The 57671-nt window shown below is 41.7% G+C and carries 46 protein-coding genes and 5 pseudogenes (1 of these 51 running past the window's edge); 26 read left to right on the top strand and 25 right to left on the bottom strand.

Annotation, left to right across the window (positions count from 1 at the left end; all coding sequences use genetic code 11):
• Window positions 1–51 precede the first annotated feature (51 nt).
• Complete coding sequence (locus tag NSTCB13_RS30610; protein ID WP_445626716.1) at window positions 52–942, bottom strand: Rpn family recombination-promoting nuclease/putative transposase; 891 nt, start codon at window positions 940–942, stop codon at window positions 52–54.
• A 162-nt stretch (window positions 943–1104) separates the two neighbouring features.
• On the bottom strand, window positions 1105–2406 hold the full coding sequence (locus NSTCB13_RS30605) for a dihydrolipoamide acetyltransferase family protein (protein ID WP_448274808.1): 1302 nt from the start codon (window positions 2404–2406) through the stop codon (window positions 1105–1107).
• 501 nt (window positions 2407–2907) lie between these two features.
• Between NSTCB13_RS30605 and NSTCB13_RS30600 the strand changes: the two genes are divergently transcribed.
• Window positions 2908–3435, top strand: coding sequence for a hypothetical protein (locus tag NSTCB13_RS30600; protein ID WP_445626718.1), 528 nt, complete (start codon window positions 2908–2910; stop codon window positions 3433–3435).
• A 103-nt stretch (window positions 3436–3538) separates the two neighbouring features.
• On the opposite strand, the pseudogene NSTCB13_RS30595 reads toward NSTCB13_RS30600, so the two are convergent.
• Window positions 3539–3989: pseudogene (locus tag NSTCB13_RS30595) on the bottom strand (YlqD family protein).
• Between the two features lie 42 nt (window positions 3990–4031).
• Window positions 4032–6008: an AMP-dependent synthetase/ligase gene (locus tag NSTCB13_RS30590; protein ID WP_448266380.1), complete on the bottom strand. Its 1977-nt coding sequence runs from the start codon at window positions 6006–6008 to the stop codon at window positions 4032–4034.
• 273 nt (window positions 6009–6281) lie between these two features.
• Here NSTCB13_RS30590 and NSTCB13_RS30585 point away from each other — a divergent pair, with 273 nt between their 5' ends.
• A complete protein-coding gene (locus NSTCB13_RS30585; protein WP_445626720.1) occupies window positions 6282–6527 on the top strand; it encodes a hypothetical protein in 246 nt (81 codons plus the stop codon).
• 825 nt (window positions 6528–7352) lie between these two features.
• On the opposite strand, the gene NSTCB13_RS30580 is transcribed toward NSTCB13_RS30585, so the two are convergent.
• Complete coding sequence (locus tag NSTCB13_RS30580; protein WP_448274807.1) at window positions 7353–8324, bottom strand: RsmB/NOP family class I SAM-dependent RNA methyltransferase; 972 nt, start codon at window positions 8322–8324, stop codon at window positions 7353–7355.
• Window positions 8325–8516: 192 nt separating this feature from the next.
• On the opposite strand from NSTCB13_RS30580, the gene NSTCB13_RS30575 reads away from it, so the two are divergent.
• The 3 genes from NSTCB13_RS30575 to NSTCB13_RS30565 all read left to right on the top strand — a co-directional run bounded on the left by NSTCB13_RS30575 (window position 8517) and on the right by NSTCB13_RS30565 (window position 14169).
• Window positions 8517–9935, top strand: coding sequence for a DUF2157 domain-containing protein (locus tag NSTCB13_RS30575; protein ID WP_448274806.1), 1419 nt, complete (start codon window positions 8517–8519; stop codon window positions 9933–9935).
• 177 nt (window positions 9936–10112) lie between these two features.
• Window positions 10113–10823, top strand: a complete 711-nt coding sequence (locus NSTCB13_RS30570) for a GDYXXLXY domain-containing protein (protein WP_448274805.1) — start codon at window positions 10113–10115, stop codon at window positions 10821–10823.
• Between the two features lie 808 nt (window positions 10824–11631).
• On the top strand, window positions 11632–14169 hold the full coding sequence (locus tag NSTCB13_RS30565; protein ID WP_448274804.1) for a CPBP family glutamic-type intramembrane protease: 2538 nt from the start codon (window positions 11632–11634) through the stop codon (window positions 14167–14169).
• Between the two features lie 170 nt (window positions 14170–14339).
• Here NSTCB13_RS30565 and NSTCB13_RS30560 read toward each other — a convergent pair whose 3' ends face one another.
• Window positions 14340–14750 carry a universal stress protein gene (locus tag NSTCB13_RS30560; RefSeq protein WP_448275039.1) on the bottom strand — a complete coding sequence of 137 codons (411 nt, stop codon included), beginning with the start codon at window positions 14748–14750 and terminating at the stop codon, window positions 14340–14342.
• Between the two features lie 89 nt (window positions 14751–14839).
• Between NSTCB13_RS30560 and NSTCB13_RS30555 the strand changes: the two are divergent.
• The 3 genes and pseudogenes from NSTCB13_RS30555 (at window position 14840) to NSTCB13_RS30545 (ending at window position 17882) form a co-directional block, all read left to right on the top strand.
• Window positions 14840–16043 (top strand): annotated as a pseudogene (locus tag NSTCB13_RS30555) (phosphoglycerate kinase).
• Window positions 16044–16129: 86 nt separating this feature from the next.
• On the top strand, window positions 16130–16747 hold the full coding sequence (locus NSTCB13_RS30550) for an NUDIX hydrolase (protein WP_445626727.1): 618 nt from the start codon (window positions 16130–16132) through the stop codon (window positions 16745–16747).
• Between the two features lie 256 nt (window positions 16748–17003).
• Window positions 17004–17882 carry a TauD/TfdA dioxygenase family protein gene (locus NSTCB13_RS30545; protein ID WP_448274803.1) on the top strand — a complete coding sequence of 293 codons (879 nt, stop codon included), beginning with the start codon at window positions 17004–17006 and terminating at the stop codon, window positions 17880–17882.
• A 337-nt stretch (window positions 17883–18219) separates the two neighbouring features.
• On the opposite strand, the gene NSTCB13_RS30540 is transcribed toward NSTCB13_RS30545, so the two are convergent.
• Complete coding sequence (locus NSTCB13_RS30540; RefSeq protein WP_448274802.1) at window positions 18220–20394, bottom strand: protein kinase domain-containing protein; 2175 nt, start codon at window positions 20392–20394, stop codon at window positions 18220–18222.
• A 44-nt stretch (window positions 20395–20438) separates the two neighbouring features.
• Entirely contained in the window at window positions 20439–22139 is a 1701-nt protein-coding gene (locus NSTCB13_RS30535) for a protein kinase domain-containing protein (protein ID WP_448274801.1), read from the bottom strand.
• 169 nt (window positions 22140–22308) lie between these two features.
• Between NSTCB13_RS30535 and NSTCB13_RS30530 the strand changes: the two genes are divergently transcribed.
• Both NSTCB13_RS30530 and NSTCB13_RS30525 read left to right on the top strand, forming a co-directional pair.
• Complete coding sequence (locus NSTCB13_RS30530; protein WP_448266364.1) at window positions 22309–23823, top strand: phenylacetate--CoA ligase family protein; 1515 nt, start codon at window positions 22309–22311, stop codon at window positions 23821–23823.
• An 11-nt stretch (window positions 23824–23834) separates the two neighbouring features.
• Window positions 23835–23975 carry a hypothetical protein gene (locus NSTCB13_RS30525; protein ID WP_448274800.1) on the top strand — a complete coding sequence of 47 codons (141 nt, stop codon included), beginning with the start codon at window positions 23835–23837 and terminating at the stop codon, window positions 23973–23975.
• Here the strand turns inward: NSTCB13_RS30525 and NSTCB13_RS30520 are convergent.
• Window positions 23929–24561 (bottom strand): transposase, encoded by a 633-nt coding sequence (locus tag NSTCB13_RS30520; protein WP_448274799.1) that lies wholly within the window; start codon window positions 24559–24561, stop codon window positions 23929–23931. The genes NSTCB13_RS30525 and NSTCB13_RS30520 overlap by 47 nt on opposite strands.
• 53 nt (window positions 24562–24614) lie before the next feature.
• Here NSTCB13_RS30520 and NSTCB13_RS30515 point away from each other — a divergent pair, with 53 nt between their 5' ends.
• The 3 genes from NSTCB13_RS30515 to NSTCB13_RS30505 all read left to right on the top strand — a co-directional run bounded on the left by NSTCB13_RS30515 (window position 24615) and on the right by NSTCB13_RS30505 (window position 27340).
• A complete protein-coding gene (locus NSTCB13_RS30515) occupies window positions 24615–24794 on the top strand; it encodes a hypothetical protein (protein ID WP_448274798.1) in 180 nt (59 codons plus the stop codon).
• Between the two features lie 211 nt (window positions 24795–25005).
• Window positions 25006–25398: a Pepco domain-containing protein gene (locus NSTCB13_RS30510; protein WP_448274797.1), complete on the top strand. Its 393-nt coding sequence runs from the start codon at window positions 25006–25008 to the stop codon at window positions 25396–25398.
• Between the two features lie 4 nt (window positions 25399–25402).
• Complete coding sequence (locus NSTCB13_RS30505; protein ID WP_448274796.1) at window positions 25403–27340, top strand: SUMF1/EgtB/PvdO family nonheme iron enzyme; 1938 nt, start codon at window positions 25403–25405, stop codon at window positions 27338–27340.
• A gap of 188 nt (window positions 27341–27528) precedes the next feature.
• Here the strand turns inward: NSTCB13_RS30505 and NSTCB13_RS30500 are convergent, their stop codons facing one another.
• The 3 genes from NSTCB13_RS30500 to NSTCB13_RS30490 form a co-directional block, all read right to left on the bottom strand.
• Complete coding sequence (locus NSTCB13_RS30500; RefSeq protein ID WP_179073234.1) at window positions 27529–27741, bottom strand: DUF6887 family protein; 213 nt, start codon at window positions 27739–27741, stop codon at window positions 27529–27531.
• 8 nt (window positions 27742–27749) lie between these two features.
• The gene (locus NSTCB13_RS30495; protein ID WP_448274795.1) at window positions 27750–27911 is read right to left on the bottom strand and encodes a DUF6888 family protein; all 162 of its coding nucleotides are present in this window, start codon (window positions 27909–27911) and stop codon (window positions 27750–27752) included.
• A 253-nt stretch (window positions 27912–28164) separates the two neighbouring features.
• Entirely contained in the window at window positions 28165–28533 is a 369-nt protein-coding gene (locus NSTCB13_RS30490) for a hypothetical protein (RefSeq protein ID WP_448274794.1), read from the bottom strand.
• Between the two features lie 177 nt (window positions 28534–28710).
• Between NSTCB13_RS30490 and NSTCB13_RS30485 the strand changes: the two genes are divergently transcribed.
• From NSTCB13_RS30485 to NSTCB13_RS30470, 4 genes are all read left to right on the top strand, one after another.
• Complete coding sequence (locus NSTCB13_RS30485) at window positions 28711–28956, top strand: hypothetical protein (RefSeq protein ID WP_448274793.1); 246 nt, start codon at window positions 28711–28713, stop codon at window positions 28954–28956.
• A 461-nt stretch (window positions 28957–29417) separates the two neighbouring features.
• Window positions 29418–30710 (top strand): ATP-binding protein, encoded by a 1293-nt coding sequence (locus tag NSTCB13_RS30480; protein WP_448274792.1) that lies wholly within the window; start codon window positions 29418–29420, stop codon window positions 30708–30710.
• Window positions 30700–32463 carry a tetratricopeptide repeat protein gene (locus tag NSTCB13_RS30475; protein ID WP_448274791.1) on the top strand — a complete coding sequence of 588 codons (1764 nt, stop codon included), beginning with the start codon at window positions 30700–30702 and terminating at the stop codon, window positions 32461–32463. Before NSTCB13_RS30480 ends, NSTCB13_RS30475 begins: the two co-directional genes overlap by 11 nt.
• A 90-nt stretch (window positions 32464–32553) precedes the next feature.
• On the top strand, window positions 32554–33174 hold the full coding sequence (locus NSTCB13_RS30470; protein ID WP_448274790.1) for a Uma2 family endonuclease: 621 nt from the start codon (window positions 32554–32556) through the stop codon (window positions 33172–33174).
• Window positions 33175–33271: 97 nt separating this feature from the next.
• On the opposite strand, the pseudogene NSTCB13_RS30465 reads toward NSTCB13_RS30470, so the two are convergent.
• The 6 genes and pseudogenes from NSTCB13_RS30465 to NSTCB13_RS30440 all read right to left on the bottom strand — a co-directional run bounded on the left by NSTCB13_RS30465 (window position 33272) and on the right by NSTCB13_RS30440 (window position 41342).
• Window positions 33272–34346, bottom strand: a pseudogene (locus NSTCB13_RS30465) (PstS family phosphate ABC transporter substrate-binding protein).
• Between the two features lie 257 nt (window positions 34347–34603).
• On the bottom strand, window positions 34604–35317 hold the full coding sequence (locus tag NSTCB13_RS30460; protein ID WP_448274789.1) for a protein kinase domain-containing protein: 714 nt from the start codon (window positions 35315–35317) through the stop codon (window positions 34604–34606).
• Window positions 35208–35762 carry a hypothetical protein gene (locus tag NSTCB13_RS30455; protein WP_448274788.1) on the bottom strand — a complete coding sequence of 185 codons (555 nt, stop codon included), beginning with the start codon at window positions 35760–35762 and terminating at the stop codon, window positions 35208–35210. The genes NSTCB13_RS30460 and NSTCB13_RS30455 overlap by 110 nt, the downstream gene beginning before the upstream one ends.
• A gap of 1846 nt (window positions 35763–37608) precedes the next feature.
• Window positions 37609–38235, bottom strand: a complete 627-nt coding sequence (locus tag NSTCB13_RS30450; RefSeq protein ID WP_448274787.1) for a cytochrome c oxidase subunit 3 — start codon at window positions 38233–38235, stop codon at window positions 37609–37611.
• A 134-nt stretch (window positions 38236–38369) separates the two neighbouring features.
• On the bottom strand, window positions 38370–40106 hold the full coding sequence (gene ctaD / locus NSTCB13_RS30445) for a cytochrome c oxidase subunit I (RefSeq protein WP_445626742.1): 1737 nt from the start codon (window positions 40104–40106) through the stop codon (window positions 38370–38372).
• 144 nt (window positions 40107–40250) lie between these two features.
• Window positions 40251–41342 carry a cytochrome c oxidase subunit II gene (locus tag NSTCB13_RS30440; protein WP_448266348.1) on the bottom strand — a complete coding sequence of 364 codons (1092 nt, stop codon included), beginning with the start codon at window positions 41340–41342 and terminating at the stop codon, window positions 40251–40253.
• A gap of 404 nt (window positions 41343–41746) precedes the next feature.
• On the opposite strand from NSTCB13_RS30440, the gene NSTCB13_RS30435 reads away from it, so the two are divergent.
• The 3 genes from NSTCB13_RS30435 (at window position 41747) to NSTCB13_RS30425 (ending at window position 44360) form a co-directional block, all read left to right on the top strand.
• Window positions 41747–42682 (top strand): COX15/CtaA family protein, encoded by a 936-nt coding sequence (locus NSTCB13_RS30435; protein WP_448274786.1) that lies wholly within the window; start codon window positions 41747–41749, stop codon window positions 42680–42682.
• 334 nt (window positions 42683–43016) lie between these two features.
• Complete coding sequence (locus NSTCB13_RS30430; RefSeq protein ID WP_448274785.1) at window positions 43017–43970, top strand: heme o synthase; 954 nt, start codon at window positions 43017–43019, stop codon at window positions 43968–43970.
• Window positions 43971–44111: 141 nt separating this feature from the next.
• Complete coding sequence (locus NSTCB13_RS30425; protein ID WP_448274784.1) at window positions 44112–44360, top strand: type II toxin-antitoxin system HicB family antitoxin; 249 nt, start codon at window positions 44112–44114, stop codon at window positions 44358–44360.
• Between the two features lie 17 nt (window positions 44361–44377).
• Here NSTCB13_RS30425 and NSTCB13_RS30420 read toward each other — a convergent pair whose 3' ends face one another.
• From NSTCB13_RS30420 to NSTCB13_RS30395, 6 genes are all read right to left on the bottom strand, one after another.
• Complete coding sequence (locus NSTCB13_RS30420; protein ID WP_448274783.1) at window positions 44378–44581, bottom strand: type II toxin-antitoxin system HicB family antitoxin; 204 nt, start codon at window positions 44579–44581, stop codon at window positions 44378–44380.
• 85 nt (window positions 44582–44666) lie between these two features.
• A complete protein-coding gene (locus tag NSTCB13_RS30415; RefSeq protein WP_448274782.1) occupies window positions 44667–46559 on the bottom strand; it encodes a glycoside hydrolase family 15 protein in 1893 nt (630 codons plus the stop codon).
• Window positions 46560–47049: 490 nt separating this feature from the next.
• A complete protein-coding gene (locus NSTCB13_RS30410; protein WP_448274781.1) occupies window positions 47050–47292 on the bottom strand; it encodes a type II toxin-antitoxin system HicA family toxin in 243 nt (80 codons plus the stop codon).
• Window positions 47289–47498, bottom strand: coding sequence for a type II toxin-antitoxin system HicB family antitoxin (locus tag NSTCB13_RS30405; RefSeq protein ID WP_322719525.1), 210 nt, complete (start codon window positions 47496–47498; stop codon window positions 47289–47291). Before NSTCB13_RS30405 ends, NSTCB13_RS30410 begins: the two co-directional genes overlap by 4 nt.
• 34 nt (window positions 47499–47532) lie before the next feature.
• Window positions 47533–47736 (bottom strand): type II toxin-antitoxin system HicB family antitoxin, encoded by a 204-nt coding sequence (locus tag NSTCB13_RS30400; protein WP_448274780.1) that lies wholly within the window; start codon window positions 47734–47736, stop codon window positions 47533–47535.
• A 32-nt stretch (window positions 47737–47768) separates the two neighbouring features.
• Complete coding sequence (locus NSTCB13_RS30395) at window positions 47769–49196, bottom strand: protein kinase domain-containing protein (protein ID WP_448274779.1); 1428 nt, start codon at window positions 49194–49196, stop codon at window positions 47769–47771.
• A gap of 190 nt (window positions 49197–49386) precedes the next feature.
• Here NSTCB13_RS30395 and NSTCB13_RS30390 point away from each other — a divergent pair, with 190 nt between their 5' ends.
• From NSTCB13_RS30390 to NSTCB13_RS30375, 4 genes are all read left to right on the top strand, one after another.
• Window positions 49387–50262 carry an MBL fold metallo-hydrolase gene (locus tag NSTCB13_RS30390; protein ID WP_445626750.1) on the top strand — a complete coding sequence of 292 codons (876 nt, stop codon included), beginning with the start codon at window positions 49387–49389 and terminating at the stop codon, window positions 50260–50262.
• A gap of 451 nt (window positions 50263–50713) precedes the next feature.
• Window positions 50714–51790 (top strand): dihydroxyacetone kinase subunit DhaK, encoded by a 1077-nt coding sequence (gene dhaK / locus NSTCB13_RS30385; protein ID WP_445626751.1) that lies wholly within the window; start codon window positions 50714–50716, stop codon window positions 51788–51790.
• Between the two features lie 48 nt (window positions 51791–51838).
• Complete coding sequence (gene dhaL / locus NSTCB13_RS30380) at window positions 51839–52477, top strand: dihydroxyacetone kinase subunit DhaL (RefSeq protein WP_445626752.1); 639 nt, start codon at window positions 51839–51841, stop codon at window positions 52475–52477.
• 101 nt (window positions 52478–52578) lie between these two features.
• Window positions 52579–53190: a hypothetical protein gene (locus NSTCB13_RS30375; protein WP_445626753.1), complete on the top strand. Its 612-nt coding sequence runs from the start codon at window positions 52579–52581 to the stop codon at window positions 53188–53190.
• A gap of 40 nt (window positions 53191–53230) precedes the next feature.
• Here NSTCB13_RS30375 and NSTCB13_RS30370 read toward each other — a convergent pair.
• Window positions 53231–55526 (bottom strand): annotated as a pseudogene (locus NSTCB13_RS30370) (IMS domain-containing protein).
• Between the two features lie 941 nt (window positions 55527–56467).
• Here NSTCB13_RS30370 and pdhA point away from each other — a divergent pair.
• Both pdhA and NSTCB13_RS30360 read left to right on the top strand, forming a co-directional pair.
• Window positions 56468–57503, top strand: a pseudogene (gene pdhA / locus NSTCB13_RS30365) (pyruvate dehydrogenase (acetyl-transferring) E1 component subunit alpha).
• A 112-nt stretch (window positions 57504–57615) separates the two neighbouring features.
• Window positions 57616–57671 carry the 5' portion of an aldose epimerase family protein gene (locus NSTCB13_RS30360; RefSeq protein WP_448275038.1) on the top strand. It continues 814 nt past the right edge of the window, so the window shows 56 of its 870 coding nt (coding positions 1–56); it begins with the start codon at window positions 57616–57618; its stop codon lies off the right edge, out of view.

Here is a 57671-nt window from a genome sequence, read left to right as displayed (position 1 = left end):
GTACGAAAATTTGACTTTTTTTGGAACTGGTAGAAAGGTTTAGAGCAAACTCTAATTTTCTATTGTATTTAGCCAATTCATTAAATCAGCCTCACTGGTAAAATCCAGTAATACTTCACCCAAGTTTTCTAACTGAGCTAGGGACAACTCTTGCAAGCGAGATTGTAACTGAGAATTAATTGAACCAAGCCGACGAGTTAATAGACGCATCACTAGCCTCAGCTCTGATTGCCTTCCTTGTTCAATACCTTGTTCAATACCTTGTTCAATACCTTGTTCAATGCCTCGTTGTCTCCCTTCTTGAAGTCCTTCTTGGAGAATTTCTTGATAAATGGCAGATTCTCTCATATCTTCTCTCCTCAAAAACTGACGAATTAGTTCTGGCTCGAATACCAATCCTGCTAGAAGTTGGGTACACACCGAGATACTCTGCTTGGTGGCTTCTTCTTCAATCATACTCACCTGAACTGCTATCTGTTGAAGTAACCTTTGAGGAGAATCTGTTCGCGCTAAAGTTGCCAGAGGTAATAAACCAGGGGATAACAATAAGGGTTCTGGATCTTGTTCCCAAATTCGGATGATGCGGTAACGGTGGATAGTATTGCGGGCAGTAAATTGATCTACAAAGACAGCTTCTGAAGTTGTCGGTTTAAGAAAAATTACTATCTGCTCGATATCACAATTGTATTGTCGATATAGGCGCACCCAATAGTCCAACATCCGCAGTGGCAAGGGTGGAGTCGATGCTGGTAAAGTTTGAAACTCTAAATGCAGTATTTGATTGGCAGTTTGCAAAAAAGTTACAGAATCGGCACGAATTGGTTCTTGATTTAATTCTGTTTTGAGAATCTGGATATCCGTTGCTTCAGATGCAAGTAAGTAGCGGATAAAATCTTCTGGATACTGCTCAACCAAATATTTCAGGGTGTTGTCGTATGTCACTGTGATATCAGTTTGGACATAAACTCATGTAGAGACGTAATATCGCTACATAGTTTGTCCATCAAAAATTTAAGTCTAAGTATTGTTTGTTGTTAGCGCTACTCTACGAAAAACTGCTGTTCGCTCATAGCGCTAACATTTAAATTTGGTGTTTTTTCAAAACTACAGTGTCAAAGATTGAGGATTTGTCTCAATCAATTTTGCTAAATCTTGTAAGAACGCCGCAGCATGGGCACCATAAATAATCCGGTGGTCAGAAGTAATATTCACCTGCATTTGTTGTCGCACGCCAAATAAACCGTCAAGTGCTGCTACCACTTGCGGGCGGGATGCCCCGATCGCTAAAATTGAGCCTTGTCCAGGCGGCAAAATCGCATCAAATTTATCTACGCCAAACATCCCCAAATTGGACAGGGTGAAAGTACCACTGTTGTATTCTTGGGGCTGTAATTGTTTTGTCCTAGCACGTTCTACCAAAGACTTCCAAGTACGCGATAGAGAATATATATCCACTGCGTCTGCATTTTGCAGCACAGGTGTAATCAATCCGCCATCATCCATCGCTACTGCTACGGAAATGTTGATATCAGAATGATAAACAATACCTTGGTCTGAGTAGCTAGCATTTAACAATGGGTGTTTTTGCAATGTCACTGCTACAGCTTTCGCCAGTAGCGCTGTCATTGTCACACCTTTGGATTTAATTTGTTTATAAAGTTTGTCTAACCCATCGGTGGTAATTGTATAACCAACACGGAAGACGGGCACGGATATGGTGGCTACCATGTTCCGCACTACGGCATTTTGGAAGGTAGTTAAAGGTACAGTTTGACCAGGAACAGCCGCTGCCACGGGTGCGGGTGCTGGTGTCCGAGGTACTGGGGGCGCAGCTAGAGTGCTGGTTGGTACAGGTGCGGGTGGAGCAACTGGGGCAGGTGCAGGTTGCTTGCCTTTATTAGACAATGCTTCTACATCTTCGGCGACAATGCGTCCGTGGGGGCCACTGCCTTGAAGTGTAGTTAAATCAACTTTGAGTTCTTTGGCTAACTTGCGGGCACGGGGTGAAGCTACAAGCCTTCCTTCTTTGTGGTTAGACCCGTTTTGAGACGCTAAGGCGGGTGTTGCGGCTGAGGCTGTGGCAGCAACTGGTTCAGGGGAAGAGGTAGGAGTAGCAGCCGCGCTGCCAGAATTGGCAAGAGATTTCGCCTGTTCAATTTCAGCTTCCGTTTCAGCGATGAAGGCGATCGCAGATCCTACCGGGGCAGTTTCACCAGCTTCAACTATAATATGGGCAAGAAATCCTTCATAGAAGGTTTCTACATCCATATCTGCCTTATCTGACTCTACAACCACCACTGTTTCGCCTTTTTCCACTTTGTCCCCTGGCGATTTCACCCAGGAGACGATTTTGCCTTCCGTCATAGTGGAACTCAGCGCCGGCATAAATACTTCGTGAATGCTCATAGGGTGGTTTGGAAATCAATGGTTTATGGACTTTAACAGTTTTTATCAGATCGAATTGTATCTTGGTGGGAGAGTTTTAGACTGTTTATATTTTAGTTGGGGATTGGGCAAAACAGTTCCGTTAGCGGATAGCTAAGGTTTAGCCCGTGCTGAGTAAGGAAGTGAGATTCGCCACTCAGAACTGGGCACTCAGCACTAGGCACTCTTGAGGGGCATTGGTTATTCACTAATGACTAATGACTTTAGGAACCTAAATATAGCTTAGAGGTCTATAATACAGAACTATCCTCAATCGGTTAGCCAAAATCTCGATCTCGTTTTAGTCATTGACTTGCAAAAACCAGCACGAGTTTCTCACAGATAAAATGGGATTGCTATTTAATATTTTTGATAACCACTACTTAAGATACACGAGCTTCTCACGGATAGAGGATATGGGATGTAGTTCAATCTAGAATTCAAAATTGGTAATAAACCTATTTGAAATTCCTGTTTACTTTTATGTCGGCAAAGCTGAAATTCTTTTTGATTGTGATATTAAGTATCTCTGCCACGGCTGGTGCTGGAGTTTATATTATCCAGCACCAGCAATCTGCACCGATTGTTGAGACTAGTGATGAGCAAACCCAGCACATGGGAGGAATACATCAGTCTCAGGAAGTTGCAGCATTCTCAGAGCGTTCCGATTATCAAACTATACCTTTAGAAAAACTTAACTCTTCTCTTCAAGGCAGTAATCCTACTACCCTCGCCCTGAATGCCTTTGAGGAGATAGCAGTGGGAGGATCGCAAAAGATAGAGGTAGTTTATCCCCAACCAAATCAGGCGTTAGTGACGATTACGCAAATCAAGCGGGGTAATAATTCAGTTGGGACGGTTAAATATCGAGCAAAGATGACAACCTTTGGGCGATCGCTTTTTATTAGCTCACCTCCAGTGTGGCAAATCGTTTGGGCTGGCTCCCAGGTGGAATGTTGGGCTGGGAGCCGCTCTCACACTAACACTAAGTTAAATCATATCTGTCATTAGTCACTTGTACTGAGCGTCTTGCCCTGAGCGAAGTCGAAGGGAGTCGAAGTATTGGTCATTGGTCAGAAAACAAATGACAAAGGACAAATGACAAATGACAAATTTAAATGTCGCCGCGAATTTCTTCGACAACGCCATCGCGCAGAACGATTTCGACTTGCATTTTGCTAATTAGGTTATCACCGATTTCCACCCGAAAAAAGCCTTCCATTTGGAATTGGTTGACTTCTTGATCTTGCTGGAGAAACTGCACTTGCTGGAGGTTTTGCAGCAATTGATTTTTTTGCTCTAAAAATTCACTTTTCTTTTGATTGACTTGGAGTTGGATATTGTCAATTTGTTGGAGGGGTCTGGGGGCCAGGTGGTTGCAGACTCTGCTTTTGAATTGCTGCGATCGCTCTTTGTCCTTCAACGTCTAGCTGTTGCAGTTGCTGATCGAGTTGATTGATTTGCGCTTGCAGCTGCTGTTGTACTTCCTCTTTCCAGAGGGGAGTCACAATAACTTTGACGTTAACGACGCGTTTGAGAAGCAAATTAGATTTGGAGACATCCATAAATATTTCACGTTCACTCTTTACAGTTAGCAGGTGGAATGATCAGGCAAACATGCCGTCAATAATATCGCGATAGCGTTCCGTGACGACATGTCGGCGAACTTTTAGTGTTTGTGTCATCAAGCCATTTTCGATGGAAAACGGTTCCAGGATGAGTTTAAACGTTCCGATGCGGTCATCCGGTCGATAGCCTGGACGATTTTGGACTTCCCGATTCAATTCTTGGCGAAATAAATCCTGGATCATTCTACTCTCCAAGTCAATTTTTTGACTATCTGAGGAAGTCACTTGATTATTGGGCGTATCCAGCGTTAAATTCTGACTTGCTGCCCATTTTTCTAAGGCTTCGACATTGGGGACTATTAAGGCTCCCAAGCTGCGCCGATCTTGACCGATGAGCATAATTTGATCGATGTATGGCGATCGCAAACACGCATCTTCAATCGGCTGTGGCTCGATGTTTTCCCCGTTAGTCAATACAATCGTATCCTTAGACCTGCCAGTCAGCACTAAATCGTCTTGTGGTGTCAGCCAACCCAAATCGCCGCTATCAAACCAACCCTCAGCGTCAATTGCTTTCGCTGTCGCTTCCGGATTTTGGTAATAGCCTTGCATAATCTGCGGGCCTCTCAACAATACTAAGCCTCGCTTCTCTATTGGTAAAGGCGCTTTTGTCTCCGGATCGACGATTTTAGCTTCTGTCGCCGGGAGTGGTAGCCCTGATGCGCCAATCAAATTCCGCCAAGGACGCCGTACATGGGTGACAGGAGAAGTTTCTGTCAAGCCATACCCTTGTAAAATCTGCACGCCAATAATTTCAAAGAAATTATCTATGTGTTTGGGAAGTGCGCCACCACCGCTAATCATCTGCTTAACTTGTCCTCCTGTGGCTTCCCGAACTTTGGCGTAAACCAGTCGTTCTCCCAAGGCATGGAGGGGTAATAAAGCTGATGCTTGGATCTTAGCTGCTAATCGTTCGGCGGCTGAAGCATGAAGATTATTTAAATCCAATCCCTGAGCAGTTCGCTGCGCTTTGATATATTTGTCGCTAATGCCTAATAAAAATTTAATTAGGCGTTGCTTGTTGGCTGGTTGTTCCCGGAACTGCTTTTGCACTCCTTCATAAATCGACTCCCACAGGCGGGGTACACCGACCATGTAATTGGGTTTAAATTGTCTCAAATCCCCTTTTACAGAGCGCAAGTTGGTATAAACTTGCGTACAACCTTGAGATAGTAGGTAATATTCTACAGTTCGTTCATAACTGTGCCACGAAGGCAAAATACTGAGAACTATATCGCCAGGGTTTGGTTGCAATACTGTGCCAAAAGTGATCACTTGGTGCATCAAGTTACTATAAGACAGCATTACACCCTTGGGTTTACCCGTAGTGCCAGAGGTATAAATTAGAGTTGCCAGAGCGTCACGATTTTGCTTGACTGGCACAAAATTATGATTTTTCCCGATTTCGAGCAACTGTGAAAAGTTGAGTACCTTTAGGGTTTCGTCTGTTGGTGGTGCTTCATCGGAAAGTAAGATGACTACTTGAATTGGTAAATCTTTGAGACGATCTTGGAGTTTTTTAAGTGTTTTTAAATCTTCAACGACGATCGCTGTACTGCCGCTATTAGTGATAATAAACAGCAATTCTTCTTTTTCGGCTTGGGAACTACGCACCGCATCAACGCCTCCAGCAGTCATGATGCCTTGATCGGCAATGAACCACCGAGGACTGTTGTCAGCAATTAAGGAAATGCGATCGCCTACCTTTACTCCCAACGCTTGTAACCCAGCAGCAAATAGTTGCATTTGCTCTACCAACTGGGTATAAGTAATCACTACTTCTGGTTTAGCATGAGGATTGCGGAGAGCGACAATATCACCAAATCGTTGAGCTGCCAAAGGCCAAATTTCTGGTAATGATTCCACATTTGTGTAATCTACCAACCGCTTTAATGCCTCACGTTCTCGCTCACTGATGTTAGATAAAAAAGAAGACGCGGTTTGGGTTGTTGACATAACACCTTACTTAAAGATTTTAAACTGATTATTTTCCAGCTTATTTTGTTATTTTGCTACAATAACCAACCTTATTATCCACATACCTTTCTGTGTACGATCATTCCAGGAATTCCACGTTTATATTTACAAAAATTTATGTTAAAGTTAATTTACATAGAGTGCAAGCAATGATTGGTTTGCATCTAAAAAGAGCGATGTCTATGACGGGTGGTTCCTGAGCGCAGCCGAAGGACTACGCCTACGCCTATGTTTCAAAGGAGATGATTACCTATGAATTTTATCGACGGTATAATGCTAACGTTGCTCAATATTGTTGCTTGCATAACGTTCCCGAAGATTTTAGCTATCTTTTTGGCTGAGAAAACCAAACTTACTGAAACATTGGCGAATGGTTCCAAATTACAAACAGCCAAAATTCAACTTACAAGTTTTCCTTATTGTACAGCTTACCAATTGACAGGTAGCCAATACTGCAAATTCAGTCCTGATTTTTGTGCTAGCTGTTCTCCAAATTGATGGACTATTCGCGAGGAATTTTTCCTCGGTACTTCCGAAAACCAGCAATTCAATTAATTCTTCAACACATATTCATTCTCATTTCGACAGCTTGAAATCCCCGACTTCTTCAAGAAGTCGGGGATATTTTTGTTCGTAACTCCTGCAAGGATTACTAAACCTCGTTTATATTTAGATTTTCTTGGTTACATTTGTCTGTGTAACAGACTCTTTAAGAGGTTGTTTGAAAAGTGGTTGGCTGTGATTAAAATCACATTATTACCCCCCTTGGAAAGGCTTTCTGGGGCAGGTTTTTTTGATTAGACAAATTTTTGGGATTTTAAAACCAAAACCATTGTCTGAGAACTTAAAACTACGTTCAATAATTGAGAACATTCTCAACTATTTATCGAAAGCCTAAAAGCCTGCCCTTGAAAGCCTTGGAAAGGGGGAAAACTAGAAAATCTAGTTCCCTCCCCTTTATAAGGGGAGGGTTAGGGCTTTCTGGGGCAGGTTTTTTTGATTAGACAAATTTTTGGGATTTTAAAACCAAAACCATTGTCTGAGAACTTAAAACTACGTTCAATAATTGAGAACATTCTCAACTATTTATCGAAAGCCTAAAAGCCTGCCCTTGAAAGGAGGGTTAGGGTGGGGTAAAAAAATATTTGATACATCAATCATGACTTTTCAAACATGCTCTAAGAAACTCGCAGCGATTTGCTTCAACATCAAACATTAAACCAGCTGGATATAGTATTAGTCGATAACTATAAGGCGCATATTGATACAAGGTATTAAGATTTTCAAAGTTTACATATTGTTACAATTTAAATGCGTAACAGCTTAACTTGACTTTTTCAAGTTTTGGTAGATATACACCGAAGAAATTGTATTTATATCTACTTGTTTAAGCTCAAATTTATCTTCATTAGTATTTTGAAACAGAACTGTAAATGCACCCGCACCTAACCTATCTTGAGGAAACATCCGATAACAAGGAATTGTAGTTAAATGCGATTGATATTCGGCTAAATTACTAATTTCTATCGCTTGAAACTGAGGAAATCGTTCTAAAAACCATTCGCAAACTTGCTCATTTTCTTCAGACGAATACGTGCAAGTCATATAAGCAAGATAGCCTTGCGATGAAACAATTTTAGCAGAGTTAGCTATAATGCGCTTTTGCCGATTTGCACTCTTGTTAATAGCAGTTGGGTGAAAACATCCGGGTGCTTTTTCACCTTTGGCAAGTAAAGATTGTCCAGTACACGGAGCATCTACTATGACTAGATTGCTAGAGCCAGGAAACATTTCGGCAAATATGCTCGAATCTCGATTAACTACCGCGCTAGGGCTAACCTGGCAACGCTTCAAATTAGAAATTAGCATTCCCAGACGTTTGCCAATTACTTCATTGCTGATGAGCAATTCAGGTTTTAAAGCTCTCCAAGCAAAGATACTTTTACCTCCTGGTGCGGCACACATATCAAAAACTAAACGCACAGACTCAGGAATAGCTAACAAAGTACTAGCTGCAAACACCGAAGAAAAATCTAAACAATAGAAATATCCTTTTTCATGCAAAGGATGTTTACCAGGTTTTTCTCCCAGAGATAAGCGGTCTATAAATTGTGGTTGCCAAGCGGTTGGTGTTTCCACTGCAAAAGGCGAGATATCTGGTTTTTCATAACACCAAAGAATAGTAGGTGAAAAAGGCTGAGGATTCATTAAAGCCTCAATAAATTTTTCTTGCTGATCTAGATTAGCGAACAAACGCCGCGAGAGTTTAAGTAATAAATTAGAAGGTTTTTCCATGTAGATGATGAATTATCAATTACAAATTACAAATTACGAATTACGAATTACGAATTAGTACGTTGTATCTAAATCAAAATCAAACTGTTACACAAGAACAATGTAATTAAGGCTTTTGGCTTCATACTCAAAATATAATGACCGCCATTGGGAACGCAATGGCCAAGCTACCCCACTGCACCGGAGAAGGTCATGTTTTTAGATAGTTTTCAGGAAAAATTACGCAAAGAAGCACAACTATGGAGGGATGAAGGATTAATTAGTTCTTCGCAGTATGAGCAGATAGCAGAACGTTATCAATTTAAAAACTTGGAAGCTGCTGCACGCGATCGCAATAAGGCAATAGCGATCGCTATCGGTAGCATACTTTTATGCTTAGGCATAATTACCTTTGTATCAGGAAACTGGCAGGGAGGATCGCGAGAAGTCAAAATTATTTTGATGATGAGTTTGTTTTTTGCGATCGCCATCACTGGATTTTACAGTTGGAGGCCACCTGAAGGAAAGAAACCAGAACGAAGCAAACGCCTACTGGGAGAAGGGTTGCTTATTTTAAGCGCCTTCATCTTCGGTGCAAATTTACTGCTGATGGCCCAGATGTTCAATATCATCGGTTCAGTTTCCCAACTGTTTCTCGCCTGGGGATTTGGTGTTGTGGTCATGGCCTTCAGTTTGTCTTTAAATTCTTTAGGAATTCTGTCAATTATCCTTGTGGAAATCGGCTACTGGACTGGACTAGAAGACTTATGGTACGCTTCAGGAGAGTTAACTTGGTCGCGGTTAGTAGTGCAGCATCTGCCTTTGTTGGCATGGCTGGTATTTGTACCCTTAGCCTACTTCTGTCGTTCCCGTTGGATTTTTGGTCTAGCAGCTTTTGTTTTTGCTAGTTCCTTACAAGCTAACCTTAATCCACTGCCATTGCTGAATTATGCTGATATAGCCCCTTGGGTGGCATCTTTTGCTTTTGCACTGCCACCTGCATTATTCTGGAGTTATGATGATTTACTCTTTCCAACCATAAATTACAGGTTGTTTCAATATCTAGCCCGTAATTTAGCGTTGTTAAGCTTTGGCATCGTCTTTTACGTTTTGTCTTTTCGTTGGGTCTGGGAATCTCCAAATTATAGTTATAATCAGCCAACGAATTTGACAAACTTATTTGAGTCTCTGCCAATCATCGATTTGGGGATTCTCAGCGGCTTGGCGGTTTTGCAATGGTTGTTTCTACTGCGCCAAAGAAATAATCCTCCGCGCCGCGAAGTGATTTTCACAACTGCTGTCATTAGTACATTTCTTGTCTTTATTGCAATAGTACCTTTTTGGCATCAAACTATCAGCCGGATTGATGAACTTGGCATTTTTATTTTCAATGTACTTCTTGCAACATTAGCCTGGGGACTAATTCAAGAAGGATTGAAATTAAGCAACAGAATTTCCTTTTGGGGCGGTATGCTGTTAGTAACACTGCAAATTATCAGTCGCGTGCAGGAGTACGACACCGACTTACTTTTTAGGTCGCTAGTCTATGTCCTGTGCGGTTCTGCTTTAATTAGCGCTGGACTCTGGTTTGAACGCCGCCTACCTGGTGGTAGCTCTACAAGTAAAAAGTAGGGCAAATTTTAGATTTTGAATTTTAAATTTTGGATTGAATAAAAAATCTAAAATCCAAAATCCAAAATCCAAAATTGAGAACTCTCTGTGCGTCAAAGTTTTTAAAGTTTCTCTGCGTTAGTCCTAATCTCGTTACTTTTAACCTCTTCAAGACCTCTGCTTTTTAGGACTACGCTCATGACTAATACTTCTTCTGAATCTAAGAATAAACCCTTGTCTCCGGAAGCTGAATTTTCCAGTAAGGTGACTTTTCGGGATTACTTGATTGCTACTGAACAAAAATCGAATAAGCCCTTACCTTTTTGGCGGTTACTTGCTCCCCTAGCGCTGCAAACAGGGTTAATTATGGCAGTACCAGCCCAAGCAGTTTATACAGATGTAACAGGTAAGACGGTGATTTTGCAAACCGTACCTGTAGACCCTAATAATGCGATCGCAGGTAACACCTTAGCCTTAGATTACAACATATCCCGTACCTCAAATTTGAGCAGACTACCTGGCTGGCAAACATTAGTCAGCAAAGGTCGTGGAAGCGGCAGAAGATTGCCTGAAGGAACCAATATTTACGTGACTTTGCAAGAGCAATTCTCTACTGGGCGCGGTGTTCCGAGAGCTTGGAGACCGTTACGAGTAAGTAGCGATCGCCCCACAACTCTTAGAGCTAATCAGGCAGCCTTAAAAGGTGTTTATCAGGATGGTTCCGTTAACTACGGCTTAGAAACATATTACATCCCAGAAAACCAACGCCAGCAAATTCGGAACGACTTACAAGCCCAACGCGCCCGCCGAGGACAAGTACCACCGATTGTGGTCAAGGCGAAAGTAGATCCGCAAGGTAAGGCAGTGCCAGTTAGTATGTGGGTGCGCGATCGCAACTATCGTTTTTAAGCTGTTAGGCAAATAAACAGTGCATATTTACACCACGCTAGTTTGGTCTTTGAAATTCTGAGCGCCGACTTCCGACGACGCTCATAATTTTCTGTTTGTCATTAGATATTTGCTGAAAAAGAATATAGAGACGTAGTAATGCTACGTCTCTACAAAGATTCTAGATAAAGCATATTTAATTTCATCAGATATCTTATATATCGCCTACATTTAGAGGTTGTTTTAAAAGCGTTTGGCTATAATTTTAATCCCATTTTTACCCCCCTTAATCCCCCCTGATTAACAGGGTGGTTTCAGAGCTAATTTGTAAACTCAAGTAAAGTACTTGTCTTGCAAGGATTTCAGGAATTTGAGTCAAAAAAATACTTATTCGCTGAAACTCAGACCTAGTAACGAGTTGAGTATCCTTCAGATTTTCTTTACGAATCAGCTCTCATACGAAAAAAGAAAAATACATAAGTCTTGATTTCTCATGCATAACGATAGATTTTGACCCCTCTCCAAACCTCTCCCCGTTGGCGTCAGCCTGCCGTTAGGCAAGCGGAGAGAGGGTTTGACAAGCAGTTTTACTTTTTCTCTCATTGTATGAAACCACTCTGCTTAATCCCCCCTGATTAAGGGGAAAACAAGAAAATCCGGTTCCTCCCCTTTATAAGGGGAGGGTTAGGGTGGGGTAAACAAATATTTGATACACTACTACAGACTTTTAAAACATCCTCTTAGAATGCAATAGCCCTGGATTAGAGCAGAAAGTCAAAACTGTGTATTTATAGTAAGATTATCAGCAAGTTTTATTTGCTGATCGTATATGATTTTTCGGGGATTAAGTCGAAAAGCAAGGCTACTATTTACGAGATTTTTACTGCTAGTGTTCATTGCAGTTATTGCGTTGTGGCAACTCTCCCCAACCCAATCCCAGTTAGTACAGCAAAAAAGCAATTACGCGATCCATATTCAACAAAACTTTAATCAATCTGCTTTTTATCCCATTTCCCAAATTCCATCTACAAACCTTTATAAACCTATTGGCGATTGGATAGGAAGGTTAATTTTACCAACAAAACAGCAGTTACAAGATGGTTTAGATTGGGTATGGATGGAAGTACAATATGCACCACCTACAGCACAAAATTTGGTAGGTCAAATTGTGCGTTTGGAGTGGAAAAAGAATAAAAATTTGCTGGCTTTGGAACGAGCCGTAACGCGAGATATAAATTTCACTCCTGAAGTGATTAAAAGTCAAAAACAAGGAAATATTCATCCTTTTCGACTAAATGGAGTTCGTCAGGTAGGGATTTTACGCTCTTTGGCTGGTGCAAATCCTGATGATGAAACAATTGTTGTTTTAGATTCAACTACAATCATTGATGCCAATCAAGAAAAATCTATTTTGCAAATTGAACGCGAACCTGTTTTGGCAACTGGGAGATTTTATGGGTTGGTAAAAATAATTAAACCGATTGAATCTCAATATAAAACTAGTTTATTTCCCAAGGAAAAGCAATATAACGATTATTTTTTGGTACAACATTATAATCCTAATGCAAATAAATTTAATGGGATTGAAGAAACTATTCGCATTCCCCAACAAGCAATAGATTCGCGAAATTTTGCTCCTTCAAGTTCGCAGCAAATCGAGCGATCGCCTGCGGGTGAAGATGGGTGGTATATTTATGGGGCTGCCGATACAAAGGGCGTATTTACGGTACGCGCACTTGCACCTCGTTCTCTGTTGCAAATTCAACCCCGTCAAATTATTACTGGTAAGGAATTAGGGCTAAATTACATCCAAGATATAAATTGGCAAAATACTAAGAACAATAAAGGTAAATTCAATACTGTATTATTAAAATCTGGAGAAACACAAAATTCACTTAATCAATCTATATCAACATGGCAAGAAGGCAATAAAGCTATTGTTCTACACCTATTCGGTGGAATTGGCGGACGTAAAGCTGAACCATTAGGAGTACCTTATACTGTCACCGGACATTTCGCTTTTGGAATTGCAGAAGTTGTCCGCGATGAGTTTACTAAAAAATTACGCTTTGAGACTAAATACCAGCAAATTTATGCCCATAACCCTGATGGAATTATTGCCGGAACGCATACATGGGCTGATTACATGGGTAATTTACAACGTGGTTGGCTAGCAACACGTCCAGTATCAGATATTCTGATCGAATTCGACCCTGTAACGCAGGATTATGATTTCGATGGTGTCAAACTTTCGCCTTTAAAAGAATTTCAGCAACAATTACAGGTAACAATGGCACGTTATCGAGTTGGTGATGGAACTGGTGGCGCAATGGTATCACCTGCTACCTCATGTGTCCAAGACTCAAGTCAAGCACTTTATGCTGCGATATTAGCAATTAAAAACCAAGTTGCTATAACTCCTCAAATTCAAACTTGGATACGCGCCAACCCTAATCACCCGCAAACTTTACGCTTTCAGCAGCTAGTTGAATTAGGTCAATCTTTGGAACAACAGTTAGCACCCTTGGGTATAGTTCGCGCTGATTGGCAAAGTCAAGCAGGTATACTCGCAGGTACGGGCAGAGGAAAAACGACGAAACCATTTCAAGATCGTAGTATTTGGGCTGGTTTGACAACATGGCGAACAATAATGCCTAGACTTGCACACGACGACCTAGCCGCAATATTTTTAAAACATGGCGCAACTATGCAAGTATTGCGAACTAATCAAGTCGGTGGTTGGGAATCTAATATTACACCCATTGCCCCAACAGCACTTTTAGGACAAATTAAGATTCCTTTTACCAATATTTCACCACTTTCAATTCTTTTAAATCGCGTTTTAGCGTCCTTAGTAGTTCCAAGGCTAAAAGATTGGTTAGTTATTGTTGTACTGCTGGTAATTTATAGTATTTTTGCTCTACCTTATGGTTGGAAATTTGGATTTTTACAGATAGAACTATGGTCTGCAAATTGGACTAATAAATGCTTGTTAATATTACGTTGCTTATTTTTACCTGCAATTGTGGAAGAACTCTTTTTTCGCGTTTTTTTGCTTCCTCATCCTAGCGAAATTACCAGTTGGTTCCAATGGTCTTTGTGGGTAATAGTGAGTTTAGTATTATTTATTTTGTATCATCCCTTAAATGCTAAAACATTTTTTAAAGCTGGAATTACTACATTTTTTAATCGTGTTTTTCTTGTTTTAGCGGCATTTTTGGGAATTATCTGTACTGTTGCATATACCCTCACAGGATCTTTATTTGCGATCGTTTTAATTCACTGGGTTATTGTAGTAGTTTGGTTAATCGTTTTTGGAGGAATCAGAAAATTAGATAATCAAAAAATTCAGAATGCTAAGGTTTAAGGAGGCAGGGGGCAGGAGGTAGGAGTCAATAATGCTTGCTTAAGGCTAAAACTTGATGCCTTTATTTAGCATTACTAAATCTAGGACAACCTTCCTCAGCCCCCTTTTTACAACAACCGCAAAACTTTTTATTAGCGATCGCACTACAACTAGTATTGAGCAACACGCTGCTAAGGCACAATCAGCACTGGGCAAGGAGAAAGGTTAATCACGCGAGTGGTAACGCTATCATCCGCTCCCTCTTCAGTCAAGCCTAGCCCCCGACAGCCCATGATAATTAAATCTGCCCCAATTTCATCAGCAACATCGCAGATCGTAAAAGCTGGTTTGCCTTGCCTTTCTAAGGTTTCAGATTGAATACCTTGCCCAGAAAATAAAGATTGGGCATTTTCCAGCAGTTTCGCAACTACTTCTGGCAACACCATCGGATCGTCTGCGCTAGGCGCGTCTGGAGGTGGTTCTTCTACCACAGACAGCAGCACCAAGCGACTGCTGTATTTTTTAACTACGTTGGTGACAACATCAGCAGCTTCCCGCGTTTCCCGGCTTTGATCGATAGGAAATAATACCGTCTTAAATATATCTGTCACTTGGGTACCCCTGACTCCGGTAAAATCTTGATGGTTCTACTTTCAAAACAATAACAAAAAGGCAATCAGGAGAGTTTGGTGTGTCCAAAAAAAGTTTAGCAAGTTTATCTTCGGCTGATATATCTGGGAAACGTGCCTTAGTGCGGGTTGACTTTAATGTGCCTGTGGACGATCAAGGCAACATTACCGACGATACTCGCATTCGCGCCGCTCTACCAACCATCCAAGATTTGACGCAGAAGGGAGCTAAGGTCATTCTCGCCAGCCATTTTGGCCGTCCCCAAGGGTGTGGATGACAAATTACGCCTAACTCCCGTTGCCAAGCGTCTGTCTGAGTTACTGGGGCAAGAAGTCGTTAAAACTGATGATTCCATTGGTGATGAAGTTGCAGCGAAAGTTGGCGCGTTGCAAAATGGCCAAGTGCTGTTACTCGAAAATGTCCGTTTTTACCCAGAAGAAGAGAAAAACAATCCAGAATTTGCGGAAAAATTGGCAGCTAATGCTGATTTTTATGTAAATGATGCTTTTGGTACTGCACACCGCGCCCATGCTTCCACTGAAGGTGTGACTAAATTCCTCAGTCCTTCTGTGGCTGGATATTTGGTTGAGAAGGAATTGCAATATCTGCAAAACGCCATTGAAAATCCCCAACGTCCTTTAGCGGCAATTATTGGCGGTTCCAAAGTTTCCAGCAAAATTGGCGTAATTGAAACACTGCTAGAGAAGTGCGACAAGCTGATCATCGGTGGTGGGATGATTTTCACCTTCTACAAAGCCCGTGGTTTGAATGTTGGTAAGTCTTTGGTAGAAGAAGACAAGCTGGAACTAGCGAAATCTTTGGAAGCTAAGGCTAAGGAACGGGGCGTTGCTTTATTGCTTCCCACCGATGTGGTATTGGCAGATAACTTTGCCCCAGATGCCAATTCTCAAACCGTTAGCATTGAGAATATCCCCGATGGTTGGATGGGTTTGGATATTGGGCCAGACTCGGTGAAATTTTTCCAAGAAGCCCTTGCAGATACCAAAACGGTAATTTGGAACGGGCCAATGGGTGTGTTTGAGTTTGATAAATTTGCGAAAGGTACGGAAGCGATCGCTCATACTCTGGCTGAAATCGGTAAAACTGGCACAACTACCATTATCGGCGGTGGTGACTCAGTAGCGGCTGTGGAAAAAGTTGGTTTAGCCGACCAAATGAGCCATATCTCCACCGGCGGCGGCGCTAGCTTGGAGTTACTTGAAGGCAAGGAATTGCCTGGAATTACAGCTTTAGATGATGCTTAATATAGACGTTACAGCAATTTTCAGCTAATTAAACCATCGTTAGGGGCGCACATCTGTGCGCTTCTAGCGTAAATAGGAGAAAAACTGTGGAAACCAAATGGCTGGAATGGGCACAGAAGTTACAAGCGATCGCTCAAAATGGTTTGACTTATTCTGAGAATGTTTATGATATAGAACGTTACAAACAATTACGAGCGATCGCCACGGAAATCATGGCGAGTTACTCAAATGTAGAACACAGCTATATTCTCGATTTATTTAGCCGTGAACTCGGATATGCAACTCCCAAAGTTGATGTGCGAGGAGCAATTTTTCGTGACGATACTATATTGTTAGTCAAGGAGCGAGTAGACGGCTGCTGGACTTTACCTGGTGGATGGGCTGATGTTGGCGAGTCGCCCAGTGAGGCAGTTGTGAAAGAAATATATGAAGAATCTGGATACCAAGCACGTGCAATCAAACTCTTAGCTGTCTATGACAGAAACAAACAGGGACATCCACCATTACCGTTTTATATCTACAAGCTGTTTTTTCACTGCGAACTTATTGGTGGTTCTCCATCATCAAGTATTGAAACTGAAGAAGTAGGTTTTTTTCCTGAAGGTGCGTTACCAGAACTTTCTCTCGGACGTGTGACACCAGCACAAATAAATCGACTTTTTCAACATTATCGCCAACCAAATTTACCGACAGACTTTGATTAGTATAGGAATCCGGTTTGATTTCTGAAAAAAATCCGTACACTTATAATCCTCTTCTTCACTATTGCCTATTGCCTATTGCCTGTTCCCTGCCTCTACGAGTAATTTCAAAAATCAAATACTAGTCCTATAGCTCCTTCAATATTTAATATACTTGGGCAACTTTTTTAGATAAGATACTACTACAGAAATTTCCTATCTACACTAATTAACTATATAGTTCGATCCGATAGTTTGCTACCAAAATAAATGCATAGCAATGATTCAAATTACTCAACAACAAACAATCCAGCACCACCCAAGACTGGGAATTGAAGTCCTGCGCGGTTGCAATCTTAACTGCCTCACAGAAATAGAGTCGCGTGAATTAAAAGAATCACTTTGGAAACATGGCGTTGTAGTCGTTAGACAGCAACAGATAACTGCACAACAATTAAAAGAATTTGCCAAGCAGACCTTTGGCGATTTTATGTTTGGCGGCCCTCCGAAAACATTAGATCCTGAGATTAGTCCAGATTTACAAAGCCAATATGTTTATATATTGGGCAATCCAAAGGGGCCGGTTGCCGATCCAGCCGGGAAATATGCGTGGCAATGGCATCATGATAAAGATGGCCTCCCCAGTACAGAGGGACTGGATATGAACGCACTATATGTTGTGATGCTTTATGGAATACAAGTGCCGGAAGGTGTAGATGGGCAACCTCACACTACTGAGTTCCTCGATATGGTAGAAGCTTACAATAATCTAGATCCTCAACATCAGCAGCAATTAGAGCAGATGTCGATGTATCACTCGCCACCAAGATTTTCTCAAAAACCCAATGCAGATACTGATATACCGAAGAAACTGCATCCCATTGTGTCCACTCACAAAGTCACTGGTAAAAAGGGATTATATTTAGGTTCGGACACTGCGATCGCAGTTGGTATGGAAGATCGACCAGAGGAAGCAAAACGTTTCTGGGAGGATTTGTTTGCAACTGTTCTAGACTGCACGCCAGTCTACTCCCATGTTTGGCAGCCAGGAGATATTATTTTTTGGGACAACTCACAAGTGATGCACAGAGGTAGACCTTACGATCCAACCAAACACCAGCGAATTGCGTTGCGTTTAGGTGTAGTGCAGACAGATTGAAAGACACTACTACAATAGACTTCTTGGCATTGTGGGGAAAAGGGTAAGGGGTAAAGGGTAAAGGTATGGAATTTTCCCTTGTCCAGTAACCTTTAATATGTACCCCAACATTTGTCTAAGCTAGTAAAGAAAAGTTTGTAGTAAGCACTTTAGTGCTTAGAAAATTAAAGACTAAAGTCTTGACTACGAACTTGCTTACTATCAAATTAAATTTGACAGACCACTAGTACAACACGGCGGAAATAAACCAATCATTCCAAATCAACGAAACCCTTATGCTGTATTCATTTTTAATTTTTAATTTTTAATTTTTAATTTTTAATTTTGCCTTGCGGTACTAGGGCGTTGTCTCAGGTGTTGGTGTTGGTGTTGGTGTTGGTTCAGGTGTGGAGGTTTCTGTAGGCGTGGGTGTTTGGGTAGGTGTCGGCGTTGGCGTGGGAGTTGGTGCAGGTGTGGATGTTTCCGTGGGCGTGGGTGTTGGTGATGGGGGAGCGATGGGATTTTCCGCTGTAATAGTGAGTTGATAATCTACTGGTTTCGTTGCTGTGGAAACTACGACAAACTCATAAAATCCATTTTCTGGTAATTTAGTTGACAAACTACGCTTAGTAGAATCTTCTAAAAATCGAATTTTGCCAGAGGGTGAATAGACTGATAACAAAACTTGGGAATTTGCTTCTAGCTTCAAATCCAGAGATTGGTCTTTGGCAAGTCCGGCAATGAATACTTTACCACTACCAGATTGGAGAGTACCATTGACTGTTTTGCCAGTAGCTCCCGGATCGAAGACAAGTTTCTGGAAAGCGCTACCGTCAAGGATTGCACTGAGTCGATCGCTAACAAATCCATACCAAACTTGTCCTATGGGCTGACCTTGAAAACTTTTACCCCGTTGCTCAGGAAATACACGTAAGAATGCAGCATCTCCCAAATCATATAAAGAACGACTACCAACGTTAATTTTGTTGACTTCCACTTTCCAGCGATCGCGTTCAGCAGTTGTGTAAGTTCCTAGTTTTTGGCGGGCATTATTACTCAGTGGTGCAAGCTTTTCTAGTAATTCCGAAGCTGTTTTATCCCATTCTGCGCGCAAACTCTCATCTTCAGGGCCATTACTGAGAGTACGTCCCCGTAAACTGGGATTTCTGTCCCAAAAAACTTGATTCACTAAGTTCACGTAGAAGTTAGAGTCAATACCCAACTGTTGACGGCGATCGCTTAATTTTTCTTTGCGTTCTCTTTCTGCTGGCGAATATTGCGCTAGAGGATCGGTTGGTTGTTCGCTAGTTGGAATGGGACTGGCTGTAGGATTAGGGTTGACTTGCCCCACATCTCGTCTGCCATTCAATCCCCACCAAATTAATCCCACACTCCCAACTACTAGCGCCGCCACAATAAAGGTTTTTGTTGGTGTCCACCAGGAGGAAGAGGGGGAAGATGAGGGATATGACGGATATGCAGGGGTTGGGGAAGGTGGGGGAGGTGGGGAGACGGCGACGGTGGCGGCTGTGGGTTGTGGTGGAGTGGGATATTGAGTTGGCGGATAATTCGCTGGGGGTGAGTTGAGGGCTTGGAGTACTTGACGGGCTGATTGATAGCGATCGCTTGGTCTAGCGGATAGCATTTTATCTAATACTTGTGCCAGATTTTGACTCAGATTAACTTCCCGTCGCCACTGCCAGGTGAGAGTATAAGTATCAATTAATTCTTGGGGTTGTTTCCCTGTCAGTAATACCAACATTGTTGCAGCCAAAGCATACAAGTCGCTGTGGGGAGATACTAACCCAGTTTGCATTTGTTCTGGCGGTGCAAATCCGATTTTTCCTAATAAGGTTGGTGCTGGCGGAGGTGCAACCATGCCGGGTTGGTAATATTCGGAAGCTACGGTTGCTACTACTTGTTTGACACCACCAAAATCAATTAAAACTGGCAGTTTGTCAACAGTCCGAAGCATTAAATTATCTGGAGAAATATCTCGATGAATTACTCCTAGTGAATGAATGTATTCCAACACTGGCAAAATTGAAAAGAATAATTGGCGTATTTCCGCCTCTGTAAAGCGTAAACCCTGTTGTAGTCGGGTATTTAACAAAGAATTGTAAGTTTCCCCTTCTACATAATCTTGCACCAAAAATAGATATTCTTTGCCCCCTAAATTCAGCCGCAGCAGTTCCCGGAAACGGGGAATTTGGGGATGTTGCAGTTTATAAAGAACACTCGCTTCTCTCTCAAAGAGTTCTTCAGCTTTTTGGACAACGTAAGCGGTTTGAACTTGGGGGGAAAATTCTTTTAAAACACAAAGTTCGCGGAAACGGTTGACATCTTCAGCCAAATAAGTGCGTCCAAAGCCACCTTGGCCAATTTGACGCACGATCGCATAGCGATCGCCTAAAGTCATTCCTGGTTGGATACTATAACTCATGGGCGTATCCAACAAATTCTCACCACACTGGAGACAAAAGCGGCTACCTGGGGAATTTTCATGTCCTTTAGAACAATATATTTTTGTCATTTGTCACTTGTCATTTGTTATTAAGTTATTTCTCCCCAGTCGCCTTATTTGCCAGATTGTACTTTACTGACTCGATCGGCTGCGATCGCATACCAAATTTGACCAAAAGTCTGTTGATTTAGTTTCTTACGCTGTTGATCGGGAAACAAGCGATCGAATTTTTCATTTGTGTCTTTGGTCAATTGATCGATTGTATAGTTCCCAAACTGCCCCGATCGCGCTTGTCGTCTCCATGTATCGTAATCTTTTTGACTATAGTTTCCTAATTTCCGACGAGCTGCTGTACTGAGGTCAGCCTGTTCTAGTTTATCTAATAAATTATCGGCGATATCAGACCATTCATCTCGTAAACCAGCATCTTCAGGTTTAGATGTCAAGCTACGTCCCTTTAATTCTGGTTTTTTTGTATAAAATAAATCGTCTACTGTGCGAATAAAAAATCCTTCGGTAATTTTTAGGTCTTGACGACGACTGATAATTTTCTGGAGGTCGCTATTTTTTTCTTTGTCGCCGACTGGTTTACCGCTGGGATTGGGAAACTGGGGGATTTGCGGTAATGAAATTGATGGAATAGTAATTGAAGTTACACTCTTAATCACTGCATTTACTACCGCCCAAGCACCTGCGCCAGTTAAAACAACTAAAGCCGTTCCCCCTAAACTCATCACAAAAGGGCGAATCCAAACAGGGAAAGATGCCGGTTTAACAATTGCTTGCGTTTGCCTCTGAAATCTGCTCATAACAGCACTGGCGCGTTGTCTTCCCGGAGCAACTACCATCGTCTTGATCTTGGTGGTAATATAATTACCTGAAGATTTAGTTGCAGTTGGCGATGGTAAATCTCTGAGGATTTGCTCGGCTCGTTGGTAGCGATCGCTCGGTCGATAAGCCAGCATCTTTTTTAACACTGTTTCTAGTTTGGGACTAACTTGGATTTCTTTTCCCCACCTCCAAATTCCCTGATAGCTGTCGTATAGTTTCTGCGGTTCTTGACCTGTGAGTAACACCAGTGATGTCACCGCTAAAGAATATAAATCGCTACTAAAAAATGCTTTTCCCTGCCGTAGCTGTTCTTCGGGAGCGTAACCTTTTTTACCCAGTAAAGTATTATTTTCAGCCAACTTGGTACGCCAAAAACCTTGAGAAGCTGGCAATTGCTTGACGCCACCAAAATCAATTAGTACTGGTAGATTATCAGAACGCCGCCAAATTAGATTATCGGGAGAGATATCGCGGTGAATTACATCTTGTGAGTGGATGTATGATAATACAGGTAAAATTTGTTGCAGGAGGGTGATTACTTCCTCTTCACTAAAGGTTTTTCCTTGACTTTCACGCTGTTCTAATAACTGGTAGTAATTCTCACCATCCACATAATCTTGCACTAAAAAGAAAAAATCTTTAGTACCTATCTTCACTTGTAACGAGGCGTGAAAACGGGGAATCTGTGGATGCTGGAGTTTTTTTAGGACATTAGCTTCTCTCTCAAATAACTCTTTAGCTTTTTGTAAATCTTGATTTTCTTGTACTTGGGGTGCAAATTCCTTCAGCACACAGGTTTGATGGGATTTATTGATATCTTCCGCCAAATAGGTGCGTCCAAAACCACCCTGTCCTAGATGACGGATAATTTGATAGCGATTATCCACAACCTGTCCCACAGCAAGAGGTAATGGTTCGCCACAATGGGTGCAAAAGCGGTTACTACCATTATTTGTGTGTTGTTTACTGCAATAGAGCTGCATGGTGCTGAAGGATAAATTAAGGTTTTATTTAATGACTACAACGCACATACCTTCATTTTCGGATATTCTACGAATTACGTAGCTTGCTTCTCGCATGAAGGCGAGTATTACGAATTACGAATTATTTTAAACGGTGTTGGTTCTACTTCAGGATAAATAAGCAAGTGTCATGAACGGCAAATCAAGACAGCAGCAAGTAATTAAAGCATTTGAAGATTTTTTGTCTACCCCCCTAGAAACTCTACTGCAAAGGCATCTCAACACTCAAACTTCAGCAGCTTTGAGTTTATTTCACGATGTGGCGGCGAATGTACCAGCCTACAAGGCGTTTTTAGCAGAAAGGGAAATTAATCCCGCGACTATTCAAACCTTAGAGCAGTTTCAAAAACTACCAGCGATCGCTAAACAAAATTATATACTGCGTTATCCTCTAGCTGACTTGTGCCGCAACGGACAACTCCAAGCGTGCGACATGATAGCTGCTTCATCAGGTTCCAGTGGGAAACCGACATTTTGGCCTCGTTTTTTCACAGATGAACTCCAAATCGCCACACGCTTTGAACAGATTTTTCACGATAGTTTCTATGCAGATACCAGACGTACCCTAGCAGTGATTTGTTTCACTTTAGGCACTTGGGTAGGTGGAATGTTTACCACTAATTGCTGTCGTTATCTTGCTAGCAAAGGTTATCCCATCACTGTAATTACTCCTGGTAACAACAAAGAAGAAATCTTGCGAGTTGTCCAAGAACTTGGTTCAGGTTTTGAGCAAGTCGTGTTATTAGGATACCCGCCATTTTTAAAAGATGTGATTGACACTGGTATCGCTCGTGGGGTGGAGTGGCAGCAATATCAGATTAAATTAGTCATGGCGGGAGAAGTATTTAGTGAAGAATGGCGGAGTTTAGTTGGCGAAAGAGTTGGTTCGCGAAATCCTTGTTATGATTTTGCATCACTTTACGGCACTGCGGATGCGGGAGTTTTGGGTAATGAAACCCCGTTAAGTATCTGTATTCGCCGTTTTTTGGCAGAAAATCCCGATGCAGCTAGAACTTTATTTGGGGAATCGCGTTTACCCACGCTAGTACAATACGATCCTTTCACTCGCTTTTTTGAAGTTCAAGATGGCGGATTGCTGTTTTCGGGAGATAATGGTATTCCCTTAGTGCGTTATGACATCTTGGATACTGGTGGGATAATTAGTTATGATGCCATGCTGCAATTTTTAGCAGAATGGGGATTTAACCCGTTGGAAAATCTCCGTTTCGATACTCAAGAATCACCAAGAGGTATTCATCAGCTACCTTTTGTTTATGTCTTTGGACGTTCTAACTTTACAGTTTCCTACTTTGGCGCAAATATCTATCCCGAAAATGTGACGGTGGGATTAGAACAACCAGGAATTCAAGAATGGGTGACGGGTAAATTCGTGTTGCAGGTGAAAGAAGATGCTGATAAAAACCGATTTTTATCTGTAGTTGTGGAATTAGCTGTAGGGGTAGAGGGTAATGAAGCCCAAAGACTTGCGATCGCTTCTTCTATTCTTTCACAATTGTTACGTCTCAATAGTGAGTTTGCTAATTATGTTCCCGTAGAATATCAAACACCACAGGTTACATTAGCTCCAATGGGGGATTTTGAATATTTCCCGATTGGGGTGAAACATCGGTATACGCGTCAATAGTATAAGACGCGATGAATCGAATACAGGAAGAAGACGCGATGAATCGAACACAGGAAGAAGATGCGATGAATCAAACACAGGAAAAAGACGCGATGAATCGCGTCTCTACAAGGGGGGATGGGGTGGTTGTTCGCGATCGCTTTCCCAATTAATTGGGTTATTGATAATATATTGTCTAATTTGATCGAGGGCGAATTGGTTGCGAATTATATTGTCATGAAACCTTTCTTGCCACCCAAAACCTTCATAAATTTGATTAATTTCAAATGTACATCGTCCTTTGTACCATCTAATAATTTTAGAAAGGGAATTTTTAGACAACATCGGGTTAAATAACCCAGTAACCCCACCTCGTTGCATATCCCCCCTTGTAGAGACGCGATGAATCGCGTCTTCTTCCTGTGTTCGTGGATTCATCGCGTCTCCTTCTCGTATTTGATTAATAATCAAAATTCCATGAATATGATTAGGCATGACACAAAACGAATCTATCTGGCAATTAGAAAAATAATTAGGAATCTCGTACCACAATTTATGAGCAATTTCTCCAATTAGCGATCGCTGCATTTCACCCTCTACAATATCACCAAAAAAGCATTTTTTAGCGTCGGTGCAAATAGTAACGAAATATCCGGCATTGCTGGCATAACTCCATGCTGGTAAGCGTGTTGAATCAATTCGATATTTACCTTTGTATTTGGGTTTGTTGTTTTGTGGTTGAGGATCGTAATGATTCATAATTACATCTTTGATATCAAAATTTCTGCAATTATTGCTTTGCATTGATGTAATTGCCAACCCAAAAAACTCGGAATTATTCGCGCTATGTAAATGATGGGAAGGAAGAAGACGCGATGAATCGCGTCTCTACAAGGGGGCGATCGCAAAAACGATCGCATTTTCATTCTGTTTACGATATCTGTTTTATTAGGGGCGATGCATTCCCTGGATTGCGGAAAGATCGGACGTGATAGATTTACGAGACGCTTACGAGATGGGATGAATCGCGTCTTTGCAAGGGATTGCTGCTTCTACATTTCGGCATCTCTATGGTATTTGGTACAATATCCAAGATATTCAGTGAAATTTCAGGGTAACTGAAACTTCTTAATAATCGGAATCGCTATCTCTACCGTTGTATCTGTATTTATGGGAAAATTTCATCTAAATATTTAAAGTGATATGTCAGAAACACCTCAAGACGACGGCATTTGGATTGTTACCGATGAAACGCCGCAAATATCGATTCCTGACGGTGCTAAAGGCGGGAGTGGTAATACACGCGGTTGGGGAGACGAAGCTATCAGGGAAAGTATTGGTAGCAAAGGCGTAGGAGATGCGGTTAAGGTTAGCGCTCAAACATTAGAGCAAAATATGACTCACTTTCTCAAAGTTGTGGGGAATTTGTTTAGTCAAGCCCAACAGCAAGCAAAAGTCAACTCCAAGATGCAGCTAGATGAAATTGAGTTGTCGGTAGAAATTAGTGCCGAAGGAGAAGTTAAATTAATTGGCAATGGTGCTAAAGCTGGGAGTAAAGGAGCAATTAAGCTGAAGTTCAAGCGCCAAGAACCATAATGAGATGGCAAAAAATTGGGCGATCGCGATCGGAATTAACCAGTATGATTATCTGCAACCGCTAAACTATGCCAAGCGGGATGCACAGTTAATGCAGGAGTTTCTGGCGAATGAAGCCGGATTTGAGCGGATATTCTTCTTCTCTGATGACTCCCCTGATGTTGCTGGAAAATCAACCCGCCCAACTCGCACTAATTTGCTGCGAATTTTACGGCAGTTATTTGAGAATCCCTTTATGGGAGCAGGGGATAATTTCTGGTTTTTCTTCAGTGGTCATGGGATAAGATACGCTGACCGTGATTATCTCATGCCCTGTGATGGCGATCCAGAGGATATTGAAAACACGGCAATTGCGATTAACTTTGTGAGTGAACGTCTGCGTCGCTGCGGTGCTGATAATGTTGTCTTGATTCTGGATGCTTGTCGCAATGAAGGTAAAAAAACAGGTGAAGGAATTGGGCGACAAACCGCAGAAGAAGCACGTCAACAAGGAGTCATCAGCATTTTTTCTTGTATTCCCCAGCAGTATTCTTATGAAATTGAAGCTTTACAACAAGGTGCTTTTACAACTGCGTTACTAGAAGGGTTAGGAATTAAAGGTCAATGCGCTACTGTTGAACGATTGGAGCAATATCTTAAGTTTCGCGTGCCTGAACTGGTTCGCCAGTATAAGAATACAAGGCAAACGCCTTATGTGATTGCTGAACCTGTGAATAAATCTCACCTAATACTTGTGCCACGATATGCAACCCTAGCAGATATCGCCACGTTGAAAAACGATGCTTACCAAGCAGAAGTAAACAGGAATTTAGATTTAGCAGAGCAATTATGGATTCGGGTATTAGCTGCGGCTTCAGGGCAAGATATGGAGGCGGTGAGAAGTTTACAAAGAATTGAACGGTTGCGAAATAGTTCTGCAATTCCTGATTTACCTCAGCAAACAATTCCACAAGGATCTAAGTCAGCCACAAATACACCTATAAATAGACCTTTTCAAATTCCAACTCCCAAGCCAACCCCACCATCCCCGATTAATAATACTCAGACTTCTGGTGCAGGACAATTTCCAGCATCTACAATTTCAAAACCTTCTTCGCCATCAAAAAACCTAATATTGCCTAACTGGTCACGACGACGTGTAATTAACACTACTGGGTTTGCAATTGCTGGGTTGGGTTTGACAATTGTAGTACCACGTTCTTACCCATCTAATTCATTTGTTGAAGACTTAGGAAATAGTATTACCCTAACAATGGTGAAGATACCAGGGGGAACCTTTATGATGGGTTCACCGGAAGGAGAAGCAGAGAGAAATAAAGATGAAAGTCCACAGCATCAGGTAAAAGTACCTGGGTTCTTCATGGGTAAGTATGAAATTACCCAGGCACAGTATAAAGCAATTACGGGTAGTAATCCTTCCAACTTCAAAGGTGAGAAACGACCTGTAGAACAGGTGAGTTGGGATGATGCAGTAGAATTTTGTAAAAAATTGAGCCAAAAGACAGGAAAAACCTATCGACTACCCAGTGAAGCTGAATGGGAATATGCTTGTCGTGCGGGAACAACTACACCATTTTATTTTGGTAAAACGATTACCACAAATTTAGTTAACTACAACGGTGAGTATCCTTACGGCTCTGCACCAAAAGGGGAATATCGTCAACAAACAACAGATGTAGGAAAATTTCCGCCAAACTCTTTCGGTTTATACGATATGCATGGTAATGTATCAGAATGGTGTCTAGATGTATATAATGACAATTACCTGAGTGCGCCAAAAGATGGTAGTGCGTGGCTGACTGATAAAGATAATAACATAAGACTGTTGCGTGGTAGTGGTTTTATCAGCGTTGCCAAGAATTGCCGTTCTGCCTATCGCATTGGGTATACGCGCTCGTATCGTTACGGCAGTATTGGTTTTCGCGTGGTGGCTGTAGCGTGAATACTCCCCAAAGTCAGAGTTGAGAAGTAGGAATTTATCGAGCGTACACCAGGGAGTCCAGACCTGAACCAGCGAGGAAGGCGACAACCTCCGAATATAAAACCGAGTCGGATAGCTTGGTAGGTTGCAAAACCGAACAGTTGTTCGACTCAATTAATTCTGCAATATTTAAAAGAAACTTCTAAAATCTAGCTCATTTTTAATTGTTCTAATTTTTGTCTAATCAAAATTTCCACTTCCTCAATCTCAGCATTCGATTTTGGGATGTCAAAAGTCTCTGGAGATGCTTCAGATGTAAAGCGGTCAACAAAAGCACGAAACGCTGCTTTGTTGTCGGGGTGAGCAATGACGAAGGCTCTTAACTCGGTTTTGCTCATGCTGCTAAATTCTGGCTCAATCACAAGAACCTCTAAAGACCATTGCGATAGATTTCTACCTCTATGTTATCTCCTGCCAAAATAAACACATTACCTGTTTGCTCATCAAGGCGGATAATGTAAATAGGAGTGAATGTATTGGTCAAAGATTGACATACTATGACACACCTGATGCCTTGTTCAGCAGTTGGCAAGATTTGTATACCTCATAACCGCATAGCTTGGAATCAGAATAGCAGGTAAGGGAAAAATATCAAATTATCTATGTTGTAAATTGATAAGGCAGTGTTTTTCAATCTCGCCATCAAATATCGAATCTAAATACCCGTCATAAAACTTAATTACGAATTACGTTAGCGTAGCCCATTACGAATTACGAATTATTTAATGGTGCGTTGTCACAAAGGTCAACGCACCCTTATCTAAAGAAACGGCGAGTCCAAACAATCACTTCACAGATGCCACTGTTTGGTTTACTACTGGGCGTGGTTTCTTGCGGTCTGACCTGCGCGTTCCACCAGCCATCTCATATTCATCACTATATTTGCCATAGCAAGATGCAACGTTTAACAGCATTTGCTCAGAATAAGTATTCAACTCACGTTCTGCTTCTATCAATGCATTGTGTGTCTTATTTACTACTGTTTGTGCTTGATTATAAGCGGCTAGCTTTTCTCGTAACTCAATTACTTTGGTGTTGTAAGTAGCAATTGAAAACCCATTACTAAAGTCTAACTCAGGGTTAATTGTCTGCATTCCTTCAATCCGTCGTTCAGCTTTGGTCAGCGACATGGAGTTTCGTTTGCGTTGCGTCATATAGTTTTCCTATTTGGATTTATTTATAAATAACCCGGACTTTATACACTGAGTTATTTATATATCATCACAATACGCAACAAGCAGATGCACTAGCCACAGTGAAGTTACAGAATTATAAAAGCATTGGATGGCATTAGCCAACTAGATAGATGCGGGTATATTTGCTGAAATTCGTTGAGAAAAGCTGGTTTTGAAGTCGCAAAAGCTTGTTTTGATGTCGCAAAAGCTTGTTTTGGAGTCGCAAAAGCTGGTTTTGATGTCGCAAAAGCTGGTTTTGATGTCACAAAAGCTGGTTTTGAAGTCGCAAAAGCTAGTTTTGAAGTCGCAAATGCTGGTTTTGAAGTCGCAAAAGCTGGTTTTGAAGTCGCGGTATCTCATGTAAGGACGCAATTTATCGCGTCTAAAAAACTGACACGTTAGAGAGACGCGATAAATCGCCGTCTCTACAAAGAATGTACTCGTCAATTATTCTTTGACAGACTACTAACTAATAGTAACAACAGCTACTATCGCATCGGCTAGAGGGGGATGAGACTAAGCACACTAAAAATTTATTTTTATAACTGAAAATTTTATTTTATTTATATGTTAAGTAACTTTTAGGATGTTATCTGTATAATCTATCATTCAGTCTGAATTATCGAATGTATAATCTATCATTCAGTCTTATTGATTATTAACCTCTATTACTCATTATAGGTTGAAGTTTGGGAATTAAGGGATCTCTTTTTAAGACATAACATACCACTCACTTAGTAGTTATTTATTAACGAAATTTGAGAAGTTATGTAGGCATACTCTATCCTAGACATGACCTAAACTTGTGCTTCAAAAATCATGAGCCATTATATGAATAGTTAGCACGTTAACAGTACTATCCAATGTCTCAAGACTTATTAAACTCCTTTCAAGAAGCATACAGCAATCTCGAACTGTTTCCGTTAATGGAACGGAACGAAATGGAAAGATTTCGAGTCGAATATGGTGATGATTTGATTGCAGACCTGAACCAATTAGTAGAAGATAGCCCTAATGGAGATGGCAAAATTGTCTTTACAGGACATCGGGGATGTGGTAAGTCTACTTTGTTAGCTGAATTTAGCCGACAAATTCAAAATAAATATTTTGTAGTTCTGTTTTCTATTGCCGATAAAATTGAAATGTCGGCGGTTAATCATATTAATATACTGTTTGCGATCGCAGTTAATTTAATGACAGAGGCAGAAGCTCGCAAAGTTGATATTCCGCAATCTACTAAAGAAGCTCTTTATAAGTGGTTCGCTACCCGCACTCGTACTGAAGAATCCAATTTGCAAGCAGAAGTAAGTATAGGTTTTGACCTTTTAAAGTTGATTAGCTCTAAATTAAAAGCTGATGCTAGCGTTCGGGATGAAATCAAGCAAGAATTTGAACGCAAGTTATCAGATTTAGTTGCCAGAATTAACGAAATCGCTGCTTTAATTCAAGCTGCAACTAAACAAAACGTTTTAGTAATTATTGATGATTTAGATAAACTGGATTTAGGCAGAGTTAACGAAATTTATCGAGATAACATTAAAGCTCTTTGCCAACCTAACTTTCAAATTATCTACACTATCCCGATCGCAGTCCTTCGAGAAACATTTATTAGCACAATAATTGCCACCGAAACCAACGATCAAGTTGTGGCAATGCCTGTATTAAAAATATTTGATAAAGGGAAAAATCGCTTCCCAAATGCCCAACCTCGCCCAGAAGCAACAAAGATTCTCGGTGAAGTTTTACAAAAGCGGATTCCTAATGAATTAATCGCAGCAGATACGGCTGAAAAAATCGTAATTTACAGTGGTGGCGTACTACGAGAATTAATTCGGATTTCTAAGGAATGTTGCCGTATATGTTTGCGATCTATCCGGCGAAATCCTTCAGCCAAAGTTATTATTGATGATAAAATTCTTTTGCAAGCAATCAATAAAATTCGCAATGATTTTTCGATCCGGTTAGGAAAAACTGATATCGATATTTTGCAGAGTGTGTATGAACAATTTATGCCCAACGACCCCAAACAAGCAGAGTTTTTAGATTTGTTACATGGACTATATGTTCTAGAATATCGCACTGATGAAACTTGGTATGATGTTCATCCCATTATTATCGAAAGCTTGAGAAGACAGGGAGCCATTAATGTTAAATGAAGAATTATTAGATGATGAAGGAGCAAATCAGGATGCCTATGATGATTTAATTGTTTCTATTGAAGCTCAAAAGCGGGGATTAAATTTACTGATTGCGGTTTGCGATGATGCTAGCTTTCGCGATGAGATAATTACTCAATATGAAGCTGAATTACAACCAGCCTTCAGTGCATATCGAGTAACTTTAGCACGTCAGGAACCTAGCCTGAAAGCTGCTCTTAACCAACTAGTACAACAAGAAGAATATCTCCGTCAGCAAAACCCGGCGGTAATTACTGTGACGGGTGCTGAACAATTGTATTTTCTCAGGTTAGGAAATGAGCAATCGGAACAGGAGAAATTTTTTGGTTACTTACAGTGGACAAGGGAAGGATTGCGCGAATTTCCATTTGCGATCGTGCTTTGGGTAACTAATCAAATTTTAGTCAACCTAATTAAAAAAGCTCCTGATTTTTGGAGTTGGCGCAACGGTGTATTTCGGTTTGAATCTCAAAAGACAAATGCTATTCCTGGTAAAGAATTAGAAAATATCCGCTTTGTTTTTCGAGATACAGAATTAGCTAGCACAGATACTAATGAAACTAATCGCTTTTTCTTACCCATTCAAGATTTACAAAGGTTAATTGAGAAAGTAGAACAAGAACGGGGAACTAAAGACCCCACCTTGGCTACCTTATACTCAAGATTAGGCGATATTTACCACAGCAGATTAGATCGGGGTGAATCTCAAAATTATCAAGAAGAACAGGAATTAGCAATTAAATATTTGCGTCAGGCGAGTGAGTTACAAAATGAATTGGGTTTGCAGATAGACTTAGCTAATAGCCTCAACAATTTAGCAGGAATATATCGTGCAACAGGAAACTACAGCGAAGCCGAACCCTTATATAAACAAGCTTTAGAAGTGAGAAAACGCCTGTTAGGAGAAAATCATCCGGCTTTTGCTACTAGCCTGAATAATTTGGCAGGACTTTATAAATCTACTGGACAATATAGTAAAGCAGAACTTCTATATCAACAAGCTTTAGAACTGAGGAAAGGATTGTTAGGAGAAAACCATGCCGATGTCGCTGCCAGTCTGAACAATTTGGCATTACTATATGATGAACAAGGACGTTATGACGAAGCAGAACCTCTGTATTTGCAATCATTAGAACTCGAAAAACGTCTGCTGGGTGAAAATCATCTTTCTTTTGCTCTGATACTGAATAATTTAGCGCTACTTTATTATCATCAAGGACGCTACAGTGAAGCTGAACCTTTATCGCAACAAGCAATAGAATTAGATAAGCGATTTTTAGGAGAAGAAAATCCTGATGTTGCCACAGATTTGCACAATTTAGGTTTAATATACCGCGCTCAAGGACGCTACAGTGAAGCGGAATCTTTGTTTTTGCAGTCATTAGAACTCAAGCAGCGTGTATTACAAAAAGCGCATCCACTATTAGCAGATACGATCTATGCTCTTGGTTATATGTACAGGGAACAGGGGCGTTACAATGAAGCGGAACCCTTATGTATAAAAGCCTTAGAGCTTGATAAGCACCTATTGGGAGAAAATCATCCCAATGTTGCCGAAAGTCTGAATAATCTGGCAGAAATTTATCGTGAAACAGGACGTTACGGTGAAGCAGAACCGCTGTATTTGCAAGCTTTAGATATTTGCGAACGAGTGTGGGGTGTGAATCATATTCGCAGTGTCAATATTCGTCAAAATTTAGATAAACTTACTACAGCAATCCAGAATAATTAAAAGAAAGTAGCGATTTGAATAATCTGTAATGAAAAACCTAATAACAATGACTAGAAATGTTCGCAATATATCAGCTAAGATAAACAATTTATGACTCAAGCTATACCCAAATTAGTAACCTTTGAAGATTTTACAGCCTGCCGCCCTGAAGGTGGAAGGTATGAATTACATGATGGCGTGATTGTTGAAATAGCACAACCAGTAGGAGACCATGAAGATATCGTCGGGTTTTTGGTTGAAAAAATTGCAGTTGAGTACGTTCGCAATGGTCTACCTTATTTCATCCCAAAAACAGCATTAGTTAAATCTGCTATTAGTCAGTCTTGCTATTCTCCAGACTTGCTATTACTCAACCGCCCTGCTTTAAAATTAGAGCCACTTTGGCAGAAATATTCTACGGTTGAGTTTGCCGATTCTATCCCTTTAGTAATTGAAGTTGTTAGTACTAACTGGCGGGATGATTATTATAAAAAGCTAGGTGAATATGAACAAATAGGGATAAAAGAATATTGGATTGTTGATTATTTAGCTATCGGTGGTAAAAAGTTTATCGGTAATCCTAAACAACCCACTATCTCTATCTACCAATTAGTTGACGGTGAATACCGAGTTACCCAATTTAGAGGCGATGACCACATCGTATCACCTATTTTTCCCGAACTAAACCTGATTGCTCAACAGATTCTGCAAGCTGGTAGTTCCCAGTTCTAGCCGCGATCGCACACAAGTCATACTTATAGATACCCGACCTCTTAAACAAGTCGGGTATCTCTGGAAAGCTTGCTCAATTGTCCTTCAAATAAATCTACTAGCGAACGCCAACGAAACCAGCTTTCTCAATTGCTCTTTGCCCTTGGGTCAGTTAATAAAAGATTGGCATAAGCATTTCCAATCTGCTGTTCCCGTCCTTTATTCTGCTTAATAATCACAAACAAATTAGCAATCATCGGATAGCTGCCATTTTCGATCGCCTGAGTATTTAGTTGGTTGCGCTGACGCGGACACTGTTCAGGCGAAACCATCGGCGTTTGATAGGGGGTAATTAGCCGATCGGAAGTCTGACCCAATGGTAAAGCCTTCACGCTACATTGAAAGACTACCGAACGGGCAGAAGCATAATACACACCACCAGGGGTTTTACTGACTTGGCGCACTGCCTCTGTAGCCGAGTAGACATATTGCACATTAGAGCCAAATGCTTGCCCTTTTAAGTCACTATTGTTAGGAAATATTACTGTATCTGCGTCTTCTGGTCGTTGCGAAAAAGCTGTGATGGGTAGATTTGGCCCGCCGACTTGATTCCAGTTAGTAATTTTACCCAAATAAATTTGCTGCAATTGGTCGACAGTTAAACCAGGCACATTGAGTGATGGGTTCACTACCACTGCTATCCCATCTTTACCCACTTGGCGTTGTTCAAGGGTGAAGCCTCGCTCTTTTGCCATAGCTTGTTCTTCATTCGTGAGCGGACGGGAGGATTGAGCAAAGTCTATTTTCCCATCAAGCAACATCCGAATGCCAGAGCTAGAACCAGGACTACCATTAACAGGGTTTACGTAGCTTAATCGTAGTTCCGGGCGATCGCTCTGGATCTGAGAATCTACCAATTGCCGAATAGATGCCCAAGCGGTACTACCTCCGTAGTTGAATGATGCAGTGGGAACATCAGCAACTGTCTGAAAAGTTGATTCATTCTTAGAGATGCGATTTAAATTTTGATTAGAGGAATTAACGCTGTTAGAGGACGGTAAATTTGGCTTCAATAACCACCAAAGTAATCCGCCAATAACCATAAGTGTGAGAACTTTACCAATAATCAAACCTCTCAGAAAGAGGGAGATTTCACTGTTAATTAAAGCTTTTCTTTGATTTGTATTGTCCATATTTTTAAATATTGTTTCATTGTATTTATCTTACAGGAATATCTAAGTATTTATTCTACAGTCATCATGAAATATTTAAATTCAAACTAAATTTGTAATAGCTAGTTAATAGACAGTTTGATGATTGCTGCTAGATAATTAATTTTTCTAATTTAGTGAAATTAAATTTATTCTTTGGTAGTTTTTGCAATGGTGCAATTGCTTTGAGAGATTCTTCTGTTATGTGCTGATTTTAGCTAGTAGACTACTTATATTAGTTAATGACGAGAACTCAACCTTTCTATAAAACTCTTTAGTGGAGTAGGTTGGTTTGGAAGCGATGTCCCCGTATTAATGAATGTATAGATTAAAATTATTACTATCAAACTCGTAGTTGCACCAAGACCAATGCCCAGTAGCAAAATAAAGTTTCTATAAGTTAGCAAATAAATATCATCAGCCTTGTGGTTGATGTCAGTAGATTGTGAAGACTGTGATAACGCTACATCAGAATTAAGCGCTTGTAAAGCTTCTGTGGCAGACTGATAACGCTGGTTGTAGCGATCGCGAACCATTGTATCTAAAATATTTGCCAGAGCATCACTTACCTCTGCCTTGTCACGCCAGATAACTTCTCCAGTAGTGGGATCTTCTGGTAATTGCTCAGGCATTAAACCTGTTAAAGCTTGGATGCCAATCATCCCGACTGCATAAACATCGCTGCAAAGTTTTGGCTTTCCCTTAGCCTGTTCGCTTGGCATATAGCCAGGAGTGCCAACCGCAATTGTTAAGCCTGCTCCCAAAGCACCAATTTTCTTAATACTGCCAAAATCAATTAGCACAATCTTTTGATCGGAGTACCGCCGCATTAAGTTTTGAGGCTTAATATCTCGGTGAATAATATCGTGTTGGTGGACGAAAGCCAGTACTTCTAGGATGTCTTTTAATAAATTTACGACTGTATTCTCGTTCAGACGCTGACCCTGGGACAATTTCTTGAGTCAAGGCATGACCGTCAATATATTCCTGAACTAAATAGAAATCTCCGTTTTCATTAAAATGAGCAAACAGTCTCGGAATTTGCTCGTGGTTGTTGCCTAGCTGGTATAAAACTTCTGCTTCCCGATCGAATAGCTTTTTAGCAATGGGTAGAACAGCAGGGTTAGAATCTTTTGGATGGAAATGTTTGACCACACAATGAGGTTGTCCTGGTAAATCCAAGTCAATGGCCAAGTAGGTATCACCAGAACCGCCACTTCCTAACTGTTTGACAATCTCAAAGCGATTCCGAAGTGTTTTTCTGTTTAAAGAGGAGCGATGTCTGTTACCTATAGCACCCCCTACTAAGTAAGTATTCCCAGATTCTCCGCTTCCCATCACTTTGACAGTTTCAAAGCGACTTCGGAGTGTTTTTCTGACTAGAGGGTTCTGGCTCATGTGGCGTATACTACTTCTTAATTTACTGACCATTCAGAGCTTGAATGAGGTTATCAATAACTGCTTGCCGTTAGATTTGCCGATCTTTGCCGCAGTTAGCCATCGCGCGACCTATGCTTTGGATACCTTTGGTGCTTAGTTGCTTGACTGCTTTGTTGAATACCCTTACAAATATCTTAATACAAAATTAATTTATGAAATACTTCTGTAATAATATTACCACTTAAGTAAATTTAACACTAGTCCACAATTTAACTACTGTGGACAGAGAATAATATTTATGAGTTAAGATGGTTAATTCTTTTAACTGCTAAGTCTGATTACTGACGAAACCTTGAGCAGTGAAATTTAAAGGCACAAATAGCAATTAAAGTGTTCGCTAGAATTTTTCATCAGATTGTAGTCGTTACTAACTGCGATCGCGTTGTCAGATCGATGTGAGTTTGACGAAAAAACTAAAAAAGATTGGGTAAGTTTTTCAGATAGTTAGGTGCAACTTTTCAATCACTCACACATTTTACGATCTCGATCTACTAATGATTCTGGCAAATCTTTAATGCGTATTCGCTTCCATAAAATGCCACAATTAATATGTGTCATACCAATTGTTAAAAAAATGCATCCCTACCTATTCTTAGCAAGGGGAGGGTGCGCGTCAGCGCAGGTTGGGTATCTGTCGTAAACATTTTTGGAATTGGTATCAAATACTTCAATAGACCTCTTGCAGAAGTCGAATAGACCCCCCTTAATCCCCCCGATATATTAGGGGAAAACCTAAAACATTGCCCCTTTCCCTTATGAAGGGGAGGGTTGGGGAGAGGTGATTCAAGGGTTTTTGCAAAAGGTCTAATGAAAAAGCAAAATTACGAATTACAATACTTGCAATCTCTCGAATAACTTCAAATTCTTCTACTTTTATGACTAGAAGAAATATTAGAACTGTATTTTATTAAATTAAATCCGTATAAATTTGCGAACTTTCTTTATTTATTGGTTTACTTAGTCCTTATAACATTAATTTACAGTATATTAACTGGTTCTTCAATACTTTCTTTAAAACATCCTACTTTTCCGACTTTTCCCACCTTTGACTTCACTTAATTTTTGTATCACTTCCAATCACTCAGTTGCATCTAGCAAAAGTAATACTTGGAATAAATAGTCGAAGCTGATTTTTATATATTTTTATTTAATACCAATTCGTAATTAAGAAAGTTTTATATGGCATGGCTTTCGGGTTTTGAAAGTGTTGCCTCATTTTAGAGAATTGATATAACTTTTTTTAGGCAGCTAATAAATATACCTTATTTATGTTTCTAACCTTTGTATAAGGCAACACAAAAAAAATTTACTAGTGCGGCAAGTTGAATTTATTGGGTTGAATAATTCTGTTAATGATTAGATTTTGGTTTTTGTGAGTTTTTTAAACCCAACATTTTAAGCATTTCACGCTAGTAGGTTGGATTAAGAAAAGCGCAACCCAACAAAGTCCTGCAAATGTTAGGTTACTCTTCGAGAAGCCCCTTCGGGTCTACGTTCCTCAAACGCCACTTGCTACCCGAAGGAACGCTAAAAGCGTAGCTTGGTTCCCCGTAGGGGTAAAAATCGGGAAACCGGGCGCAGTGGCTCCCCAACCTATATAGTTTAAGGGACATCTTGCAAAAGTCAGAAATGCCAAGAAGTCTAAGGTTTTTGGGGCTAACCCAAGTGTATTGTTGTATGAGGGTAGCACTTCTACGTCTTTATACTCATTTTCACAAAGATTTTTATTCTGTTAATTAAAAAAGCCCCCTAGTGGGGGCTTATTAAGTTGTCCGCGTGGATTAAACAACTAGTTAATTAATACTTACAGTAGATACAGTAATCCGAACAAAATAATCCAAATTACGTCAACGAAGTGCCAATAGATTTCGGCTGCTTCAATGCCAAAGTGCTTTTCGTTACTATAGCGACCCGGAAGGCGCGATCGCCACAACACAGCAACAATCGCCAAAACGCCGATAGTCACGTGCAATCCGTGGAAACCAGTTAAAACGTAAAATGCACTAGCAAATAAATTGGTAGTTAAACCAAATTCTAAATGGGTATATTCATATACTTGACCAACCAAGAAGATAGCACCCATTGCAGCGGTAATTGCTAACCAGATTTGCGCACCCCGCGCATCGTTCTTTTTGATAGCAGTATCGGCATTGTGCATGACAAAACTACTAGAAATTAGATTGATGGTGTTGACTCCAGGTAACAAAAGTTCTAATTCTGGAGTACCTGCTGGCGGCCATGCAGGTAAGGTAGCACGGAAAGCCAAATAGGCTCCGAACAACCCCATAAAAATCATCCCTTCAGCAATTAGGAAGACAATTAGCCCAAACATCCGATGGTCTGGATGTTCTTCATGATGACCGACGGACGCTTCCGCTGCATGGTGATGATTTAGTTCGGTTTTAGCTGGGTCAATAGTTTGACTTTGCATGAATTTTTATCAGTGGGGAATGGGGAATGGGGACTGGAGACTGGGGAGCAGGGAGCAGGGAGCAGGGAGCAGGGAGCAGGGGGAGAATTACTCATTACTCATTACTCATTACTCATTACTCATTACTCCTAACTCTATTTCCGGTCTTCGGAATTAGCAGCAACCGCCGAGTCGGGTTCTGCTCTTAGTACTGAGTTGGGCCCGCCAGATAAGACGGGATTGGGATCGGATAAAGGTACACCTTCATTAGTATTTTCCAAACCGTAGTCGTAGGGGCCTGTAGCTAGTACTGGGGTTCGATCGAAATTCTCGATCGCAGGTGGTGATGTAGTCATCCACTCTAAGGTAAGTGCCCTCCAAGGATTATTACCAGCTTTTTCGCCGTATAACCAACTCCAAATCGCATTAATGATGAAGGGAAATGTTGAAACTGCTAGTATGTAAGCGCCGTAAGTGCAGATTTCGTTGATAAAGGTAAATTTGGGGTCATACTGAGCGACGCGGCGGTTCATGCCCATTAATCCCAGTTTGTGCATTGGTAAGAAGGTCATATTTAGACCAACTATTGTTAAGGCAAAGTGAACTTTACCCCAAAATTCGTTCACCATTCGTCCCGTCATTTTTGGGAACCAGTGGTAAATGCCTGCATAAATCCCTAACACGCTACCGCCAAAGAGCACGTAGTGTAAGTGTGCTACCACAAAATAGGTGTCGTGGACATGAATATCAAAAGGCACTGCTGCCAACATTACGCCACTGATCCCGCCGATGACAAAGGTGCCGACAAAGCCAATAGCGAACAACATGGCAGTATTAAGCTGGATTTTTCCGCCCCACATGGTTGCTAGCCAACTGAATATTTTAATTCCCGTAGGTACGGCAATGATCATCGTGGTGATCATAAAGAACATCCGCAACCAACCGGGGATACCGCTGGTAAACATGTGGTGCGCCCAAACAATTAGCCCCAGAAAGCTAATGGCAAGAGACGAATAAGCGATCGCTTTATAGCCAAAAATCGGCTTGCGGGAATGCACCGGGATAATTTCTGAAATTGCCCCAAAGAAAGGCAAAATCATGATGTAAACGGCTGGGTGGGAATAAAACCAGAACATGTGCTGGTACACAACTGGGTCGCCACCCCCAGTCGGGTTAAAAAATGTCGTTCCTGCGAATAAGTCAAAAGCCAGCAAAATTAAACCAGCTGCTAACACTGGTGTAGATACCAAAGTCAGCGCCGAGGTAGCAAACATCGCCCAGCAGAACAACGGCATTTGATGAACCCCCATACCGGGGATACGCATCCTGAGCAATGTCACCAAGAAATTGATTGCTCCTAGAATCGATGACGTACCTAGTAGGAGGACGCTCATAATCCAAATTCCCTCACCGACTTGACCTGTCACCAAGCTCAGGGGAGGGTAGGAAGTCCAACCTGCATCCGGTGCATCGCCTACCACTAAACTGACGATCAACAATAAACCCGCAGGGGGAATCATCCAAAAGGCAACAGCATTCAAGCGCGGAAATGCCATATCCTTTGCCCCAATCATCAAAGGGATGAGGAAGTTAGCAAAACCCGCACCAGCTGGCACGATCCACAAGAAAATCATGATCGTGGCGTGCAGCGTAAATAAGCTGTTGTAGACTTCAGGGGTGACGAAATCGACTTCTGGGGTTCGCAGTTCTGTACGAACCAAATCAGCCATTACGCCACCGATACAGTAAAAAATGAATGTAGTGACTAGGTATTGAATCCCAATCACCTTATGGTCGGTGTTGAAACTAAAGTAGTCTTGCCATTTTCTGATCCCTGGCTCCTCAACAAGAGCAGGGGTGTTGGCAGTTTCTTGCACTTGAGCTTGGGTCATTTGTCATTTGTCCTTTGTCCTTTGTCACTTGTCCTTTGTCACTTGTCTTTTGTCCTTTGTCATTTGTCCTTTGTCATTGGTATGAGTACTAATGACCAGTGACTAATGACTAATGACTAATGACTAATGACTAATGACTAATGACTATTTGTGAACTTGATGGAGGATTTCTGGCTGAATTCCCATGTCCTTGGTGTAAGGGGCGAGAAATTCATTTGGGGATAGATCGGCAGGGTTAACCGCAACGGCTTGATTTAGTGTTTCTTTGCTGGCAACTAGTTGTTCTTGCACCCATTTGTCAAAGGCTTCTTGTGGCTCAACGACTATTGGCGCTCTCATCGCACCGTGGTAGGGGCCACAAAGTTCAGCACAGATTAGGGTATAGTCTCCTGCTGTTTTGGGGGTGAAGCGAATCTCGCTTTGCCTACCGGGGATCGCATCTTGTTTCAAGCGGAATTCTGGAACCCAAAAGGCGTGGATGACATCGTTGGCGGTCATATTGATTTCCACTTCTCGCCCGATGGGGACGTGCATTTCACCTGTAGTTATACCAGTTTCAGGATAGGTGAAAATCCAGGCATATTGTAGACCAGTGACGTTGACTTGTAATTGTGCTGGTTTGCCTGCTTTATCAGGAGTTCCCCCAATCGTCGGGGCAACACTACCGACACCTGGGGCATTCCGCTTTTGCGGAATTTGGTCAGCATTACGAACTGCTGCCGTAGCTGGGTCTTGCATTGCCTCATCAGATTTTTCTTGATTGAGGTTGGGTTCGGTGCTGGGAGGAGTATCGTTTAAAGTTGCAGCCATTGCACTCCCATGCCCTGGCATTTTCATCGACTCCTGATTCATCATCGGCGCTTCATGAATAGCATGGGGATCAAAGCCACCGATTTCGTTGTAGACATCAAAGCTGTAAACAGAAATACCGATAACGATAATTGCTGGGATCGCCGTCCAGAGAATTTCTAGAGGTATATTGCCTTCAACTGGTGGGCCGTCTTCATTATCACCTGCACGCCGACGATATTTAAATGCAGAGTAAATTAAAACACCTTCGACGATTAGGAATATACCTGTAGAAACGACCATCATCGCGTTGAACAGACCATCCACCAATACGGCTTCATCTGTGGCTGCTGCTGGCAACAGACCGTGATTTTGACCGTACCAAAGGCTAGCGAGCGTTAGCACGATGCCAATGAGTAATGTCCAGATTGAACTTGGAATCTTCACGGCTTACTTAATTGAATTTACTACGTTATCTTAAAGCTGCTCACTTACTAAGGTAGTCTAGGCTGTCAGACATGGGCGAGAAAGGTCTGAAATTTTTATTAATTTTTTTGGCTATTTTACTAATTTTGAGTATGAGTTTACTATCATACAACGCCAAAAATAGATGCAAATCAGTAAAAAAATTTAAGGAAAAATTTAGGATGTTTAAATTAATTGCCATTCATCAATTTCTCACATCTTGAAAAATACCTAAAGCTTCAGGCAAAACCTTGTTGGAGTGATTCAAAGTATAAGTGAGTGCTAATCTATAAAACCTTAGCCTATACGCTAGGGTGAAGATAGGACGCTAAAAGAAAATTGAAAATTTTAAGAGAGCCACCAAGAACGGGCAGAAGGTATCATTGATGAGCGAATTTGTCCTACAACAACAAAATGAAGCGGCGCTTCAGCAGCAAAAGCCCAAGGAAATGATTCGTCGCTTGGTGTGGAAAATATGCATAGCCACCTTAATTTTGATGGCAATAGGCAGCGCCACCCGTGTGATGAATGCTGGGCTGGCTTGCCCTGACTGGCCCTTATGCTATGGCGAACTGGTGCCAGCCAAGCAAATGAATCTCCAAGTGTTTTTGGAGTGGTTTCACAGATTGGATGCGGCTTTAATTGGTGTAAGCGCGATCGCACTCTTTGGTTTGTCCTGGTGGCATCGTCGTTTCTTACCCAAATGGCTGCCTTGGGCATCTACATTCGCCCTGTTTTTAATTGTCTTCCAAGGCATCTTGGGGGGACTCACCGTTACCGAACTGTTGCGGTTTGATATTGTTACCGCTCATTTAGGAACGGCGCTGTTGTTTTTTAGCACCCTCCTGATTATCGGCACAGCACTCACTCCCTATCAGGGGACTGGAACCGTTGGTAAGTTGCCTTGGGTTGGTTTAACTGCTGCTGTTCTGGTTTACCTGCAAAGTCTACTAGGTGCTTTGGTAGGCTCTCGCTGGGCGCTACACCAATGCCTCGGCGGTTCTCAACTTTGTACGGTAATGTACAGCCATATTGCTGGTTTGGTGCCGCCAACAGTAGCAACCTTGGCAATGGTATTTATCTGTTGGCGGACACCAGCACTACATCCAGCCTTACGGCGACTGGCAAATATGGCTGGTGGGTTGTTAACCTTACAAATCTTGTTGGGATTCGCCACTTTCAAATTACACCTCCAAGTCGAGCCTCTCACAGTCTCTCACCAAGCTATAGGAGCTACTTTGCTGGGTACTTTGGTGGCTTTCACAGTTCTCGCACTGCGTGACTCAGTTAGTGCTGAGTCACGAGTGCTGAGTGCTGAGTAGGGAATGGAGGAGATGAGGGAGCAGGGGGAGTAGGGGGAGCAGGGGGAGTAGGGGGAGCAGGGGGAGCAAGGGGAGCAAGGGAAGAAATAACTCCTAACTCCTAACTCCTAACTCTTGTACAGACGCGATTAATCGCGTCTCTACTGTTAACTCCTAACTCCTAACTCAGCACGGGCTAAACGCCCCGCTTCCGCTAACAGCACTGATGGAAAGCGCAACGGCGAGTATTGCGACCCACGCAGGTGCAGAAAATCTGTGTTTTCGTTTGCCTGAAAGAGCCACCTTGAGCGGGGGCTGCATATAAGTTGTTGAAAAATAAGGAACCAGAGCCAAAATGATTGAGACTAATGTCTCTCGCCACCACGGAACATTTTTACAGGTAATTCAAAGTTACTACCAGCTAACCAAACCTCGGATTATTCCGTTGCTTTTAATTACCACGGCTGGAAGTATGTGGATTGCTGCTAAGGGAGAAGTAGACCCATTGTTGTTGCTAGTAACTCTCACTGGTGGCACAATGGCAGCTGCAAGCGCCCAGACGATCAACTGTGTCTATGACCGGGATATTGATTATGACATGGAGCGGACGCGTCATCGTCCGATGCCTTCCGGTAAGGTGCAGCCACGCGATGCTCTAATTTTTGCGATCGCACTGGCAACACTTTCCTTTACACTCCTAGCAGTATTTGCCAATTTATTAGCCGCCTCGCTAGCCTTTTCTGGCATCGTCTTTTATATTTTGGTCTATACCCACTGGCTAAAACGCCACACCCCTCAGAATATCGTGGTTGGTGGTGCGGCTGGGGCAATTCCGGCTTTAGTGGGTTGGGCTGCTGTCACGGGGACATTAAGCTGGTCAGCATGGCTGATTTTTGCCATCGTCTTTTTATGGACACCACCCCATTTCTGGGCGCTAGCTCTGATGATTAAAGATGACTACGCAAAAGTTGGGATACCAATGTTACCTGTGATTGAAGGTACTACGGCAACTGTAAAGCAGATTTGGTACTACACGCTGGTAACAGTATTGGCAACCGTGTTATTGGTTTATCCCTTGGGCGCGAGTGGAATTCTTTATGCTGCGATCGCCCTCAGTCTGGGAGGATTATTTATCCACAAATCTTGGCGGTTGTTGCAAAATCCAGAGGATCGCACTGTCGCTAGAGAGTTGTTTCTCTATTCGATCTCCTACATGATGCTGTTGTGTCTGGGGATGGTAGTTGATAGTCTTCCCGTTACCCATAATTTAATTAATGCAGCGATCGATCGTCTGCATTTTATTGTTTAGGGGATAGAAAATTTAGCGATCGCGTTTGGTAAAGGGGCGCGATCGCATTTTCGGAAATTAAAAAATATACATAATTAGAGTTTTGCGTATTTGCGATTAAAAATAAAATTTTAGTTATAACCAAATTGATTAAAAAGCTGAATGTTGACAAATTACATTCGTACAGCAATGCACAAAGCAACTTATGAGTTGCTTGAGGATGGAACTTTCTACGGCGAAATTCTAGAATGTCAAGGTGTGTGGGCAAACGCTACAACACTAGAAGCTTGCCGGGAGGATTTGCAAGATACTCTTGAAGGATGGATTGTACTAGGATTGCGTTTGGGTCATACTCTACCAATACTTAATCGTCAAGCTAATATCAGCAGAGATGAATGGGAGACGTTATGAATTATATGCGCGATCGCTCACGATACGATAATCTCTCGTGCGATCGCACCAAGGGCTAACTCAATTGATTCTGGCTGTAAATACAATTGAATTGCTTCTTTAATATTTTCCAAAGCTTCTTCTTCAGTTTCTCCTGCTGAAGTACAACCAGGTAACTCTGGACACCATACAGCCCCATCGCCTGTTTCTAGGTCTGATTCTTGAATCACGCGCCATTTCATAGCTAATCCTCTGGTTTGTCTTTGAACAGTGACATCTCTTACACTGACCTGAGTACAGGTTCAGTATAGGCTTCTTACATCAAACTCAGGTTTGAATACCACCGCCACCTCTTCTGGCAGCATTTGCTGCATCAATATGCTGAGGCTCAACTGTTCCGGTATTACACGCGTGTGCTAAGGAAACGGCAACGTTAATGACGCCAATGTGCGAAAAGGCTTGAGGAAAGTTACCAAGATGCGCCCCTGTCTCCAAGTCGATTTCTTCTGCAAACAGTCCCAGCGAACTGCTTCGTCCCCCCAACATTTGCTCAAACCAAACACGAGCCTCTGTTGTCCTTTGAGCCAAGATCAGTGCGTCGATCAGCCAGAAGGTACAAAGAACAAAGGATGCCTCTTTACCGCTCACTCCTTCTGGTGCATCCCGGTAACGATAACACAGTCCATTGTCAACTAGATGCTTAATAGTAGCATCAATAGTTGACACCATACGCGGGTCAGTTCCATCAATGAAGCCGACACTAGACATGAGCAAATTCGAGGCATCAAGAGTTTCGTCCTCGTAGGATTGCTTGAACGCACCAAGTTTTTCGCTCCATCCTTTTTCAAACACCTGATTGCGGATTAGTTCGCGCTCCTGTCGCCAACGGCTAGTATCACCAGCTAGCGCAAGCGCTTCAGCCATTTCGATGCCACAGTCTAACGCCACCCACAGCATAACTTTACCGTAAACAAAATGCCGCAACCCCCCGCGCACTTCCCAGATACCGCTATCCGGTTCGCGCCAGTGTTCAGCAGCCCAATCTACTAGTGGGCAAATGTGTTCCCAAATTGCAGTTGGATCGTACTTTCCAATCTTCCAAGCGAAATGTAAGGCACTAAGCACCTCACCATAGACATCAAGCTGAACTTGCCCAGATGCACCATTGCCAATCCGAACTGGCTGCGATTCCCGGTATCCCCGCAAGCGATCTAAGGTTTGCTCAACCACCTGTCCACTTGATGCGATCGGGTAAAGGATTTTGATGCCAGTTCCTTCTATCTTCAGAGTCTGCGCCAGCCAATTGAAGTATTGATACTCATCATCAATGTAACCTGCTAATAGCAATGCATAAAGAGTAAATGATGAGTCGCGAATCCAGGTGAAGCGATAATCCCAGTTCCGCTCTCCACCAATTTCTTCAGGCAACGAGGTTGTAGGTGCAGCCACAATTGCTCCTGAAGGAGCGTAAGTCATCAACTGTAAGGTGAGCGCGCTGCGGACAACTGCATCTCGGTACGCTCCTTGATAAGTACACTTATTCGCCCAACGCCGCCAGAAAGCGATCGTTGATGCCAGGGCATCGTTAGGGGCTAGGTTTGGCAGTTGTGCATCCTCCTCAGTCAAAAGCGTGAATACGGCTTGCTCTCCGGCGTGGAGGATAATCTGGCACATAAATGTATTGCTTGTTGTGTCTAGATGCCATTCAACGGGGCCAGTAACTGTGAATGAACCAAATCTGACTTCGTTACCAAATTTGAGTAAATCGGGAATTGTATACCCATAATCAGGGCGAGGAGAGCAAGTGCTAATAATTTCAACTGTTCCTTCGCTAACCTCGACAATTCGGATCAGTCTACCAGGCGCAGGAAGGCGTTGCTGCTGCTCATTATTAGTGATATCCATAAAATCCAGCAGCGAAATTCGTCCTGACTCACACGTAAAAATAGTTTCTAGTACATTAGTTTCGTTCAAGTACTGATGATCGCTTTCCCAAGCAGTGGCTGGCTGAATACTCCAGCTCCCACCACGTTCGAGATCCAAAATCTGAGCAAACAAAGATGGAGAATCGAACCGAGGTAGGCAAAGCCAGTCAATCGAACCACAACTACTAACAAGAGCTGCGGTATGGCAGTTGCCAATCACCCCATAATCTTCTATGGGGAGAAAGGATCGGGTAGGAACTGTTGGGTTGCTATTGGGATCGGATGTAATACTCATTACCGTCTTTAGTTGCTGATAACCTTTAACAAAAATATTATTTGGAGTTACAAATTTTTGACAAACTTTATTCCTTTAAATGTTAATCGTTAAATTACAATCTTGAAAGTTATTTGGCAGAAGTAAATTTTTCCAGTTAATCTATCTAGAGGAATAGGAAAACATATATCTTGGGTTTATCTAATTAGGACGGCAAACACTTTAAAATTTCTAAATTTATTGTCTTTAAGCTAGCCTTCATAGTATTGATATAGGTATGTAATGGGTTTTTATTACCTAAGCAATCAGGCGGGGAATTTGGGGTATTGCAGTTTCACCACTCTCTATTTTTGACTAGATTTATTTTTAGGGTGTCTACAATCTCAAGCCACTTTTGCTAGCGGCGAATTTGCGATGTCTACGATGGGTTACGCCTACGCGAGTAAAGTTTCGATCGCAAGTGAATTTATTAAACATTAATTACACTTACCTATTTATCTATTTTTAATAGCTATGGAAAAAGCAACGCAAGTAATTCGTCACGAGTGAAACCAGCATGAGCGGCAACATCTCTCAGTATGGCGTTAAGAGTACCAATTTTAATCGGGTCATGGGCGGGAACTGTGATATTATGCTCACCATTCTGTTGAGTAGTTAACCGAATGTGGCTACCCTTTTGATGACTGACTTCGTATCCTAAACGGGCAAGAGCATTAACTAATTCTGAACCAGATAAGTCTCGTGGGAGCTTCAAGAAGCTATTACCTCATCACGAACTATGTGTAACCGAATAATTTTTGGACGGTTTTGTTCATTAGGAAAATGACAGTGAACCGCATCACGTATCATTTCGCGTAGTGTTTCTATATCGTCAGCCTGAGTAAAAATTGACTCGGTTAAAGCTCTAGCTGTATAACCACCATCTGGATCATCTTCAACGATAAATACAATTTCAGTCATAACTCTTCCCTTAACTACTAAATTTTACGATCACTCATGAGACAATAATCTCTCGTGCGATCGCACCAGGGGCTAACTCAATTGATTCTGGCTGTAAATACAATTGAATTGCTTCTTGAATATTTTCCAAAGCTTCTTCCTCAGTTTCTCCTGCTGAAGTACAGCCAGGTAACTCTGGACACCATACAGCCCAATCACCTGTTTCTAGGTCTGATTCTTGAATCACGCGCCATTTCATAGCTAATCCTCTGGGATATAAACTACTAAATTTTACTTAATATTACATTTTTCGAGTCGCGAAACTAGACAAGAAAATCTAGAAGTCCAATTACTAAACCCCTGATACAACATAAAAATTCCACTTGGTAGATGTCCTTTAGGTGCTGATAAAGTGAAGTCCAGGTCACTATAGTTTTTCCAAGAACTGTTCATACACCATCCTACCCTATTACCAAAATCACACCAGATTTGATAGTTATTAGAAGATTTTCCCCCAATGCTATCCCAAATTAACTTCTGCACAGTGAATCCAAATTTTCCATAGCTGTAATCGACCCACAGGTTGTTTGTTGTGTGTATTAGCTGATGGTGGAATCTGCTAATATATCCTTCAAACCACTTATCTATTTCTCGACCATATACTTTGAGAAACATAGCCATAGTTTCTTCATCAGCATCTCTCCATCTTTGTTGTATTAATAATTCCTCCAGTTTTTTGTAATCTACCTGCGCGAGCATACGATAATTTTGTTGGGTAGATGTATTAGTTTTTATATATTTTCCATATCTGGATGTATAAGATGGATAAATTATAGGATTGAAATTTTTTATCACCTCATCAGCAGATTGATAGCGTTCCTTCACAAAATCCTGAATTAACTTATCTAAAACTTGCCCAAAGTCAGGATTAATACTTTGTAGTAAATATTTTCTCCAAATCCAGCAACCCCTGAGCGCATCATAAAGTTCATCAGAACCATTTGCTTTTGGTAAACATTGGGTTAATAAGCGAATACAAGTTACACCCAAACTATAAAGGTCACTTGCAGGGAAAACTTGACCGCGCATTTGCTCTAATGGTGTATATCCAGGTGTTCCCACTGTTGTACCAACACCTACAAAAGTTTTTGTAATTTGTTTAGAAACACCAAAATCAATTAATATTAACTTGCCATCTAAACGGCGCATGATATTTTCTGGCTTGATATCTCGATGAATTACACCGCGTTCATGGATAAACTTCAGGATAGGCAATAAATCAGTTAAAATCTGTTTGATCTTTTCTTCGCTAAAAGCTCCCTGCTGCTGCAATTCTTGTAATAAATTCTGCCCTTGAATCAATTCTTGTACCAAATAAAGCCGCTTATCCTGTTCAAAATAAGCAATCAGACGGGGAATTTGTGGGTGTTCTCCTAAGTCATACAGACGCTTCGCTTCTTGCTTAAATAACTCTGTGGCTTTCTCAAGTGCAGCCGTTCCTTCAAATTGAGGGAGAAATTGCTTAATTACGCAAGGTTCATCTATCTTATCTGCATCCCTGGCTTCATAAGTTCTGCTAAATCCACCCTCACCCAAAAGCCGTATTACCCGAAAACGGTTTCTAAATAATAATGTGAGTGTTTTTCCACACTTAATGCAAAACTTATTGTTATCAGGATTAAAAGGATTTGAGCAATTGGAATTAGAACAGTAAAGCATATTTAGGAATATATCAGCAGATAGTGTCTATGTTCAGTTTTCCCAATTTATGCTTACTGGGTTTCACAAGTCTTTATATTTTTGAGCAGATTTATTTCTAGCGGCATCTACAGTCTCAAGTTACTTTTGCTAGCGTAGTGATATAGAGTTTATCGCTCCCCAGTAAGTGGCTGGAAGCGAAAGGATTAATATGGCTCATTTAAATCAGCGTCGCTCTCAAAATGTCAACGGCGATTTTTATGTAGATACTACCTGTATTGATTGTGATACCTGTCGCTGGATGGCTCCTGAAGTATTTTATGATGTAGACGATCAATCGGCTGTTTATCATCAACCAACCAATGAAGCGGAAAGATTAGCCGCGCTAGAAGCACTTTTAGCTTGTCCTACTAGTTCTATTGGTACCGTTGAGAAACCAAAAGATATCAAAGTTGCTCAAGAAAAGTTTCCTCTATTAGTAGCGGAAAATGTTTACCACTGCGGCTATCATTCGGAAAAATCTTATGGTGCTGCTAGCTATTTAATTCAACTTCCAGAAGGTAACATTTTGGTGGATTCTCCCCGGTTTACGCCGCCTTTAGTCAAACGTTTAGAAGAACTGGGGCCAATTCGTTATATGTATCTCACTCATAAGGATGATGTGGCAGATCATCAAAAGTTTGCCGAGCATTTTCAGTGCGATCGCATCCTTCATGCTGATGATATTACTGCGGATACTCGCAATGTAGAAATACAGCTAACTGGTTCTGAACCATTTACTTTGACACCAGATTTATTAATTATCCCAGTTCCCGGTCACACCAAAGGACACACAGTTTTACTTTATAAAAATCAGTTCCTCTTCACTGGGGATCATCTCGCTTGGTCAGAAAGCTTCCACCAATTGGCTGCATTCCGCAATGCCTGCTGGTATTCTTGGTCAGAACAGACTAAATCGATGCGTAACTTGGCTAATTACTCTTTTGAGTGGGTGCTACCAGGTCATGGACGAAGGTTTCATGCTGATAAAGAAACCATACGCCAGCAGATGCACAAGTGTATCGAGTGGATGGAATCTGTGAATTAACATTAGATAACTCACTTTTCTCACGCGATAGGGAAAAACCTAACCCCCTAACCCCCAACTCGTGGCGGGAAGGGGGAAAATTCAAAGTCTCTCCTTTTAGGCTACGTGCAATAAATTTTCTTGTGGGGCGGGCAAGATGCCCGCCAATTAGGACGGGCTAGAGAGCTTATCCCATAAGAGTTTGCTAATGCACAAATTTAGCCTTGCCACCCCACTAGGGTGCGTTATGGACACGCCGAAATAACAAATGAGTTCGCCGAAATAGCAAATGCGTTTTAGCTTTGTCAGCCAGCGTAACGCACTGCAAATCTTTGGTGGATGAAGTTTTTTCGAGTGTGTATACCATTGCTCCTTTTAGGAGAGAGATTTAGAGAGAGGTCAGCCTCTATTGCATACAAACCAGCGATCGCTATAACCTGGGTTTTAGCACCCTTTTAACCAAACACGGATTATGAAAAAGCTGATCAACAAGCCAGAAGACTTTGTGCAAGAAAGTCTAGAAGGTATGGCGGCGGCTCATTCCGATTTAATTAAACTGAACTACGATCCGACTTTTGTCTATCGAGCCAATGCACCTATTCCGGGTAAAGTAGCAATTATTTCAGGTGGTGGCAGTGGACATGAACCAATGCACGCTGGCTTCGTGGGCAAAGGAATGCTTGATGCAGCTTGTCCTGGTGAGGTTTTCACTTCACCGACTCCCGACCAAATGCTAGAAGCAGCAAAGCTTGTAGATGGAGGCTCAGGTATCCTTTATATCGTCAAAAATTACAGTGGCGATGTGATGAACTTTGAGATAGCAACAGAGTTAGCCCGTAGTGAGGGCATTCGATCGCTAAATATTTTGATTGATGACGATGTAGCAGTCAAAGATAGTCTCTATACCCAAGGACGGCGAGGTGTAGGAACAACAATACTGGCAGAAAAAATTTGTGGTGCGGCGGCTGAGGCAGGGTATGATTTGCCACAAATAGCAAATTTGTGTCGCCGAGTAAATTTGAATGGGCGGAGTATGGGAATTGCTCTAACATCTTGTACAGTGCCCGCTAATGGAACGCCGACATTTGAATTGAGCGATCGCGAAATTGAATTAGGTATCGGTATTCACGGTGAGCCAGGAACAGAACGTACAGCGCTCAAATCAGTAGATGAGATTACCGAAATTTTAACGCGATCGCTCATTGAAGATGCAGCATACACCCGCACGCTCCGCGAATGGGATGAAGACAAAGGAGAATGGGTAGATGTAGAACTAACAACTCTACCATTTGCCGAAGGCGATCGCCTCTTAGCTTTCGTCAATAGTATGGGTGGAACCCCGATTTCTGAACTGTATATTGTTTACCGCAAACTCGCCCAAATCTGCGAACAGCAAGGATTGCAAATTGTACGAAACTTGATAGGCCCTTACATCACATCTCTAGAAATGCAAGGTTGCTCCATTACCCTGCTGAAATTAGATGACGAGACGATCCGCCTATGGGATGCACCAGTCAAAACACCAAGTTGGCGCTGGGGAATTTCATAATTACGAATTACGTAGCTTGCTTCTCGCCTTTGGCGAGTATTACGAATTATGTTAAGTCAGTCGCAGATACTACAATGGTTGCAGGCTTATGCAACCGTGATAGAGCAGAATAAAGCATATTTGACAGAATTAGATGCTGCGATCGGAGATGCTGACCACGGGATCAATATGGATCGCGGCTTCAAAAAAGTAAGCGCTCAGTTACCAACTCAAAAAGACAAGGACATCAGCAGCATTCTCAAAGCTGTAAGTATGACCTTAATTTCTTCCATTGGCGGTGCTAGTGGCCCTCTTTATGGCACTTGGTTTTTACGAGCCAGTACAGCAGTAGTTGGTAAGCAAGAATTAACAGAACAAGATGTTTTAGGAATACTCCAAGCAGGCTTAGACGGCGTGCTGCAACGTGGTAAAGCGCAACTAGGAGACAAAACGATGGTGGATGTGCTGTCTCCAGCTGTAGCCGCTTTTGGGCAAGCTGTAAAAGAAAGTAAGGGAACGCTGGAAGCTATGCAACAAGCTGTAGCAGCAGCCCACAAAGGGTTGCAGGAAACTATACCAATGCAGGCGAAAAAGGGACGGGCTAGCTACCTGGGGGAACGGAGTATCGGACATCCAGATCCAGGAGGAACTTCTGCTTATTTGCTGTTGAAAAGTTTGTTAGCGGTGTTGGAAAGTTCTGGTGAATAAAAAATTTTCTGAAATTATTATTTTTTTTCAGGATAATGACATTAAGCTATGTGCCTAGAGTATTGACGGCGCATGAAGATGTCCTTGAGAGGTCAGCCAATATGACATCAAGTGAATCAAATGAAATTAATGCGGTTGAAATAGATGGCGTCCGGTTTGAAACTTTAGTACCGGAGCGAATGTTGTGCTTACCAAAAAAAAATCTAGTACAGAAACTTCTGAGTATTTTGGAATTTTTATTACCAATAACGCCAGGATATTTTTCCCCTAAATATTCTGTACAGCTTGGTATACGGATTACTAATAACACCTTAACTCCTCTTATATTTAGCTTTTATTTCACCTTATTTCCAGAACTAGTGAATGCATACGGTCGAATTCCATTCGAGGGTGGTTGGATTAGCCCTTTATCATCTTTAGAATCTGATTACCTTTTGGCCATACCAGGAGAGAGTTTGACATTCTTTCCTGATATCGAAATATTTGGGATTTGGGGTAATCGACTTGGAATTAACATTCCTACTGGAAATGGTGGTACATGGTTTTTTAAACCTCTCAAGCCAGGTAATTATCAGTTCCGATTTATCTATAACAATCAAAATGAAAAGGAAACAACGTACAGTTCTGTGAGTAGAGATATGAACTTAATAGAAGGAATTTGGACGGGTGAAGCATTAACTCCGTTTGTGGAGTTACATTTAGCCCAGCTTTGAAGTAAAGCTTCGTCGCAGATCATCGCCTAAAAATTCAAACTTATCTAATTATCTGATTCACAACAGATGTACTCTGAATACGCCATTTACCTCGTTGTCGAATCAAATCATACCGAACTCGCAATTTATCGTCAGAAGAATTTTTATACTGACCATTTTCATATAACTGCGTCGCTTCCTTCACCGTAGCTACCACTGCGGCACGATCTGCGAATAAATCAATTTTCTCTACAGATTCCACCTTTACGCTATGGTCGTACTTGCGGTAGCGGTTGTCTGACCTAGCCTGTTGAGCAATCAGCCGCCATTGAGACAAAGCTGAACCAGTTAAAATCTGCTCTAAATTATTAATCTCATGATTCGGCCCTAAAGCTTCGGCTTTAGTAGATAGCCAAGTACGAATGATTTCCTCTGCCGCAGTATCTGTTAAAGGGCCATCTAGTCCTTGTGGTGGACTATTTGGAGGAGGAATAGATATTGGTGGTTGATTTATTTGTACAAACAACTGTGAAACAGGTGCAGGTCGTGTCGGAAAAAACAGATTTTTTAACCATCCAAAAGTTGTTGTGGCTAACACCCAAAAAACTAAAATACTCACTAAAGAAATAAACACTCTCCATACCAGCCGTGTTTTTCCTTCAATGGTGTTAGCAAAAGTTCGCCGCCGCCGAGGACGACGAGAATGGGGGCGATTGTCCGGTACACGCTCCCGGATAGCAGATGGAGTAGATTTTCTTCTTTGCCGACGCTTTTGGTTATGAGCAGGTGTAGCATTTTTAGCTGAACCGTTCAAATACTCCTTTGTGCCTCTGCTCGTTCGTTCAGCAGCAGGAACCTCTGATTTTACACTTCCAGATAAATTCCACGTAGGTGGTGAGAAGTTTGAATATTCTGATGTGTCTGGCAAATTTAAGTCAGGTGTTCTGCTGTGGTTAAATTGCGTTGGAGTTTTAGTTGAATTCTTAGGAAAAGGCGAATTATTTGTCTGCGGCTGAGGAAAATTTTGGGGGTTAATTACAGCCCACTCATTAGTTGTTTCTGCATCCGTTGGCAGCGCTTCTAAATAAGCTTGTACCTGTTGGTTAGCAAAGTAATCTTTTAGAAAAGCTTGCTGGTTTGCTAAATCTCGAAAATGGGGAAATACTTCGTGTTGTAACCATTGTTCTGCATATAGACACAGCCCTGGTAACAAATCTGGAGAGTCTTGAGATTTTTCTCTAATAAAAGCTAAAGCTTCGTACTCCTGACTAAGTTCTAAAACCCGAGTTGCTTCTTCAGTTTGTCCCAAAAGTAAAGCACATAACGACTGTTCTAAATGTACGTCTTGGCGTTTGGCCAGACGCATAAGCATTTGCCTTGCTTGACGAATTAAAGCAGGTTGCCGTTGAGCAAATCCCCGCGCTATCAAGGCATAAACAGCTAAGTAAGTGGCAACAGCAGAAGGACGTTTGCTTTGGGCTTCAAATAACTTGTGCTGTTCGGCGACTGTTAAGTGGTTACGTAGCTGCTGGATAAAACGCAGGAAGTCATCTATGTTTAAACCAGAATCATCATTGTTTGTGCCATCAATCCCGCCACGATCTTCTAAGAGATTTTGCAATAATTCCAAACCTTGGCTTCGTTCGGCGGTCTTTTCTTGAGGTAGTGCCAGCAATTCTAAAATTCGATATGGCCGCAATTTGTAAAGATCCGCCTGAATTTCCGCCTGGGACACTGGCGAACAACCCTTCGCGTACTAACAGTTCTTGACCAGTTTCTAGGGATATGGCGGCATTTTCATAGTGACCTTGTTGCCACTGTTCGCGACCTAATTCTAGACAAGCAAGGGCAACAGTCAAAACAACATCTGGGTATTCAGCACTTTCGTGTATTTCTTCCTCTGCTAAATTATTACCCTTTCTTGCACTTGTAGCATTATTTTTATTTACCAGATACGGACGACCTAGTTTTAATACAAGTTCGTATTCCCCTAACTCTTGCAAAATTAATAAAGCACCTACTAATTCGTCTTGAGTAATTTCGATACCCAAACTCTGAGTGTCACTACCCCTTTTGGTGCTTTCTGGAGGATTTTCCAGTGCTACCGTGGCAGCAGCAAGGTTATCAGGATCGTAGGCGTGAGCAAGATAGAGATGATCGTAGGTACTGCGTTGTTTTGGATCTGATAAAACCACGTAAGCTTCTTCTATGAGTTGTTTACGAGAAGAAATTGCTGCCTGAGAATACTCGCGTCGCGGCAATTGTACAATGCGATCGCTATATGCCTGCCGCAATTGTTCATCACTTGCCGCCAACGGTAGTCCTAAAATTCGGTAGTAATCTAGCGGAATTCGCACAGCCTACTTCCCCTGCACCGCGATCAACATAATTTACCTAGAGCGTTCCAGGCCGTAAAACCGTGCCATAAAAATGCCGTATAGAATTTACTCTACAAGTGTATATTGCAACAACTTGTTTTGTACCTTCCCGAAATTTTGAGTCACATTTTAGTACTAATTTTTTGCTTTCGCCTAGAAAGCCTCAATTGTTTGTTTTAATTCTTAGTATTTTTGTTTAACACAACTATTATCAGCCTTCGATACCACAAACCACAACTACCGTTTTTAATCGCGGCATAATTGTTGTGGCTGGAAGAATCTATATGATGATTGATTTTTTTGGTACTTTCCTACTAGGCAGTAACAAAAATACCACTATTGAGGGTTTTACCCTGATAACAGGAGACAAAAATCATATCATAATTTACCCTTCATTACAATTACCTATTTCGGTATTATAGATTTTTGCCTGCTTTTTTTTAAATTGTTAATGGATATGCAGAAAGCAGTCTATCTTGATTGCTAGTCTGTGAAGGGGAATATTCAGGAGTGCTGAGTTTTGAGTAAGAAGTAATGAGTAAGACGTAGTACTTGTGAATCTTTTGCTAAGTACTCACTACTCGTAACTGATTTGATGCCTAATCGGTCTAATTTTACTTTTTACTCAGCACGGGCTAAACCTTAGCTATCCGCTAACGCTACTCAGCACTGTTTTGGTGAGGGAGAAAACCGAAAGCGCTAGATATTGCCCTTAGAGTCAAATCCTCACGGGGCATCAGCTGAAAAGTTAAAAATCAAAAATTAAAAATTCAGCTATTCCCTAAGACCCTTTTTTGGTGCATAAATAAAGTTTGATTGTTGAGTCTTACAAACGCTAGCCTGTTAAAAGCTGAGGTGTTATCAGACCAACTTATTTAAGACCGTAACTTTAAGTTGTACAACAGGGATACTCAAAAATAATGGTTCAAGAGCGTACTTTACCCACTTTTAATGCTGCTACTACGCAAATTACAAAAGAAGAAGGGTTACGGTTGTATGAGGATATGGTGTTAGGGCGCTTGTTTGAAGACAAGTGCGCTGAAATGTACTACAGAGGTAAAATGTTTGGTTTTGTCCATTTGTACAACGGTCAAGAAGCTGTTTGCAGTGGTGTTGTGCAGTCAATGCGACCGGGTGAAGATTACGTTTGTAGTACTTACCGCGACCACGTTCATGCTCTCAGTGCAGGCGTACCAGCAAAAGAGGTAATGGCAGAATTATTTGGTAAAGCCACAGGTTGCAGCAAAGGGCGCGGTGGTTCCATGCACATGTTTTCTGCTCAACATCGCTTGTTGGGTGGCTATGCTTTTGTGGCTGAGGGAATTCCTGTAGCAGCTGGGGCGGCTTTTCAAACCAAATACCGCCGCGAAGTGCTGGGAGATAAAAACGCTGACCAAGTGACAGCTTGCTTTTTTGGCGACGGTGCAGCTAATAACGGTCAGTTTTTCGAGACACTAAATATGGCAGCCCTATGGAAACTGCCAATTATTTTCGTAGTCGAAAATAATAAGTGGGCCATTGGGATGTCTCACGAACGCGCTACTTCCCAGCCAGAGATTTATAAAAAAGCCAGCGTATTTAACATGGTGGGCGTAGAAGTAGATGGTATGGATGTACTAGCAGTTCGAGCCGTTGCTCAAGAAGCTGTAGCCCGTGCCCGTGCAGGTGAAGGCCCAACATTAATTGAGGCGCTTACCTACCGCTTCCGGGGTCACTCCTTGGCAGACCCCAGATGAAATGCGAAGCAAAGCGGAGAAAGAATTTTGGTTCGCCCGCGACCCAATTAAGAAGTTGGCAGCTTATTTGCTAGAGCAAAACCTAGCGGATGAGGGAGAAATTAAAGCAATCGATCGTAAAATTCAGGATGTAATCGACGAAGCCGTTAAGTTCGCCGAAAGCAGCCCCGAACCAGACCCCAGCGAGTTATATCGTTTCGTGTTTGCAGAAGACGAATAAATTTTAGGGAATAGGGCATGGGGCATGGAGGTAAGGGTGACAAAGAGAATAACCAATGCCCAATCCCCAATGCCCAATTCCCAATCCCCAATCCCCAATTAGGACTAAATTTGTGTTTACCATTGCACTTCAACAGCAACAATACAAAACCTACATCCTTTCAGATGA

The sequence above is a fragment of the Nostoc sp. DSM 114160 genome, assembly GCF_053470305.1.
The sequence above is the reverse complement of the archived record's forward strand: the minus strand, read 5'-3'. Positions and strand labels throughout refer to the sequence as shown.

What these genes read in the sequence shown, in the direction of transcription:
- NSTCB13_RS30575 (WP_448274806.1), top strand. Translation starts at nt 8,517, where the DNA reads ATGTTTTTAGATAGTTTTCAGGAAAAATTACGCAAAGAAGCACAACTA.
- NSTCB13_RS30430 (WP_448274785.1), top strand. Translation starts at nt 43,017, where the DNA reads ATGATTGAGACTAATGTCTCTCGCCACCACGGAACATTTTTACAGGTA.
- NSTCB13_RS30425 (WP_448274784.1), top strand. Translation starts at nt 44,112, where the DNA reads ATGTTGACAAATTACATTCGTACAGCAATGCACAAAGCAACTTATGAG.
- NSTCB13_RS30435 (WP_448274786.1), top strand. Translation starts at nt 41,747, where the DNA reads ATGAGCGAATTTGTCCTACAACAACAAAATGAAGCGGCGCTTCAGCAG.
- NSTCB13_RS30520 (WP_448274799.1), bottom strand. Translation starts at nt 24,561, where the DNA reads ATGAATCATTACGATCCTCAACCACAAAACAACAAACCCAAATACAAA.
- dhaK (WP_445626751.1), top strand. Translation starts at nt 50,714, where the DNA reads ATGAAAAAGCTGATCAACAAGCCAGAAGACTTTGTGCAAGAAAGTCTA.
- NSTCB13_RS30420 (WP_448274783.1), bottom strand. Translation starts at nt 44,581, where the DNA reads ATGAAATGGCGCGTGATTCAAGAATCAGACCTAGAAACAGGCGATGGG.
- NSTCB13_RS30540 (WP_448274802.1), bottom strand. Translation starts at nt 20,394, where the DNA reads ATGACAAAAATATATTGTTCTAAAGGACATGAAAATTCCCCAGGTAGC.
- NSTCB13_RS30565 (WP_448274804.1), top strand. Translation starts at nt 11,632, where the DNA reads ATGATTTTTCGGGGATTAAGTCGAAAAGCAAGGCTACTATTTACGAGA.
- NSTCB13_RS30590 (WP_448266380.1), bottom strand. Translation starts at nt 6,008, where the DNA reads ATGTCAACAACCCAAACCGCGTCTTCTTTTTTATCTAACATCAGTGAG.
- NSTCB13_RS30600 (WP_445626718.1), top strand. Translation starts at nt 2,908, where the DNA reads ATGTCGGCAAAGCTGAAATTCTTTTTGATTGTGATATTAAGTATCTCT.
- NSTCB13_RS30470 (WP_448274790.1), top strand. Translation starts at nt 32,554, where the DNA reads ATGACTCAAGCTATACCCAAATTAGTAACCTTTGAAGATTTTACAGCC.
- NSTCB13_RS30450 (WP_448274787.1), bottom strand. Translation starts at nt 38,235, where the DNA reads ATGCAAAGTCAAACTATTGACCCAGCTAAAACCGAACTAAATCATCAC.
- NSTCB13_RS30475 (WP_448274791.1), top strand. Translation starts at nt 30,700, where the DNA reads ATGTTAAATGAAGAATTATTAGATGATGAAGGAGCAAATCAGGATGCC.
- NSTCB13_RS30415 (WP_448274782.1), bottom strand. Translation starts at nt 46,559, where the DNA reads ATGAGTATTACATCCGATCCCAATAGCAACCCAACAGTTCCTACCCGA.
- NSTCB13_RS30585 (WP_445626720.1), top strand. Translation starts at nt 6,282, where the DNA reads ATGAATTTTATCGACGGTATAATGCTAACGTTGCTCAATATTGTTGCT.
- NSTCB13_RS30535 (WP_448274801.1), bottom strand. Translation starts at nt 22,139, where the DNA reads ATGCAGCTCTATTGCAGTAAACAACACACAAATAATGGTAGTAACCGC.
- NSTCB13_RS30580 (WP_448274807.1), bottom strand. Translation starts at nt 8,324, where the DNA reads ATGGAAAAACCTTCTAATTTATTACTTAAACTCTCGCGGCGTTTGTTC.
- NSTCB13_RS30400 (WP_448274780.1), bottom strand. Translation starts at nt 47,736, where the DNA reads ATGAAATGGCGCGTGATTCAAGAATCAGACCTAGAAACAGGTGATTGG.
- NSTCB13_RS30395 (WP_448274779.1), bottom strand. Translation starts at nt 49,196, where the DNA reads ATGCTTTACTGTTCTAATTCCAATTGCTCAAATCCTTTTAATCCTGAT.
- NSTCB13_RS30505 (WP_448274796.1), top strand. Translation starts at nt 25,403, where the DNA reads ATGGCAAAAAATTGGGCGATCGCGATCGGAATTAACCAGTATGATTAT.
- dhaL (WP_445626752.1), top strand. Translation starts at nt 51,839, where the DNA reads ATGTTAAGTCAGTCGCAGATACTACAATGGTTGCAGGCTTATGCAACC.
- ctaD (WP_445626742.1), bottom strand. Translation starts at nt 40,106, where the DNA reads ATGACCCAAGCTCAAGTGCAAGAAACTGCCAACACCCCTGCTCTTGTT.
- NSTCB13_RS30480 (WP_448274792.1), top strand. Translation starts at nt 29,418, where the DNA reads ATGTCTCAAGACTTATTAAACTCCTTTCAAGAAGCATACAGCAATCTC.
- NSTCB13_RS30510 (WP_448274797.1), top strand. Translation starts at nt 25,006, where the DNA reads ATGTCAGAAACACCTCAAGACGACGGCATTTGGATTGTTACCGATGAA.
- NSTCB13_RS30530 (WP_448266364.1), top strand. Translation starts at nt 22,309, where the DNA reads ATGAACGGCAAATCAAGACAGCAGCAAGTAATTAAAGCATTTGAAGAT.
- NSTCB13_RS30455 (WP_448274788.1), bottom strand. Translation starts at nt 35,762, where the DNA reads ATGAGCCAGAACCCTCTAGTCAGAAAAACACTCCGAAGTCGCTTTGAA.
- NSTCB13_RS30490 (WP_448274794.1), bottom strand. Translation starts at nt 28,533, where the DNA reads ATGACGCAACGCAAACGAAACTCCATGTCGCTGACCAAAGCTGAACGA.
- NSTCB13_RS30570 (WP_448274805.1), top strand. Translation starts at nt 10,113, where the DNA reads ATGACTAATACTTCTTCTGAATCTAAGAATAAACCCTTGTCTCCGGAA.
- NSTCB13_RS30390 (WP_445626750.1), top strand. Translation starts at nt 49,387, where the DNA reads ATGGCTCATTTAAATCAGCGTCGCTCTCAAAATGTCAACGGCGATTTT.
- NSTCB13_RS30605 (WP_448274808.1), bottom strand. Translation starts at nt 2,406, where the DNA reads ATGAGCATTCACGAAGTATTTATGCCGGCGCTGAGTTCCACTATGACG.
- NSTCB13_RS30375 (WP_445626753.1), top strand. Translation starts at nt 52,579, where the DNA reads ATGACATCAAGTGAATCAAATGAAATTAATGCGGTTGAAATAGATGGC.
- NSTCB13_RS30525 (WP_448274800.1), top strand. Translation starts at nt 23,835, where the DNA reads ATGAATCGAATACAGGAAGAAGACGCGATGAATCGAACACAGGAAGAA.
- NSTCB13_RS30405 (WP_322719525.1), bottom strand. Translation starts at nt 47,498, where the DNA reads ATGACTGAAATTGTATTTATCGTTGAAGATGATCCAGATGGTGGTTAT.
- NSTCB13_RS30545 (WP_448274803.1), top strand. Translation starts at nt 17,004, where the DNA reads ATGATTCAAATTACTCAACAACAAACAATCCAGCACCACCCAAGACTG.